We start from the raw sequence: 56436 nt of genomic DNA on the forward strand, positions 1-56436 counted from the left end.
ACTCATCAAGCACTCCGCCAATAGCCTGAGAGAAGTTTAGCCGGTGGGAGCGTTTTCACACAGCCTGGGCCGATAACGGCCAGTCTTGACGACGCCACTTGCGCAGACGCCATATCAAAGCCGAACCAAGACGACTAATAGATAAGTAAACTTATTACGTCAGTGGAGAGCGCAGTCGTTAACGACTTACGGTTCGCCGCGGAATTATTGCTGACTTTTTAACCAGTCCACGACTTGCTCCACGATCCATCGTCGCGCGCCGCCAACACGAACATGAGGTGGCATTTGTCGTCCCTGCGAGATTCGATTCGCAATTGTCTGCGGCGCGATCTGGAGAAATTCCGCGAGCTGTACATCGGTCCATAAAGGAACAATATGGGTTGAAACCTCTTTCGTGCGCATTCAGATCTCTCACTGTCGAGGCCACGTCGGCCCCAGCACCCACACTAGTCCGGCGGCGGACAAATCTTTCCCGCAATCGATGATGCCTCTTAATATCAGTAAGACGAACTTGCTCTACCGCAACGGCAAAGAGGCTGCTAAATTGGTTGCAGTGGTTGCAAATAAACAACCAGCCATCGGTAACGATTGGTAACGCTTGGTATAAAACGGTTACATAAACAGCCAGTTGCAATTCAACTCGTTGTTTGTACTAGGGCATTTTCCACCTTCGGGAGGTGGAGGTCGTAGGTTCAAATCCTGCTACTCCGACCATCGACGCGATGTCCCGCCCCACCTGTGACCGCAGACCGTTTCCGGTACGGCGCATCCACACGGCGGCCCGCGTTCTCCGACCTGCATCCCCGCCCACCTGAATACCGACGCCGAATTCCGGATTAATGCGGATGGCGACGTCATCACATCCGGTTCACCCTGCATGGACATTCCGGTCGTCGACGCACCGGCGCGGCGACCCGACATTGCAGGAGTCTTCATGCAGACCGATCGTTTCATCGCCCACGTCAATCACGCCTGCCCTTCCCTGGACGCGGATGTCGCCCACGAGGTCACGCTGATCACGCTGGAAACGCTGTGCGAGCAGCTGCCGCTGGATCAGGCCAAGCGCCTTGCCGCCCAGCTGCCCCAGGAGTTGACGGAGGCCGTCGAGGCCGGCGGCGACCGAGGCGAGACCTCCGACGTACCGATCACACTCGCCGAGTTCTACAGCAAGCTGATGTTCCGCACCGAGCTCGAGGAGGACACCACGCGCCGCGTCGCCCAGGCGGTCGCCAGCGCGCTTCGCCAGGCCGTATCGGACGGCGAGATCTCCGATGTGGCCCTCGATCTGCCGTCGGAACTCGACCAGCTCGTCGCGGCCTGAAGCCTCGCGGCGACCACGCCCGGTCCGCGAGCGAGCCCGGCGCAGAATCGCACAACGAGCCCACAAGGCCTCACGGCGCGGTAGGCGACACGACGTCGCCTGGACGTCCCGGGCCAATAGGCTAATACCGCACGCTCGAGTGTGCGGGGCGCACTCGTTTCGCACCGAGCCCGCTCACTAGGCCGCCGTCTTGTCTGCGAACGCGGCGCCGAGGGCATGTCGGCTCGTGCACAACCAGGCTTGGTGCGCCGCTTGGCTCCAGCCGCGCACGGAGTTCAGCCGATCGCCGCTACCCGATGAGTTCACGCCCGCCTCGCGGTGGGCGCGAGCTCACCGGCCGTCTACCGGTTCTTGAGGCCTCGATCGCGTCGCGAGAGGTATGCACGGCGGTCGACCGCGACCAGGAGCGATCGGGCGACGCTGGGCGCCTGGCGACCGCGCTTCGCCCGTCGCACACCGCGCGCGCCACACGCGCACGTCGATTTCAGTTCAGCCGGTCATTTCTGCCATGAAGGCGTCGTAGCTTTTGGCCAGCTCAGTCTTGTCCTCCTCACCGAGCACCCGGCCGGCCTGTTGAAAGACTTCTTGTTCCTCTTCTTCCAGATGGTGCGTGACCAGTTCCCGCAGCTTTTTCGCATCGCTCAGCCAGGCGGGTGAGCTGTAGTCGGTGGTCTCCAGCGACTCGACCAGTTCGTCGATCTCGTGATGCTCGGCGACGCTGTGGCGTGCCTTTTCCTGCGTCATGTCGTATTCCATCAGCGGCACGTAGAAATACCGCTCCTCGGCCGCCGCGTGGTGGGCCAGTTCGGCCTTCAAGGCCACGAAGATGCCGTCGCGCGTATCGCTGTCGCCATGCGTATCCGTGAGCGCATCGAGCAGGCGACGCTGCTTGTCGTGGCTCTCGCGCAGGGCCTCGAATATGTTTTTCACGTACCTTCCCCGTTTTTGGTCGATCGCGCATGGTAGCGTCATGACAAACACCATAGAATCCGTACCGTTGCTGACGCACATCGATCTTCGTCCCCGCCCGCCGGCCATCCGTGTCGGGGCTTTTGTGGCAGACCGTTCCATAGCGCGGGCGCGTTCTGGCCGTCCGGGGATACATCCATGGCGATGAACAGGCGCAACGCGGCGACGCCTGCCCTCGGCGGTCTGGCGCGACAGCTGGTCGAGGACGGCCTGATTGAGGCGGAGACCGCGGCGCAGGCCCAGCGCGAGGCGGTCCGCGACGAGGAGTCGTTCGTTGCCCGCGTGGTGAACCGGGGCCTGCTCAGCGCCGCCGTTCTGGCCAAGGCGGCATGCGAGGAGTTCTCGATGCCACTGCTGGATCTGCGGGCGATCGATCTGGCCCAGGCGCCGGTCCAGAAGGTGTCCGAGTCGCTGATCCGCAAGCACGGCGCGCTGCCGATCTTCCAGCGCGGGCGCAACCTGTTCCTCGCGGTGGCGGATCCGACCAATCTGGCCGCCCTCGATGAATTCCAGTTCAACACGGGGCTCAACATCGAGCCCGTGCTGGTCGAGCAGGACAAACTCGCGCGCGCGATCGACAGCGCGTTCAGCGCGCTCGACAGCGCCATGGCCGGCCTCGACGACGTCTCGCTCGACAATCTCGGCGTGGATGAAGGCGAAACCGAGATTCCCGACGCGACGCGGGTCGATTCCGACGATGCGCCGGTGGTGCGGTTCGTGAACAAGGTATTGCTCGACGCGATCCACAAGCGGGCCTCGGACATCCACTTCGAGCCCTACGAGCAACGCTATCGGGTACGCATGCGTCAGGACGGCGTGCTGCGCGAGGTGGCGGCGCCGCCGGCCGCGCTCGGGATGCGACTGTCGGCGCGCCTGAAGGTGATGGCGCGCCTGGACCTCGCCGAGCGGCGTATCCCCCAGGACGGCCGTATCAAGCTCAACCTATCTCGCAACCGCGCGATCGACTTCCGCGTGTCCACCTGCCCCACGCTCCACGGCGAGAAGATCGTGCTGCGTATCCTCGATCCGGCCAGCGCGCAGATGGGCATCGAGGCGCTGGGTTACGACGATGCCCAGCGCGCGCTGTTCGAGGATGCCATCCATCGCCCCTACGGTATGGTCCTGGTCACCGGTCCAACCGGCAGCGGCAAGACGGTGTCGCTCTACACCGCGCTCAACATCCTCAATACCGCCGACCGCAATATTTCGACGGCCGAGGATCCGGCGGAAATCAATCTCCCGGGTATCAATCAGGTCAACGTCCACCCGAAGGTCGGGCTGACATTCGCGACCTGCCTGCGTGCCTTTCTACGCCAGGACCCGGACGTGATCATGGTCGGCGAGATCCGCGACCTGGAAACCGCCGAGATCGCCATCAAGGCGGCGCAGACCGGCCATATGGTGTTGTCGACGCTGCATACCAACGACGCACCGCAGACGCTCACACGGCTGATCAACATGGGCGTGCCGGCCTACAACATCGCCGCCTCGGTCTCGCTGATCATCGCCCAGCGACTGGCGCGCCGCCTGTGCCCGCACTGCAAGCAGCCCGCCGAGATTCCGACCGCGGAGCTCGTGGCGGAGGGTTTTCGCGAAGACGAGATCGACGCCCTGACGATCTTCGAGGCGAACCTCGAAGGCTGCGACAATTGCACCAAGGGCTATTCCGGCCGTGTCGGCATCTATCAGGTGATGCCGGTGACCGACGCCGTCGGGCAGATCATCATGGACGGCGGCAATGCGCGCGACATCGAGCGTCAGGCCGAATCCGACGGCGTACTGGATCTTCGCCAGGCCGGGCTGCAGAAGGTCCGCGCGGGCGTGCTCGGCCTGGCCGAGGTCAATCGCGTCACCGTCGACTGAGCGCAACGAACACGACAGGGCGGCGCCACCCCGCCGGCGCCGCCCTGAAGATCCGGCCCCGTCGTCCGGAATCAGGCCTCGGCCGTCTCCTTCGGCGACACGTCGAGTTCCAGTTCGTCGTCGTGCACCCGCACGACCACGCGACCGCCGTCGGCGAGCCGACCGAAGAGCAGCTCCTCGGCGAGCGGCTTCTTGATGTGCTCCTGGATCACCCGCCCCATCGGACGTGCGCCCATCTTCACGTCGTAGCCGCGCTCGGCGAGCCAGTGGCGGGCTTCCTGCTCGACCACGAGCTCGACGCCGCGGGCCTCGAGCTGGGCCTCCAGCTGCAGGATGAACTTGTCGACCACCCGCTCGACGACCTCGCCCTGCAGCGGCTGGAACTGGATGATCGAATCCAGACGGTTGCGGAACTCGGGCGTGAAGCCGCGGCGGATCGCCTCCAGCCCGTCGCTGCTGTTGTCCGACGGGTTGAAGCCGATACCACGCCGGGCCATGTCCTCGGCCCCGGCGTTGGTCGTCATCACCAGGATCACGTTGCGGAAGTCCGCCTCGCGTCCGTTGTTGTCGGTCAGCTTGCCGTGGTCCATGACCTGCAGTAGCAGGTTGAAGATATCCGGATGCGCTTTCTCGATCTCGTCGAGGAGCACCACGGAGTGCGGCTGCTTGGTCACCGCCTCGGTGAGCAGGCCGCCCTGGTCGTAGCCGACATAGCCCGGCGGCGCGCCGATCAGACGGGATACGGTATGCCGCTCCATGTACTCCGACATGTCGAAGCGGATGAGATCGACGCCCAGATGCAGCGAAAGCTGGCGCGTGACTTCGGTCTTGCCCACGCCCGTCGGGCCGGCGAACAGGAAGGAGCCGATCGGCTTGTCGCGGTTGTCCAGCCCGGAGCGCGACATCTTGATCGCGCTTGCCAGCGAGGTGACGGCCTCGTCCTGGCCGAAGATCACGAGCTTGAGATCGCGTTCGAGCGTCTTGAGGACATCGCGATCGTCACGGGAGACGGTCTTCGACGGAATCCGCGCGATGCGCGAGACCATGTCCTCGATGTCACGCACCTGCACGGTCTTGCGACGCTTGCCGGAGGGCCGCAGACGCAGCCGCGCGCCGGCCTCGTCGATCACGTCGATGGCCTTGTCGGGCAGATGCCGATCGTTGATGTGACGCGCCGAGAGTTCGGCCGCGGCTTCCAGCGCCGGCTGCGTGTAGCGCACCTGGTGATGACTCTCGAAGCGATCCTTGAGCCCGCGCAGAATCTGGACCGTATCCGCGACGGTCGGCTCGGGCACGTCGATCTTCTGGAAGCGACGGGCCAGCGCGCGGTCCTTTTCGAACACGCCGCGGTATTCCTGGTAGGTAGTCGCGCCCATGCAGCGCAGCTCGCCCGAGGCGAGCTTCGGCTTGAGCAGGTTGGAGGCGTCCATCACGCCGCCGGAGGCCGCGCCCGCGCCGATCACCGTGTGGATCTCGTCGATGAACAGGACTGAGCCTTCCTGCTTGCCCAGTTCGGCCAGCACCGCCTTCAGCCGCTTCTCGAAATCGCCGCGATACTTGGTGCCGGCGATCAGCGCGCCGAGATCCAGCGCGTAGATCACACTCTTGCTGAGCACGTCCGGCACCTCGCCATCGACGATCTGGCGGGCCAGACCCTCGGCGATCGCGGTCTTGCCCACACCGGCCTCGCCGACCAGCAGCGGGTTGTTCTTGCGCCGGCGGCACAGCGTCTGCACCACCCGTTCGATCTCGTGATCGCGGCCGATCAGCGGATCGACCCGGCCTTCGGCGGCCTTGCGGTTGAGATTGGTGGCGTACTGGTCCAGCGCCGACTTCGACTCGCCCGCCTCGTCGCCGGTCTTCTCGGCGCTGTCGGTCGGCTGCTCGCCGGACTCCTCGCCCGACTTGCTCACGCCGTGGGAGACGAAGTTGACCACGTCCAGCCGGGTGACACCCTGCTCGCCGAGCAGGTACACGGCGTGGGACTCCTGCTCGGAGAAGATCGCGATCAGGACATTGACCGCCGTCACCTCTTTCTTGCCGGACGACTGCACGTGATAGACCGCACGCTGCAGCACGCGCTGGAAGCCCAGCGTCGGCTGCACCTCGTGGTCCTCACCTGCCGGCACGACCGGCACGTGGGTATCGATATAGCTCTTGAGTTCGCGCTCCAGGCGCGCGATGTCGGCATTGACCGACTCCAGCACCTCGATCACCGCCGGATTGTCGAGCAACGACATCAGCAGGTGTTCGACGGTCAGCATCTCGTGGTGCTGCCGCCGGGCCACCATGAAGGCGGCATCGAGTGCGGTTTGCAGTTCCTGGCTCAGCATTTTGCGTCCCCGAACTTGGCGTTCGATTGAGGCCGGATCGTCCACCGCCGATCGGCGGCGATCAGGCTTTTTCCATAGTACACAACAGCGGGTGCTGGTGGGCACGCGCATGGTCGTTGACCAGTGCCACCTTGGTCTCGGCGACCTCGGCGGTATAGGTGCCGGCAACGCCCTTGCCGCGCGTATGCACGGTAAGCATGATCTGTACCGCCTGCTCCCGGCTCAGGCTGAAATAGGTCGTCAGCACCTCGACGACGAACTCCATCGGGGTGTAGTCGTCGTTGTGCAGCACCACCTTGTACAGCGGCGGCTGCTTGGTCTTGGGCTCGCTGGCCTGAACGGCGGTATCGCCGTCGTCCTCGACCATCGGATTCGGTTTGTCCTTGTCACTCATGACGTGCACCTCGGCTCGCGTGCACCGGCACGGCGCCGCGCGGGGTGGCCCCGTTGTCGCTGTACGCAGGATATAGGGATTTAGGGGCGCCGAATCAATCGTTCGAGCACAACCGAAAAGCGTCGAACGGGGCGACCGGGCGGCTGCCGTCGCCATACGCGCGGCGTGGCGGGCGCCGCCCTACTCGCCCAGGTTGTGCGCGAGCAGATCGTGGATGCGCTGGGGCACCTGCTGATCGACCGCCATCCGCGCGACGTTGATCGCGCTGGCGAAGGCAACGGCATCGGCGTCGCCGTGGGATTTGATCACCGTCCCCTGCAGGCCGACCAGGGTCGCGCCGTTGTACTGCCGGGGGTCCACGCGCAGACGAAAGGCCTTGAGCACCGGCATGGCGAAGAAGGCGGCCGTGCGGGTCAGCGCGTTGCGCGAGAACTCCTCGCGCAGGAACTGGGCGATCAGCTTGCCGAGCCCTTCACTGGTCTTGAGCGCCACGTTGCCGACGAAACCGTCGCAGACGACGACGTCGACGTCACCGATGTAGATGTCGTCACCCTCGACGAAGCCGATGTAGTTGAGTTCGCTGTCCGCGAGCAGCTTGCCGGCCTGCTGGATCTGGAGATTGCCCTTGATCTCCTCCGCCCCGATGTTGAGCAGTCCGACGCGCGGCGACTCGATGCCGTGCACTGCGCGCGCCAGGACCGCACCCATGACCGCGAACTGGAACAGCTGCTCGGGCGTGCACTCGGCGTTCGCGCCCAGGTCCAGCATCAGCGTGCGGCCGCGACGTGACGGGATCGGCGACACGATCGCGGGTCGATCGATGCCGGCCAGTGTCTTGAGCACGAAGCGCGCGGTGGCCATGAGCGCGCCGGTATTGCCCGCGGACACACAGGCCTCGGCCTCGCCCGCCTGCACGAGGTTGATCGCCACGCGCATGGACGAATCCTTTTTCTGGCGCAGCGAGCGCGCCGGCGACTCGCACATGCCCACGACCTCGCCCGCGTGATGCAGACGCAGGCGGTCGTCGAAACGATCGGCCTTGCGGCGACGCCCGAGTTCCTCGCGCAGGGCGGCTTCGTCGCCGACGAGCACGAGCGCGAGCTCCGGATGCGCCTCAAGACTGGCCAGCGCGGCATCCACGGCCACAGGAAGGCCACGGTCGCCGCTCATGGCGTCGACGGCAATACGAATCATGACAATGCGGGCAGGTCACGCGACCACTCGGCCGGTGACCCGCCGGAGCGTCGTCGTGGCTAGACGTCGTCGCCGAGTTCGACGACGCGGCGGCCCCGGTAGAAGCCGTCACGCGTGACGTGGTGACGTCGATGGGTCTCGCCCGTGGTCGCGTCGATCGACAGCGTCGGCCGCACCATGCGGTCGTGGGTGCGACGCTTGTCGCGCTTGGAGCGGGATTTGCGGTTCTGCTGAACGGCCATGGCCTTTCGCCTGTATCAGATGGGTGTGTTCGTCGTGTCGTCTAATCGTCCCGCGTCAGCCGGTCGAGCCCGGCAAACGGGAACTGTCGTTCATCGGCCTCGGGCGCCGGTGCTTTCGGTTCGGCCGCGTGGCGCGAGCGGCAGTCCGCCCGCTCGCAGCGGCCCACGCTCGGCAGCGCGAGCAACAACTCGTCGCTGATCAGCGCGTGCAGGTCGAGCGTGTCGCCCTCGGCCAGCACCGGCTCGTCGGCGCGCGGCACGTTCGCCGCGGCCTCGTCGCTGCCCACGACCACCCCGGCAATCGGAGCGTCCATGGCCTGCGCGTAGTCTCGCAGACAACGCTGACAGATCAATGTCAGCGTCGTCCGAATCGAGCCCTCGACGCGAACGCGCCGCTGGGCGTCCTCGAAGAACCGGAGTTCGGCCTCGACCTCGTCGTGCTCGCCCGGCCGGCGAGCGCAGATGGCCGCCACGCGCGGCAACCGCCCGAGGGCGATCGCACCACTCACCTCGCGCCGCTGGGTCGCCAGCCGCCGGTAATCGACGTGATGTGCCAGCGTGCCCGGCTCGTACATGGCGCGCGATGATAGGGCCCGGATCGGGGCAAGTCAAAGATTTTCGCCTTTGGCAGGCGCGCCCGGCCGGACCGCGCGCCCCGAGGGCCGTGATCCATTATCCTTGCCCACCCAGTTCCACCGCAAGCGCTGCATATCATGGCCAAGGACCATCCGCTGCTCATTCTCGCATCGAGCTCTCCGTGGCGCCGCCAGTTGCTGCGTCAGCTCGGCGTCCGCTTCGAAGCGACCGCCCCCGAGGTCGACGAGACCGCGTTGCCGGGTGAACCGCCGATCGATCTCGCCCGTCGGCTCGCCCGAGCCAAGGCCGAGCGCGTGGCCTCGATGTGGCCGGAGGCGATCGTGATCGGCTCCGATCAGGTCGCCGACGTCAACGGCACCATCCTCGGCAAGCCCGGCAGCCGCGACCGCGCGATCGAACAGCTGCAGCAGCAATCGGGGCAAACCGTGTACTTCCACACCGGTCTGTGCGTCTGCGCTCCCGGCCTGGACACGCCGCTGCTCACGGTCGAGACGGTGACCACGACCTTCCGCGAGTTGGGCGACGACGAGATTCGGCGCTATGTCGCCGCAGAGGATGTGACCGCGACCGCGGGCAGCATCAAATCCGAGGGCCTCGGCATCGCACTGGTGGAGTCGCTTCAGTCGCGCGACCCGAGCACGCTGGTCGGCCTGCCGCTGATCGCGCTGCGGCACTTTCTGGCGCGGGTCGGCATCGCCGTTCCCTAGGCCGCCCGACGCCGGCCGACAGCCCGGAACGCATCGAGTACGGCGGTCCGGCCAGGCGACTGATCGACGGGCCGCAAGCCTGTGCCCTCGGGCCCGGCCGCACGATGCGTCGTCGGAACTCGCGCGAGGTGGTCTTGTGATTCGCCCAGCGCGCGGGCTCACCCCCAACGCGCCGCGGCTCGCGCCGAGCGCACACGTCTTCGCGCGCCCGCCGGCCCGTCGAGGCGTGGGCGCGATCGGCCGCGCGGGCTGGTAGCGATGATCGGGGCGGCCGAGGCCTGCCGAACGCTCCGGTCCGGCAGGCGGATCCAAGCAAATCGCGACCCAGCCGCGCGATCGGCGGATCAGCCCGGCCGCACCTCGCCCGCGGCCCGCCGATCGAGCCAGGCCGGCAGCGCCTCGACGCTATCCAGCACCTCGAGCGCGCCGGCGCGGGCCAGCCGCTCGGCATCGTGCACGCCCCAGCCGACGCCCACGGAATCGATGCCGGCCGCGCGCGCCATCGCCACGTCGTATTCGGTGTCGCCGATCATCAGCGCCCGCTCGGGCAGCGTGGCGGTGCGCAGGAGAATATCCTCCAGCATGTCCGGCGCCGGCTTGGGCACGGATTCGTCGGCGCAGCGCGTGGTCTGGAACAGATGCCGCGTGCCGCTCGACGCCAGCGCGTCGTCGAGGCCCCGCCGGCTCTTGCCGGTGGCCACGGCCAGCGTGAAATCGCGGTCCCGCAGCACGTCCAGCGTGGCGATCACGCTGGGAAAGAGCACGGCGCGCGAGCGCTGCATGCCGTAGCGGCGTCGATAGTCGTCGAGCCGGGCGCGCACCCTCCGGGTGTCGAGCTCCGGAAACAGCCGCGCCAGGACATCGTTGAGTCCGAGCCCGATCAGCTCGCGCATTTGCGCCGGCGTGCGCTCGGGCAGCCCGGTGTCCTGTATCGCCTGCTGCATCGAGCCCACGATCTCGCCGGCCGAGTCCATCAGCGTGCCGTCCCAGTCGAATACCAGCAGCTCGTAGGACTTCATTCCGCCGCGTCCAGTCGCTCGAGCACGCGCTGCAGGTCGGCGGGCAGATCGGCCTCGAATACGAGCCGGCAGCCGTCGTAGTCGATCTGGAGCTCGGCCGCGTGCAGGAACATGCGCCGCAGACCGCGCTCGCGCCAGCGCGTGGCCACGGTGTTCGCCCCGTACTTGTCGTCACCGACCACCGGGTGGCCCTTGTACGCCGCATGCACGCGGATCTGATGGGTGCGGCCGGTGCGGATCGCCACCGACATGAGCGTCGCGTCGGTGAAGGCCGTCTTCGGTTCGAACCACGACAGACTGGTCCGGCCGCTTCGGGGATCCACCTCGACCATGCGTTCACCGCTGCGCTCGTTGTCGCGCGACAGCGGCGCGTCCACCTCCACCGCACCGTGGCGCCAGCGGCCGTCGACCAGCGCGAGATAGCGTTTGCTCGAGGAGACGTCGTTCAGCGCGGCCCGCAGGCCATCCAGCGCGGCGCGTGAACGCGCGACCAGCAGGCAGCCGCTGGTCTGGCGATCCAGCCGATGCACCAGCTCCACGAACTCGCCCGGCCGCAGAGCCCGCAGGACCTCGATCAGTCCGAAGCGCAGGCCGGTTCCGGCGTGCACCGCGAGCCCGGGCGGCTTGTTGAACACGAGATAGTCGTCGGTCTCCGCGATCAGCGCGCGTTCGACGCGTTTCAGGAGCGCGTCGGGCGGCCGCCCCGGCCCGGGCCGGTCGCGCTGGCGAACCGGCGGCAGACGGATCTCGTCGGCTTCGGTCAAGCGGGTGCCGGGCTTCGCGCGGCCGCGGTTGAGCCGGACCTCACCGCTTCGGATGATGCGGTAGACACGCGATTTCGGCACATCGCGGAAGGTTCGCAGCAGAAAATTATCCAGGCGCATGCCGGAATCGTCGCGAGTGACGCGGACATAGCGCACTTGAGCATGCGTCGTTGTCAGATTACACTCCCAAGGTCGAGCCGATATAGCGGCCTGCGCTCTTATTCCTATCCCGCGCGGGCGGCGATCGCCGACCGACAGTCAATGCCACACGCTGCATCGCGCAAGTCCAGCCTAGCATGGCGTTCTCCGGCAGCGTGTTCATGAATCAATCGTTCGAGTCATTCACTTCATGCGCTCCTGTCTCATTGTTGCTGCCTACCGCGTGATCCTCGAGGCCCTGACCGGGCCCGGACATTCGAGCGGGGCAGTCAACGGCGCCCGCGTGTGCGCGCCGCAAGCCGCAGCGACACCCGGCAGTCGAGCGCCAGCCGGAATTCAATTCAATGAAACGCATCCTCATCAATGCCACCCAGCCGGAAGAGCTGCGGGTGGCCATCGTCGACGGCCAGAAGCTCCATGATCTAGACATCGAGGTCGGCAGCCGCGAGCAGCGCAAGGCCAACGTCTACAAGGGGCGCGTCACCCGCGTCGAGCCGAGCCTGGAAGCCGCCTTCATCGACTACGGCGGCAATCGGCACGGCTTCCTCCCGCTCAAGGAGGTCGCCAAGGACTACTTCAGCGGCGACGGCAAGGACAGCATCAAGTCCGCCCTGTCCGAGGGCCAGGAGATTATCGTCCAGGTCGAGAAGGAGGAGCGCGGCAACAAGGGCGCCGCGCTCACCACCTTCGTCAGCCTGGCCGGGCGCTATCTGGTGCTCATGCCCAACAACCCCCGCGCCGGCGGCGTGTCCCGCCGCATCGAGGGCGAGGAGCGCAACGAACTGCGCGAGGCGCTCAACCAGGTGCAGGTGCCCAAGGGCATGGGTGTCATCGTGCGCACCGCCGGCGTGGGTCGCTGCGCCGAGGAGCTGCAGTGGGACCTGGACTATCTGGTCCATGTCTGGAAGGCGATCACCGACGCGTCCGCCGAGCGCAAGGCGCCGTTCCTGATCTATCAGGAATCGAACGTTATCATCCGCGCGCTGCGCGACTACCTGCGCGACGACATCGGCGAGGTCGTGATCGACCAGGCCGAGATCTACGAGACCGGTCGCGAGTTCATGCAGCAGGTCATGCCGCAGGCGCTGTCCAAGCTCAAGCACTACACCGACGAGACGCCGCTGTTCTCGCGTTTCCAGATCGAATCCCAGATCGAGAGTGCCTTCGAGCGCGAAGTCACCCTGCCCTCCGGCGGCGCGATCATCATCGACCACACCGAGGCGATGACCACGGTCGACATCAACTCCGCGCGCGCCACCAAGGGCGGCGGCATCGAAGAGACGGCCTTCAACACCAACCTCGAAGCGGCCGAGGAGATCGCCCGCCAGCTGCGCATCCGCGACCTCGGCGGACTGGTGGCGATCGACTTCATCGACATGGAGAACAACAAGAACCAGCGCGAGGTCGAGAATCGCCTCAAGCAGGCGGCCAAGGCCGACCGTGCGCGGGTTCAAATCGGGCGCATCTCGCGTTTCGGTCTGCTGGAGATGTCGCGCCAACGGCTCAAGCCGTCGCTGTCGGAGTATTCGAACCAGGTCTGCCCGCGCTGTCTCGGCCAGGGCAGCATCCGCAGTGTGGAGTCGCTGTCGCTGTCGATCCTCCGCCTGCTCGAAGAGGAGGCGATGAAGCCCGCCACCGGACGCGTGATCGTCCAGCTTCCGATCGCGGTCGCCAGCTTCCTGCTCAACGAGAAGCGCGAGGACATCGCGGGCGTCGAGCGCCGGGCCAAGACGCTGGTCACGCTGGTGCCCAACGAGACGCTCGACACGCCCCACTTCGAGATTCGCCGCATCCGCGGCGACGAACTCGCCACTGACAACAACGATGCCACCAGCTATCGCCTGGACAATGAGGTGGACATCGAGAAACCGGTCGAACCCAACCACGCCGGCAGCACCGCCGCCGCGAAGCGCGAGGAGCCGGCGGTCAAGCGCGTCGAACGCCCCGACGCGCCCGTAATCGAACGCACGGCCGAGCCTGAAAAGGAAGCGGAGACCACCGAAGCGGCCCAGGCTCAGCCCCAGCCGGCGCCGGCCGCCGCCGCGATGACCCCGTGGCAGCAGCTCTGGGACGCGCTGCGCCGCATAGTCTCCGGCGACGAGCAGTCGACGACGGCCACGCAAGCGCAAGCCACCGCCTCTGGCCCTGCGAAGAAGAAGCCGGAGTCCGGAACGTCGGCCGGGTCCGAGAGCGGGACGGGCGAAGAGACGCGCAAGCACCGCCCCAGCCGCAATCGGCGCGGCAGCGACGACAGCAACGAGGGCAGCCGCTCGCGCTCGCGTCGCGGCGGCCGCAATCGTCGCGGCTCGGGCTCGGGCTCGGGCGACGGTCGCAAGGCCGATAGCGACGGCACCGACAAGAACCGCAGCCCGTCCGGCTCGAACGGCAAGAAGACGGACGGCAGCAACAAAAACGCACCGAGCGGCGGCAAGGACAAGTCGGCCAACGACAAACAGGCCAACGACCGCAACGGCGGCTCCACCAAGACGGCGGCCGGCGCCGAGACCGCGGGCGACAGCGCCGCTAGAAATATGGAGAAAGCCGTCGGCAACCGCGCCGACAAGACCGGCAAGCCCGACAAGTCGAACAAGACGGAGTCAAACGACCGGTCCGCCAAACCGGACCGCGCGGACAAGAAGAACGACAAGAACGACGAGGATCGGAAAGCGGCCAAGACGGCAACGCCTGAGGTCGCAGAGCAAAGCGAGCAGGCCGAAGACGGCGAGACGCACAACCGCGACAACGACGATTCGGACAACAACACTGGCGGCGGCCGGCGGCGGCGCCGGCGGCGCGGTGGCCGCGGCCGGCGCGGTGGCCGCAATCGCGGCAACGGCGCGCAGAGCGATGATAACGGCAGCACCGACGACAACGCCGGCAAGACCCCGGCGGCCGCCGACACCGACGACGGCGACGCGGACCACTCGGCGCCGGAGCATGACAACGCACCGCAGCCCCGAGCCGACCAGGCGTCCGCGTCGAACGATCAGCGCAACAAGGCCGACGACGACGCGCCGCCCCGCGACGCCGCGGCTGCGCCGGCGTCCGCAGCCGATGCCTCGGAAACCGAGGACACCCCCCGCGTGGCCGACGATGTGCGGCTGAACGGCGACCCCCAGGGCGCCACCGACACCGCACCCACCGCGGTACCGGCGGACGCCGACCAGCCCGCCGCGGAAGACGGGCCCGAGGACGCCGCACAGACGAAGAACACGACCGCGGTCAAGCCGCCGGCGCCCGAGAACGACGAGCCCTGGTCGGCCGCGCGCGCAAGCGACAACGCCCGTGCCGCCTCGCGCCAACACGGCGAGGTCGCCTCGGATGACCCCGCCGCCGGGTCCGAGTCTCGTGCCGTCGAGACGCCTGAGACGCCTGAGACGGCTGAGACGGCTGAGACGCCCGAAAAGGCCGAGAAGGATAAACTCACAACCGCATCGCCGAGCAGCGATGAGGCGGCCTCATCCGCGACGGCTGACACCGCGCCCGGGGACTCCGCCGTTACAACGGCGGCGCCGGAACCGGCCGCCGAGACCGAGACCGAGGCCGAGACGAGTGATGATCGGGCCCGGGCCGAGGTCGATTCGGAAAACACCTCGGACCATGTCCAATCCGGCACGGCTTCCGACGCGGCGCCGGAGACCGCCGCCGACGATGACTCGGCCCTGCGCCAGGTCGAAACCGATGCCCGTCGCAGCGTCGACCAGACGGCGATCGAAGACACCGCCATCGACACCCGTGAGGACACCGAGAGCACGGACGATACGGACGAGAGCCCGAACGCGGACGGCGCGATGCCGAGCGCCACACCGCGGGCCGATGCCAAGCGCGTCGTCGCCGAGACTGTGGACGACACGGAAGACGCGGCCCTGAAGCAGGTCGAGACGCAGCGGGCCACCGGCACCGAGGACGACACCCCCGGCGGCCGTTAGCGGCGTGCACGGCGCCCGTCGGCGGTCCGACGGGCGCCGCGACTCTCGCGTCAGCCCGGATCGCGCTCCAAGTCCGCGCGTATTTCGACGAGCAGACCCTCGGCGGCGTCCTCGATGAGATCGAGCACGCGCTCGAAGCCGTCCTCGCCGCCGAAGTACGGGTCGGGCACGGCCGCCCTGGGGTGACGACCGCTGTAGTCGCCGAACAGGGCGACACGGGCGCGCGCGTCCGCGCTCTCTCGGGCCAGCCGCTCGAGCACGGCGAGATTGTCGGCATCCATGGCGAGCACGTAGTCGAAGGCCCGGAGATCGGCCGCTGCGACCTGGCGGGCCCGCAGATCGCCGATATCGCAGCCGCGTGCCGCCGCTGCCGCACGGGCCCGCGCATCCGGCGGCTTGCCCACATGCCAATCGCCGGTGCCCGCCGAGTCCACCTCGATCCGGTCGACGAGACCGGCTGCGGCGACGCGGTCGCGAAACACCCCGTGCGCGGTCGGCGAACGGCAGATGTTGCCGAGGCACACGAACAGCACGCGTATCCGGTTCCGTTGCGTCATGTCGCCGCCAGTAGCCGTTCGACCGCCGCCAGGTCGGCCGCGGTGTCAACCCCCGGCCCGGGTACGGCGACCGCGCACACCAGCGCGATCGGCAGCCCGAGGTCGAAGGCACGCAGCTGCTCCAGCGACTCGCGGCGTTCCAGTACTCCGACCGGCGCCGCGGCGAAGCTGCGCAGAGCGTCGGCTCGATAGCCGTAGATGCCGATATGACGGCTGGCCGCGTCGTCGTCGACGAGACGATTGCCGCTGTCGCGATGGTAGGGAATCGGCGCGCGACTGAAATACAGCGCGCGTCCGGCCGCGTTCGCCACCACCTTGACGATGTTGGGGTCGTGAAAATCGTCCGCGCGCAGGATCGGCGTGGAGGCGGTCGCGATCGCCGCGCCGGCATCGGCGACCAGCGCCTCGCCGATCTGATCGATCAGCGCCGGGGGCATCAACGGCTCGTCGGCCTGCACGTTGACCACGATCGTCTCGTCGCCCCAGTCCCGGGCCGCCGCGACCTCGGCGATTCGATCGGTCCCGCAGGGATGATCGTCCCGCGTCATCACCGCGTCCGCGCCGGCTTCGCGGGCGGCCTCGGCGACCACCGGATCGTCGGTCGCCACCAGCACCGCCCGCGCGCGGCTGGCATGGGCGGCCGCACAGACATGCGCCAGCATGGGCCGCCCCGCGATGTCGCGGAGCACCTTGTCCGGCAGCCGGCTGCTGGCCCGCCGCGCGGGGATCACCACGACGAAACTCATCGCGTCGCTCCGGGATGCACCGCGAAATGCGCGAGCGCTCGCTCCAGGCGCGCCGCGCCGGCCTCGGTCAGCTGCGCGTCCACGGGAACATACCAGCGCGTCTCGGCCGCCAGATCGGCACACTTGACGGCATCCTTTTCGGTCATCAGCACCGGCGCATCATCGTCGAACATCAACTCCCCGGCGGTATACACATGGTGATCGGGCATCGGATGCTCGATCACGGTCAGGCCGCATCCGCGCAGCATAGCGAAAAAACGCCCGGGATCGCCGATGCCCGCCACCGCGTGCACCGGCCGGCCGACGAAATCCGCCAGCGCGCGCGTGCTGGTGTGGTCAAGCGACTGTGCCGCGCCCGGCACGAGCTCGAAGTCACCGCCGGCGCCGTGAACCAGTGACAGATCGACCCCGTCCAGTCGCCCCGGTGGCTCCCGCAGCGGCCCCGCCGGTAACGGTCGTCGATTGCCGAGCCCGCGGCGGGCGTCGGTCACCGCGATCTCCATATCCCGGGCCAGACGATAGTGCTGCAGCCCGTCGTCGGCCACCACGCAGTCGACGCCGGCTTCGGCGACAAGCGCGGCGGCCCCGCGCGCGCGGTCCGGGTCCACCGCCACCGGTACGCCCGCGCGGCGGGCGATCAGGACGGGCTCGTCGCCGGCCACGGCGGTTGGCGTCGTTGCGGTCACGCGCAGCGGGTAGCGCTCCGCCCGGCCGCCATAGCCGCGCGAGACCACGCCGGGGCGCAGTCCCCGCGCCTGCAGCGTGCGCACGATCAGGATCACCAGCGGCGTCTTGCCGCTGCCGCCCACGGTGATGTTGCCGATCACGAGCACCGGCACGCCGACCCGCCGCGAGCGCAGCCAGCCACGGGCATAGGCCGCGCGCCGCAGTGCGACGACCCGGCCGAACAGCCAGGCGAGCGGTAGCAGCGGCCACCAGGCGCCACCGGGCCGGTACCAGGCGCGCTCGAGCGCGCGCGCGAGGCGTTTCATCAGCCCGGCTGCGAGAACTGGATGTCGTGCAGGTTGCGGTAGTGGCCGCGCTGGTCCATCAACTCGCTGTGCGTGCCCTGCTCCACCAGCTCCCCGTCGTGCAGCACCACGATCCGGTCCGCGTCCTGGATCGTGGACAGTCGGTGCGCGATCACGAGCGTGGTGCGGTCGCGCATGAGCACCTCCAGGCCCTTCTGTATCGCCCGTTCCGACTCGGTATCCAGCGCCGAGGTCGCCTCGTCGAGAATCAGGATCGGCGAATCCTTCAGCAACGCGCGTGCAATCGCGATGCGCTGGCGCTGGCCGCCGGACAGCATGATGCCGTTCTGGCCGACGAGCGTGTCGTAGCCCTCGGGCAGCGACTCGATGAATTCGTGCGCGTAAGCCCGCCGCGCGGCGTCGATCACGGTCTCACGGTCCGCGCCGCCGAGGGTGCCGTAGGCGATGTTGCCCGCAACCGTGTCGTTGAACAGCACCACGTTCTGATCGACGAGGCTGATCTGGGCGCGCAGATCCGCCAGCCGGTACTCGGACAGTTCGTGCCCGTCCAGCCGGATGCTGCCGGCCTCGTAGTCGTAGAAACGCGGCAGCAGCGACAGCAGCGTCGACTTGCCGCTGCCGGAACGGCCGACGAAGGCCACCGTCTGGCCCGGTTCCACATCGAAGGTGATGTCGCGCAGGACATAGGCCTCGGTGTTCGGATAGCGAAACGCCATCTCCGAGACCTGGATCTCGCCGCGCGCGCGGTCGATGGTCAGCCGGCCTGGATCGCGCTCCGCCGGCTCGTCCAGCAGCTCGAAGATCGCGCCCGCCGCCGCCATGCCGGCCTGAATGGTGGCGTTCACGCTGGTCAGGCGCTTGATCGGCTGCATCATCCCCATCATCGCGCCGAAGAAGGTCGCCAGATCGCCCGGCGACATCATGCCGCCGCCGGTGTCGCGCACGGCGATCGCGACCACGCAGGCCGCGGCGATCGCGGTGATGAACTGCAGCACCGGCACGCTGGCCGCGGTCGTGGTGGCCTTGCGCATCGACATGCGGCGGAAGCGCTCGTTGATGCGATCGAAGCTGTTGCGTTCGTGCTCCTCGCCGCCGAAGACCTTCACCACCCGCTGCCCGGTGAGCACCTCTTCGCTGATGTGCGTGATGTCGCCCATGGACTGCTGCATGGTCACGCTGTAGCGACGAAAGCGCTTGGAGACGTTGCTCACGATCAGGGCGATGATGGGCCCGACCACGAAGACCACCATCGCCAGCGACCAGTTCACCCAGAACATCAGAAAGGTGAAGCCGATGATGCGCATGGTGTCCTGCACCACGATCGTGATCGCGCTGGTCGCCGCCCCGGAGATCTGGCCGGTGTAATAGGTCAGCTTGGCCGTGGTCTTGCCGGTCGAGTGGTCGTCGAAAAAGCTCGTCGGCAGCTGCAGGAACTTGGCGAACACGTCCCGGCGCACGTGATAGATCACGCGGTTGGCGACCCACGACATGCCGTAGCTCGACAGGAAACCGAACACGCCGCGCACCATCAGCAGTCCGAGCAGGAAGACCGGAATCCAGCGGATCATCCACGGGTCGCGATCCACGATCGAGCCGTCCAGCAGCGGCTTGAGGATATAGATCAGCCCCGTATCGGCCGCGGCGTAGCCCACCATCCCGATCGCCGCGATACCGAGCCATTTCCGATGGGCCCAGGTATAGCGCAGCAGCCGCGGATAGATCTCGCGGACCGGCATGTCGGTATGAACTTTCTGGCGCGCCAAAACTACTCCTGTGATCGCGTGGCGACGTCCACCCGGGCGAAACCGGCGGCCGCCGCAGCATCGAATACGCGCACGACCGCACCGTGTCGCGCATCGCGATCGGCGCGCACCCGCAATGCGCGATCCGGGTATTGTGCCCGCTGCGCGCGCAGCGACGCGACCAGCGCCTCGGCGGCGACCGACTCGCCGGCGACTTCAAAGCCGCCGCCGGGGGTCACGCGCACGTCGACGTGCGCCTCCTTGGTCGCGCCCGCATGGGCCGCCGGTGGCAACTCCAGCGCCAGCACGCGCTCGTCCGCGAACCGCGCCGATACTATGAAAAAGATCAGCAGAATGAACACGACGTCGATCAGCGGCGTCAGGTTCACCCGCGGCTCGGTATCGTCATTGCGGCCGAATCTCATCGCGCGGCCGCCGGCGATCCCTGCTCGGTGTCCATCAGCCGTACCGCCCAGCGCTCGAGCAGCAGCGCCCGCTCCGCCACGCAGCCGGTGAAATAACGATGCGCGGCCAGCGCGGGGATGGCCACGCAGAGGCCGGCCGCGGTCGTCAGCAGCGCCTGCCCGATACCGCCGGCCAGCCCGCCGGCCGCACCGGAGGCCTCCAGCGCGGCGAAGACGTCGATCATGCCGGCGACCGTGCCCAGCAGACCCAGCAGGGGCGCGATCGCCGCGATCGTGCCCAGCGTGTTGAGATAGCGCGACATGTCATGGGCGGCGCGGCGCCCGGCCTCTTCGATGCGTTCGCGGCGCTGATCGGGCGACGCCCCGCGCGACGCCGCGACCGCCGCCCACACCTGCCCCAGCGGGCTGTGCGCGGCCAGTGCCTCGCGATCCGAGGCACTCAGCGCGCCGGCGCGCGCGATCCGGGCGAGCTGACCGGTCAGGGCGGGCGGCGCGACCCGCGTCGCCCGCAACGCCCAGGCGCGTTCGATCACGATCGCCAGCCCGAGCACCGAGCACAGCAGGATCGGCAGCATCAGCCACCCGCCGGCCATCGTCATCTGCCCCATGCGTCGTGCTCCCTTAGATCAGACGCGCACCGGAGCCAAGCCGGCACGCTCGCGCAGGCATCATAGTCGTCGCCCACGGGCCGCGGCCAGCGGGTCACGGCACCTGCCAGAGCCGCGGGTGCTGGTCACGCCAGCGGGTGACACGGATCGCGCGTTCCGCACTGCCGGGTACGGCCACCCTCAGCGCCCCGCCCGTCGCCGTGCCGATGCGCTGCGCGCCGACAGCCGAGAGCCGTTCGCGCACGCCCTCGGTGGGAAATCCCCAGCGATTGCGCCAGCCGGCGGAGATCAGCGCAAATCGCGGCCGCACGGCTTCGAGGAAGGCCGAACTGGAGGAGCTGTCGCTGCCGTGATGTCCGACCACGAGCACCTCGCCGGCGAGCGCCTCCCCATTGCGGGCGATCAGGCGCGCCTCACCCGCGGCGTCCAGATCGCCGGTGAGTAGCACCCGCCCGCCGGGCGAAGCGATGCGCAACACGCAGGAGCGTCCGTTGGTATCCGCGGCCGCCGCACGCTCGGCCCGTGTCGGATACAACACCTGAAAGTCGACGCCGTTCCAGCGCCATTGCTGTCCGGCCACGCAGGGGCTGTCGCCGCCCGCGCCCTGCCATCGGACCACCTCGAGTTCGCGGACGATGGCTGCCGCCCCGCCCCGATGATCGAGATCGGCGTGACTGATGAGCAGGCGATCCACCCGGGGGCGACCGACGTGGCGCAGATACGGCACCACGATGGCCTCGCCGGTATCGAAGCCGGTCCGATAGGCCGGCCCGGCGTCGAAGACCAGCGTGTGTTCCCGGGTGCGAACGACCACGGCCAGCCCCTGGCCGACGTCGAGGACGGTCACGCGATAGGCTTCCTGCGGAATGCGTTGATCGGCGGGCTGCCAGCCGATCAAGGCCGGCAGCAGCAGCGCGGCACCCGCCCAGCGCCCCGGCAGGCCGCGCGGTAGCAGCAACAGTGCGATTCCCGCGATCGCAAGCAGCAGCGCGGCCACGCCGGGCAGCGTCAGATGAACCGCGGCCAGCGGCCAGTCGGCGACCCATGCCAGCCCCTGCCAGCCCGCTCCGAGAAGCCACGCCGCCCCCGTCAGCAAGGGTCCGCCGGCTGCCGGCCAGGCGAGCGCCAGGGCCGTGAGCGTCAGCAGCGCGGGCACCACGACCACCGCGAGCGGGATCAGCAGGGCGTTGACCACCGGCGCGACCATCGACGCCTGCTCGAAGAACCAGAGCGTCAACGGCGTCAGACCGGCGATGAGCGCGAGCTGGATATGACCGAAGGCCAGCCAGCGCCCCCGGCGCGGGCCGCTCGCGGCGATATAGAGCAGCCACGCCACGGCCCCGAACGACAGCCAGAACCCGGGCGCGATCACCGAAGCCGGGTCCCAGAAAAGCACTGCGATGGCGGCGAAGGCGAGCGTGCGCGACGGTGCCACATCCCGCCGCAGCGCCATGACGGCGAGCGCAACGGCAACCATGACCAGCGCACGCTGGGTCGGCAGCGCCAGACCGGCGAGCGCGGCGTAGCCGGCCGCACCCACGAAGGCTGCCGCGGCCGCCAGACGATGCGCCGACCAACCCGGCGCCACCCGAAGCGCCAGCCAGCGCGCCAGAAAGAACAGCACGCCCGCGATCAGGCCGATGTGCAACCCGGAAATGGCGACCAGGTGGCTGGTTCCCGTGGCCCGCAGCACCGCCCACTGGGCGTCGCTGATCGCATCGCGTGCGCCCAGCGTCAAGGCCTCGATCAGGCCACGCGCCGGCGCATCCCCCAGTATCCGATCCAGCCGCCGCAGCGCCAGGGCGCGCAGTCGGTCGAGCGACATCGAAGCGGCCCGATCGCAGTCTCCGGCCTCGCGCACGTAACCGGTGGCGTCGATGCGTTCGCGCCAGAGCCACGCCTCGTAATCGAAGGTGCCCGGGTTCGCCGAGCCGTGCGGGGTCTCCCACTTCACCGTGGCCCGCACGCAGTCGCCCGGCAACAGCGCGGGCGGGTCGTCGTACCAGGACAGACGCACCCGATACGGGGCGACGTCGCGCGCCAGCACGAAGCGACTGCGAAAGGCCTCATGGCTGACGAGTCCAGACACGCGTCCCACGACGGTGGCGGTCTCCCCGCTGCGTTCGACCGGCAGGCGCGCGTCGAGTCGATGCGCGACGTCCAGGCTCGCCCACAGCGCCGCGACCAGAGCGGCGGCGAGCAACGCCCGGCCGGGAAAACGCGGCAGACAGCACAGAAGCCCCGCCAACGGCAGTAGCGGCGCGATCGGCGTCTGCCACAGGTAGACACCGCCGGTAGCGCCGATACAGGCCAGTGCGAGCAGCCGCGGATCCCGGGCATAGCGGGCGAGCACCCCGTGCCGCCCGCGGTCGGGGTCCAGCTGTGCGTTGTCGTCGCCCCGCCCCATCGTCGGCCGCCCGTTCATCCGCGCGAATGCGCCTGCCCCGGAACCTTCACATTACACGAGGCCGGCGGCAACGCAGCACGGAGCGCCGTGGGTCGCGGCGAACGTCAGGCCAGGTCGGACAGCTCCGCGGGCGCCAGGCGACCATCCGACAGGGTCCAGACCTGATCCATGCGCTGGGCCAGCGTGCGGTCGTGGGTGACCATGACCAGACTGGTATCCAGCGACTCGTTGAGTTCGAGCATCATGTCGAACACGCTCGCCGCGGTGCGATGGTCGAGATTGCCGGTCGGCTCGTCGGCCAGGATGCAGGCGGGCCGCGTGACCAGGGCGCGCGCGACCGCGGCACGCTGGCGCTCGCCGCCGGACAGTTCCGTCGGCTTGTGCTCCAGCCGATCGCCCAGCCCCACGCGCTCGAGCAGTTCGCGGGCGGTCTGCAGCGCCGGCCCCGTGGGCCCGCGCCGTATCAGCAGCGGCATCGCCACGTTCTGGACCGTGGTGAACTCCGGCAACAGATGATGAAACTGATAGATGAAGCCCAGTTTTTCGTTGCGCAACCGGCCGCGGGCGGCGTTCGACAGTCGCGTCATGTCGTGCCCGCCGATGCGGATCTCGCCGCTGCTGGGCGTGTCCAGCCCCCCGAGCAGATGCAGCAGCGTCGACTTGCCCGAGCCGGAGGCGCCGATCACCGCGATACGCGCCCCGGGGGCGACCTCCAGGTCGATGTCGCGCAGAACCGTGACCGGCTCGCGAACCTCGCTGAACAGCTTCGACAGACGGTGACAGGACAGTACCGGTGTGGCGCTCGCATCACTCATAGCGCAGGGCCTCCGCCGGCTGCACGCGCGCCGCGCGCCAGGCCGGGTAGAGCGTCGACAGGAAGGACAGCACCAGCGACAGCGCCGCGATGCGGAGGACGTCGGTCTGGTGCAGTTCGGCCTTGAGCTGGCTGATGTAGTAGACGTCCGCGGAAAGCAGATCGGTGTTCAGCAGGCTCTCGAGCATGGGCACGATGTGCTCGATGTTGATCGACAGCAGCACGCCGAGCGCCACGCCGAGCACGGTGCCGATCACCCCGATCAGCGAGCCCTGGACCATGAAGATGGCCATGACCGAACGCGGCGTGAGCCCGAGCGTTCGCAGGATGGCGATGTCGCCCTGCTTGTCGGTGACCACCATCACCAGCATGGAGACGATGTTGAAGGCCGCCACGGCGATGATCAGGCTGAGGATGATGAACATCACGGTCTTCTCGGTGGCGATCGCCTGGAAGAAATTGGCGTGCTGACGCGTCCAGTCGGAGACGCGCTTGCCGGGATCGAGTGTGGCCTCGAGTTGCCGGGTGACATCGGGCGCGTCGAACATGTCGGTCAGATGCAGCCGCAGGCCGGTCACGCCCTCGCCCATGTGGTAGAGCGTCGCGGCATCCTCCATGTGGATCATGACCATGCCGCGGTCGTACTCGTACATGCCGACCTTGAACACGCCACCCACGGTGAACCGCCGAAAGCGCGGCACGATGCCCGCCGGCGTGATGTTGGCCTTCGGGATCATCAAGTCCACCTTGTCGCCGACGCCGACACCGAGCAGAGCCGCGAGCTCCGCACCGATGACTATCCGATATTCGCCGGCTTCCAGCGAATCGAAGCTGCCGGCGACCATGTGGTCGGCGACGTCGGAGACCTCGGTCTCCTGTGCCGGCAACACGCCGCGGATGAGCGTGCCCGACATATTGCGTCCGCTGCGCAGCATGCCCTCGCCACTGATATAGGGCGCCGCACCGTTGACGTCCGGCAGCCGCTCGTTGACCTGGGTCTTGAGTTCGCTCCAGTCCTGGAGCGCGTTCCGGCTGGAGGAGATCTCCACGTGCGAGGCCATGCCCAGGATTCGATCGCGCAGCTCGGCCTCGAACCCGTTCATCACCGACAGCACCGTGATCAGCAGCATCACCGCCAGCGCGATGCCGCCCATGGAGATCGACGAGATGAAGGAGATGAAGTGGTTGCGACGCTTGGCCCGCGTGTACTTCAGGCCGACGTAGAGTTCGAGGGGTCTAAACATGGCGGCGCATTAAAGCATAATGAGCCCGCACGACGCAGCGCGGCGGCGCGCCGTACGGGGCCATCGGAAAATCAGTCATGCGCATGAGAACGTTACATCGGCCGATAGTTCAGATCGGGCTGGGAATCGGCGCGGCACTCGTGCTCCTCGCCGGGGCGAGCACGAAGGCGGCAGCGGACGACTACGGCGCCGGGCCGACGCCGCCGCGCGCCACGACTGCGCCGCCGTCCTCTCCGGCCGCGCCGGCGGTGCGGCCGCAGCCGCCCTCGACCCCACCCCGCGGCACATCCATGGCCCGCGTCGAGCGCGAGTACGGAGAGCCGCGCCGTCGCCACGCGCCCGTCGGCCAGCCGCCGATCACGCGCTGGGATTATCCTGCCTACCGGCTCTATTTCGAACACGATCGGCTGATACACGCCTTGGTGCCGGCCGCTCCGGCGCCCGTGACCCACCGCGACGAACTCGCGGGGCCGCGGTGAACGCGCGCCGACTCCCGCCGGAATGGGCGCCGCAGGCCGCCATGCTGCTGGTCTGGCCGCGGTCGGCGGGCGACTGGGGCGGGGGCCTGGCGGCCGCCCGCGACACCATCGCCGCGATGGCCGCCGTCCTCGCCGAGCGCCAGGCCGTGATCCTGGTGGCCGCGGACGCCGAATGCCGGCAGAGCATCGACGGCCATCCGCGGCTGCGCGCCGCGGTCCCGCCGGTCGTGATCGACGCGCCGAACGACGACATCTGGGTCCGGGACACCGGCCCGCTGACCGTGTTCGACGACGAGCGCGTGTTCGTCGATTTTCGCTTCGACGGCTGGGGCGGACGTTTTTCGGCGCTCAACGACGACCGCCTGACCGTCACCCTGCACGCCGCGGGGGTGCTCGGCCGCGGCACGCTCGAACGGCGTTCGGCCGTGCTCGAGGGCGGCAGCATCGAAGCCAGCGGCACCGGCGCGCTGCTGACTACCGAACGCTGTCTGCTCGCCGGCCGGCGCAATGCCGGGCTCGGCCGCGGGGGTGTGGAGGCTATGCTCGGCGACGCCTTCGGCGCGACCACGATCCACTGGCTCGCCCACGGCGATCTCATCGGCGACGACACCGACGGCCACATCGACACCCTCGCCCGCTTCGTCGCGGTGGATACGATCGCCTATCAGGGCTGCGCTGACGAGAGCGACCCGCATTTCGAATCGCTGACCGCCATGCGGCGCGAGCTCGAGGCGCTGCGCGCCCCCGACGGCACCGCCTATCGACTCATCGAACTGCCCCTGCCCGCGCCGATCCACGACCCCGACGACGGCCATCGGCTGCCCGCCGGCTACGCCAACTTCGTCATCGCCAACGGCTGCGTGCTGATCCCGGCCTTCGACGACCCCGCCGACGCCGTGGCCCGGCAGCGGCTGGCCGACTGCTTTCCCGAGCGCGAGATCATCCCCATCGACAGCCGCGCCTTGATCCGCCAGCACGGCGGCCTGCACTGTGCGTCCATGCAGATTCCCGCCGAGACCGCCCATGGCTGACACCCGCATCCGGCGCGTGGCCGTCGCGCAGTACGCCTGCACGCCCGAGCCCGCGACCAACCTGGACACCGCCGTGGCCCATATCCAGCGCGCTGGCGAGGCCGGCGCCGATCTCGTGCTGCTGCCGGAGCTGCACAACACGCCCTACTTCTGCCAGCGCGAGGACCCGGCCGGCTTCGACCTGGCCGAGCCGATCCCCGGGCCCTCGACCGAGCGGCTGGCGAAAGCCGCCCGCACCGCCGGGGTGGTGGTCGTGGCCTCGCTGTTCGAACGCCGCGCCCCCGGGCTGTATCACAACACCGCGGTGGTGCTCGACCGCGACGGTCGCATCGCCGGCCACTACCGCAAGATGCACATTCCGGACGATCCCGAATACTACGAGAAGTACTACTTCACGCCCGGCGATCTCGGCTTCACCCCCATCGACACGTCCATCGGCCGGCTCGGCGTGCTGGTCTGCTGGGACCAGTGGTACCCGGAGGCCGCGCGGCTGATGGCGCTGGCCGGCGCGGAGATGCTGATCTATCCCTCCGCGATCGGCTGGGACGACGCCACCGACGACGCCGACGAGCAGGCGCGCCAGCTCGCCGCCTGGCAGGGCGTGCAGCGCGGCCACGCCATCGCCAACACCCTGCCCGTGATCGCCTCCAACCGGGTCGGCGTCGAGGGCGACGAGGACACCGAGATCCGTTTCTGGGGCCACAGCTTCGTGTTCGGCCCCCAGGGCGAAACCCTGGCCGAGGCCGGCGAAGGCGCCGAACTGCTCATGGCCGACATCGACACGACGCGCACCGAGACCCTGCGCCGCGTCTGGCCCTTTCTGCGCGACCGCCGAATCGACGCCTTCGGCGAGCTGACGCGGCGTTTCCGCGACTGAAGCACGCACGGCCAGTCGTCTCGAGCGCGGGTCTGTGCAATAATCCGCGCCCTCAAATGGCCGCTGCAGACGACATCGACGCGCGCACCTCTCCGCTGTCACCGCCGGCGCTGACACCCGGTGCGCACGACCACTGGCAGGGGCTGGCCGGCTGTGCGTCCTCGCTGGCGCTGGCGCAGGCCGCCGAGGCCGCGGACGCGCTCACGGTGGCGGTCGTGGCCGACGAGCATCGTGCCTACCGGCTCGAGGAGGAACTGCGCTTCTTCGCCGGCGATTCGCTGGGCATCCGGCATTTTCCCGACTGGGAGACGCTGCCCTACGACGTCTTCTCGCCGCACGCCGACATCGTCTCGGAACGCCTCGCGCTGCTGCACGCCCTGCCCGGCATGGGTCGCGGCATTCTGATCGTCGCCGCGGACACGCTGCTCCAGCCCCTGCCGCCGACGACCTTCGTCGACGCGCGTGCGATGGTCTTCGAGGTCGGCCAGCAGCTCGATTTCCACGCCCTGCGGCAACGCCTGGAGGCCGCCGGCTACGCCGCGGTGTCCGAGGTGCGCACGCACGGCGAGTATGCGATCCGCGGCGCGGTCATGGACCTTTACCCCATGGGCGCGGCCACGCCGTATCGGCTGGATCTGTTCGACGACGAGATCGACACCATCCGGGCGTTCGATCCGGAGACGCAGCGCTCGACCGACCGCATCGACACGATCCGGCTGCTGCCTGCGCGCGAGTTCCCGCTGGACGACGAAGCCATCAAGGCCTTCCGGCAGCGCTATCGGCAGGCGCTGGAGGGCGACCCGGGCAACAGCGTGATCTATCGCGATGTCTCCCGCGGCGTGCCGCCGGGCGGCATCGAGTCCTATCTGACGCTGTTCTTCGACGGCACCGCCTCACTGTTCGACTATCTGCCGGCCCATGCCCGTGCGGTCGAGCTCGGCGACGTCGCCACGGCCGTCGACAGCGCCTGGACCGCTCTGTCGGAGCGCTACGAGCAGCGCGGCGTCAATCCCGAGCGGCCGCTGCTGCCGCCCGAGGCCGCGTTCGTGAACCCCGCGACCGTGCGCTCGGCGCTGGACGGGCTGACCGCCGCCCGCATCGAGGTCGGCCGCGACGGCATCGACTTCGGCGCCACCGACGTGCCCGCGCTCACCGGCGCCGACATCGCCGCCACCGGCCGTGCCCTGCGTGATTTCTTCGACGGCTTCGACGGCCGGGTCCTGATCACCGGCGACTCCGCCGGCCGCCGCGAGGCGCTGCGCGACTGGCTCACCACGCTGGGGCTGGCCCCGGCACGCTGCGAGGACTGGGCGGATTTCCGCACACAGAACAAGCGCATCGCCGTGACCAGCGCGCCGCTCGAGGCCGGCTGCGTGATCGCCGCCGACGGGCTGGCGATCATCGCCGAGACCCAGCTCACCGGCAGCCGACCGCCGGCCAAGAAGCGCCGCCGCGTGGTGCGCGATCCCGAGACCACGATCCGCGAGCTCACCGATCTCGCCCCCGGCGCTCCGGTGGTGCACCAGGACAACGGCGTCGGCCGCTACCGCGGGCTGATCAAGCTCTCCGCCGGCGGCGTGGAGAACGAGTTCGTCACCATCGAGTATGCCGGCGGCGACCTGCTCTACGTGCCGGTGGCCTCGCTGCATCTCGTGCACCGCTTCACCGGCGCCGACGGCGACAGCGCGCCGCTGCATCGGCTCGGCAACGAACGCTGGTCGAAGGCGCGCAAGAAGGCCGCGGAGCGCGCCCGCGACACCGCGGCCGAACTGCTGGAGGTCCAGGCCCGTCGGGCCGCGCGTCAGGGCACCTCGATGGTGGCCGATGCCGACGACTACGCCCGTTTCGCCGCCGACTTCCCCTTCACCGAGACGCCCGACCAGCAGCGGGCCATCGACGAAGTGCTCGCCGATCTCGCCGCGGGCACGCCGATGGATCGCGTGGTCTGCGGCGATGTCGGCTTCGGCAAGACCGAGGTCGCGCTGCGCTCGGCCTTCACCGCGGCCTCCGCCGGCTATCAGGTCTGCGTGCTGGTACCGACCACCCTGCTCGCCCAGCAGCACTACCAGAGCTTCGCCGATCGTTTCGCCGACTGGCCGGTGCGGGTGGCCGCACTCAGCCGCATGCGCACCGGCAAGCAGCGCGAGAGCCTGCTCGCCGAGATGGCCGACGGCAGCCTGGACATCGTCATCGGCACCCATCGGCTGCTGCAGAAAGACATCCGCTTCAAGCGGCTCGGCCTGCTGATCGTCGACGAGGAGCACCGTTTCGGCGTGCGCCACAAGGAGCGCATCAAGGCACTGCGCGCCCAGGTCGATCTGCTCACGCTCACCGCGACCCCGATCCCGCGGACGCTCAACATGAGCCTGTCGGGCCTGCGCGACCTGTCGATCATCGCCACCCCGCCGGAATCGCGGCTGGCGATCCAGACTTTCGTGTCCCGCCACGACGGCGCCCTGATCCAGGAAGCCGCCCGCCGCGAGATGCGCCGCGGCGGGCAGATCTACTATCTCCACAACAAGGTCAAGGACATCGAGCGCGTCGCCCGCGATCTGGCGGCGCTGCTGCCGGAGGCCCGCATCCGCGTCGCCCACGGTCAAATGCACGAGCGCGAGCTGGAGTCGGTGATGCTCGACTTCTATCACCGGCGCTTCGATATTCTGCTGTGCACGACGATCGTGGAATCGGGGATCGACGTGCCCAGCGCGAACACCATCATCATCGACCGCGCCGACACCTTTGGTCTCGCCCAGCTGCATCAGCTGCGCGGGCGCGTGGGCCGTTCGCACCATCGCGCCTATGCCTACCTGCTGACGCCGCCGCGCGAATCGATGACGCCGGACGCCGAGAAGCGCCTCGACGCACTCGCCTCGCTGGACGATCTGGGCGCGGGATTCGCCCTGGCCACCCACGACCTCGAGATCCGCGGCGCCGGCGAACTGCTCGGCGAAGGCCAGTCCGGCCAGATCCAGGAGATCGGTTTCGATCTCTACCGGCAGATGCTCGATCGTGCGGTGGCCGCCTATCGCCGGGGCGATGTGCCCGATATCGACGCCGACGGCCTGATGGGCGCCACCGAGGTCGAACTCGGCGCCACCGCCCTGCTGCCCGAGGACTACATCCCCGATGTGCACATGCGGCTGGTGCTCTACAAGCGCATCAGCGCGGCTCAGGACGCCGCCGGCCTGCGGGCGCTCAAGGTCGAGCTGATCGACCGCTTCGGGCTGCTGCCGGAGGCCACGGAGACGCTGTTCGCCGCGACCGGCGTCAAGCTGCTCGCCGCGGGGCTGGGCATCGCCAAGATCGAGGCCGGCCCCGACGTCGGCCGCCTGCACTTCGGCCGCGACAGCCGCATCGACCCGGCCCGGCTGATCGCCATGGTGCAGTCGGACGCCCGGGCCTACCGGCTCGAGGGCGACGCCCGGCTGGTGTTCTTCAAGGACATGCCGGACGTCGACACGCGCGTGGCGCGCCTGACCGAGCTGCTCGGCAAGCTGGGCGCGCAGACCGAGGACACCGCAGGGGCCGCCGTCGCCGAAGGCTGACCGGGGGGGCCCGGCGGGCATGGCACACCGCCGCCGCGTCGTTGACGCTGGGCACGGCACCGGGCGTCCGCCGGTCAGCCGCGTGTCGCGATGCCGCGGGGCACGAGCCCGCCACGACGCAGGCTCGCTATCTCGTCGGGATCGGATCATGGCGGTGGCTCGCGCGGGCCCACCTCTCACCGCCGGCGAGCGGGGCTCGCATATGACATCGGTTCGCGCATCGCGCCCAGGGCCAAAGCGCTGCGCGGCTGGGGCGGTAATCCAACCGGCCCGCGCGGGCCGCATGGACGCCGTCTAGAGCGCGGGCAACAGCCGTTCGAGAATGCGTTCCACGTTCGCCATGCCGCGGGTCAGGGTGGCCTCGATCTCGGCGTGGATCGCGCTGCCGCCGCTGCGGCCGGCGGCCTTGTTCACGACCACCGCACAGCAGGCATAGTCGAGCCCCGCCTCGCGCGCGAGCGCGGCTTCGGGCATGCCGGTCATGCCGACGATGTCGCAGCCGTCCCGGTCCATGCGGTCGATCTCGGCCGCCGTCTCCAGGCGCGGACCCTGGGTCACACCGTGCACGCCGCCATCCGCCGGCGCGAGATCGAGACGCCGCGCGGTCTCCAGAATCGCCGTACGCAGCGCCGAATCGTAGGGCTCGGTGAAGTCGACGTGATCGAGACTGCCGCCGGCCGGATCGTCGTGGAAGCTGTGGGCCCGGCCCCAGCTGTAGTCGATGATCTGATCCGGCACGACGATACGGCCCGCCCGCATCGCCGGTGTGATGCCGCCCACCGCCGCGACCGCGATGATCCGCCGGCAGCCCGCATCGGCCAGCGCGCGGATATTGGCGCGGTAGTTGATGCGATGCGGCGCGAGCCGATGTCCGGGGCCGTGGCGCATGACGAAGCAGGTGTCACGGCCCGCGAAGCGTCCACAAACCAGTGGCCCCGACGACGGCCCGTAGGGTGTGGAGGCCGGCGCCGGGGTGCCGGCGGCCTCGAGTGCGGTCAGCTCGGCGAGCGCGGTGCCGCCGATGACGCCGATCGGCGCCGTCATGTCAGCGGCCGCGGCCGACCGCGTAGACGGCCGGCAGCTGCCGGAAATAGCCCTTGTAGTCCATCCCGGCGCCGAAGACATAGCGATCCTCGACCGGGCTGCCGAGAATGTCGGCACTCATGCCCGGCTCGCGGCGATCGTGATCCTTCTGCAGCAGCATCGCGGTACGCACCGAAGCCGCGCCCTGGGCCTCGATGGCGCGCAGGATGGCGGCAAGCGTATGACCCTCGTCGAGGATGTCGTCGATGATCAGCACGTGTCGGTCGGCCAGCCGGATGCCGGGGCTGACCTTCCACACCAGCTCGCCGCCATCGGTGTCGCCGCGATAGCGCGTGGCGTGCAGGTAGTCGAACTCGAAGGGGAACGCCAGCCGCTTGGTGATCTCCGCGGTCGGCTGCAGCCCGCCGAGCATGACGCACATGATCACCGGGTCGCGATCGGCGAGCTGATCGCTGATCTCGATCGCCATGCGGTCATAGCACTGCTTGAGCGCCGTCTCGTCGAGCACGCAGTCGGCGCCGGCGTAGACCGCACAGGCCTCCTCGTAGCGCTCGGGATCGAATCCGCTCATGCCTCTCCTTCCTCGGTCGGGCTGTCCGGGCCCCGTTCATCGGTGTGGTGACGTTCGCGGGCCTCGGCCCGCCGCCGCTCGGATTGTACCTTGTCGGGGTCGATCTCTTCCTGCGTGGCCGCCGCTTCGGCGGTCGCCCGCTCGGCGCCGAGCACGCGCAGGACATCCGGCACGTGCAGCGTGGAGGTCGGATAGGCGATCGTCGCATCGTGCTCGCGGACGATGTCCTGGATGCGCTGGAGCACGCTCTGCTTCACCGCGAGATACTCGGTCCAGTCCGTGGTCCGCGTGTAGCAGTAGACCAGCAGATTGAGGGCACTCTCGCCGAGGCTGTCGAGATAGGTGAGGATGACCTGATCGCTGTCGATGCCCTCGTCGGCGTCGAGCATGTGCCGCACCGCGGTCACGATGTCGGGCACGGCCGCGGCATCGTCGTAGCGCAGCGCCACCGTCTCCATGATCCGACGATGGGTCATGCGCGAGGGGTTTTCCAGGGCCACGTTGGAGAACACCGCGTTGGGCACGTACAGCGGACGCATGTCGAAGCGCCGCACGGTCGTCGCGCGCCAGCCGATGGCCTCGACCACGCCCTCGATGTCGCGGTCGGGCGAGCGGATCCAGTCGCCCACGGAGAACGGCCGATTCAGGTAGATGGTCAGGCCGCCGAAGATGTTGGCGAGCACGTCGCGCGCCGCGAAACCGATGGCGATGCCGCCGACGCCGGAAAACGCCAGCAGCGCGGAAGGTGCGACGCCGACGGCCTGCAGCAGCAGCAGCGCCGCCACGATCAGCACGACGATGCGCAGCAGTTTCGCCAGCGCGTCGGCCGTGGTGGCATCGATGCGGTTGCGTCGTGTCGCCGCCCGCGACAGCGCGTTGGCGCCCACCGAGCGGATGATGCGAAACGCCAGCCAGGTGCCGATCAGGATCAGGGCGATCCGTCGCACCCGGGGTAGATACGCGAGCCAGCCCTCCGGATCGTCGGGAGCTGCGATTCGGATCATCACCGAGATGCCGATGACCCAGATCGCGGCCTGCAGCGGGCCGTTGACGCTGCGATAGATCGCATCGTCCCAGATGTTGGCCGTGTGGCGCACGCGCCGGTGCAGCAGTGCGAGCGCACCCCGGGTGATCAGATCCAGCGCGACGGTCGCCGCGAGCACGGCCGCCAGGTCGAGCCAGATGCCCCAGGTCCCGCGCAGATCGCCGTAGGCGGCGACAAGATCTGCGATGAGCGTCTCGCCCGGCATGTCAGGCGCGTGTGTACTCGTCGTCGCGCAGGCGCTCGAGTTCGGCGTGCGCCCGCCGCCAGCGCGGGTCGGCCCGCAGCGCCTTGAGATCGGGTGCGGGCGTCTCGCGCCCGCAGTCGGCGATCAGGCGCTCGCGGCGCGCGACGCCGGGCCCGTCGAGCGCCACCGTCTCGAGCAGGCCGTCGACGGCCGCGCGATCGTTGCAGACCGGCAGAAAATCGCAGCCCGCCGCCTGTGCCCGGCGGGCGCGCTCGCGGTGATCGCCGACGACCGCCGCGCCGCCCATGCTGAGATCGTCGCAGAACACGCAGCCCGAGAATCCGAGTTCACCGCGCAGCACCGTGTCGATCCAGTAGTGCGACAGGCTGGCCGGCTCGGCGTCGAGGGCCGGGTAGCGCACATGGGCCATCATCACCGAAGCCAGTCCCGACTCGATGAGTCCGGCGTAGGGCGCCATGTCGGCGCGAACGTCGCGGGCCTCACGTCGGTCCACCGGCAATTCCGCATGCGAGTCCGCGGCGACGAAGCCATGACCCGGGAAATGCTTGGCCGTGGCCGCGCTGCCGGCCTCGACGAGGCCGCCGGCGAAGGCGTCGGCGAGCGCGGCCACCGTCGCGGCGTCGGCGGCGAAGGCGCGATCGCCGATCACGGTGGAGGCGCCGTGATCGAGGTCGAGCACCGGAGCGAAGGGCATGTGGACGCCCACGGCCGCGAGCTCCGCGGCCATCAGCCAGGCGATTTCGCCGGCGGCACGCCGCGCCGCCTCGCGGTCGGTGACCGCGAGCCGGCCGAGCGCGCGCATCGGCGGCACGCGGGTGAAGCCGTCGCGAAAGCGCTGCACGCGGCCGCCCTCCTGATCCGCGGTGATCAGCAGGTTCGGCCGCGCCGCGCGCATGGCCGCTGTGAGCGCGGCCAGCTGGGCCGGGTCGGCGTAGTTGCGCGTGAACAGGATCGCCGCCCCGACCGCGGGGTGCGCCAGCAGCTCGACGTCGGCCGCGCTCAGCTCGGTGCCGGCGACATCGACCACCAGCGGCCCGGGGCGCGCCGGGGCGCTACTCATGGATATTGACCTTCGTGCCCACGACCACGCGGTCGAACAGATCGATCACGTCGTCGCTGGTCATGCGGATGCAGCCGATCGAGCCCGGCTTGCCCATGACCGCGGTGTCGGCCGCGCCGTGGATGTAGATGTAGCGGCGCATGGTGTCCATGGCGCCGAGCCGGTTGACGCCGACCTCCTCGCCACACAGCCATAGAATCCGCGTGAGGATCCAGTCGCGCCGCGGCGCGGCCTCGGCCAGTTCCGGCGAATAGATCTCGCCGGTCGGGCGTCGCCCCTTGAACACCGTGCCGCGCGGCGCGTCGGCACCGATCTTGGCGCGGATGCGATGACGACCGCGGGGCGTCTGATTGCTGCCCTCGAACTCGCCGCCGCCCTTGATCGCGGTGGAGACCAGATAGCGCCGGAGCTCGTGATCCGCCGCATCCAGCACGACCAGCGTCTGCTGACCCAGGTCGATATCGACATGCACACCCGCAGCATTCATCCGCGCCACCGCCCGTAGGGTTCAAAGGAAAGCGCGTGATTGTAGTACCGCCGATCGTCGGAGACCTCGTCCCCGAGCCAGTCGGGGCGCGCGAAGGTCTCGTCGGCCGCGTTCAGCTCGATCTCGGCGACCACCAGCGGCGCATTTTCACCTTCGAAGACATCGATCTCCCAGGTATGGCCGTCGTGATCCACCCAGTGGCGCGTCTTGATCACGGGCGGGGCGACGCACAGCGAGGCCAGCATCTCGCGCGCCTCGGTCAGCGGAATCGGGTACTCGTACTCGGCGCGAGCGGTGCCGATCACCGCCGCCTTGACGTTGAGATTGGCCCGCGTGTCCTCGACGCGGACCCGTACCGAGGCCGGCCCCTCGCCGCAGAGATAGCCCTGCTCGAAACGGGCGCTGGCGCGCACGTGGTCGCGCCAGCCGTCCCCCGCCACCAGAAACTTGCGTTCGATTTCCGTCGCCATCCGTCAGCCGTTCCTCTCGAAGACCGCCATCGATTCGATGTGCGCGGTATGCGGAAACATGTCCATGACGCCGGCGTGCGTCAATCGGTAGCCGTACCGATGCACGAGCTCGCCCGCATCCCGGGCCAGGGTGGCCGGATGACAGGAACAGTAGACGATGCGCTTCGCCTCGCTCGCCGCCACCTGCGGGAGCACTTCGGCCGCACCGGAGCGCGGCGGGTCGATCAGCACCTTGTCGATGGGCGGCTGCGCCCAGGACGGCGATGCCTCGGGCTCGAACAGATTGGCGACATGGGCCTCAATGTTGTCCACGCCGTTGGCCCCTGCGTTGACCCGCGCGCGCTCGACCAGGCCGGCCTCGCCTTCGACGGTGACCACGCGCGCGGCCCGCCGCGCCAGCGGGACCGAGAAGTTGCCGAGACCGGCGAACAGCTCGAGCACGGTCTCGTCGGCCTGCACATCGAGCCGCGCCAATGCCTGATCAACCATGCGGGCGTTGATCCCGGCGTGGATCTGGACGAAGTCGTTGGGCTGGAAATACAGCCGCGCATCATGCGCCGGCAGCGTGTAATAGAGCGCCGGCGCGTCAGCCGACAGCGGCGCGATCGTGTCCTCGTTGCCGGGCTGCAGATAGATCGAGAAGCCGTGCTCGGCGCCGAACGTCGCCAACCGCTCGCGATCGGCCACCGTGGGCGCATCGAGCACCCGAAAGACCAGCGCGATGGCGTTGTCACCGGCCGCGACCTCGATCTGCGGGATGCGCTCGCGGACCGACAGCTCGTCGATCAGGTGCGCGAGGGCCACCAGCCGCGTGCCGACCGGCTCGACCAGCACCTCGCAGCGCTGCAGAACCGCGATGAACGGCGCGCCGCGCTCGCGGAATCCGACCAGCGTGCCGCCCTTCTTGGGCACGTGCTTCACGCCCAGCCGGGCCCGGCGCCGATAATGCCAGCGCTCGGCGACCAGCGGCGCCAGGGTCGCATCGGGCTCGACCTTGCCGATGCGCGCCAACGCCTGCATCAGCTGGTCCTGCTTGAACGCGAGCTGGGCCTCCTCGCCGGCGTGCTGCAGGGCACAGCCCCCGCAGACGCCGAAATGGGCGCAGCGCGGGGTGACCCGATCCGCGGAGGCCGACAGCAGCGTCTCCAGCGCGGCCTCCTCGTAGTCGCGTTTCTGCCGGGTCGGGCGATAGAGTGCGCGCTCGCCCGGCAGCGTGTCAGCCACGAAAACCGCCTTGCCGTCGACATGGCCCACGCCGCGGGCATTGCTGGCCAGATCGACGATGTCGGCGATGTTGCGCTCGACCGGACGGCCGCGCCGGCGCCGTCGACTCATGCCGCGCCCTCCGCCGGCCACGCCGCCTCTCGCTGATGGCGCTCCTCCGGGCTCATGCGGCCGCGGGCGACCTGCAGACGCAGCCAGAGCCGGTAGCGCCCTTCCGCGCGCGCGGCCGGCCCACGATCGGCCATTGCGCCGACACCGAGCAACTCGTGGTATTCGAGCTCTGCGTCCGGCTCGGCCTCGGCCGTCGGGAAGCCCAGCGCATCGGCGAGGCCGAGAAATCCGTCCGGACACCAGCCCTCCGGCAGCGGCAGATCGTGCATCAGGGCCCGCGCGGCCAGCAGCTGCAGGTCCGCAGCGCACCAGGCCACGGCCTCCGCGCCCGGGTCCGGCCAGGCCGCGAACAGACGGCGCAACCGCGTGGCCTCGTCCACGCCGGCATCGGCGTCGACGTCCAGCCGGCGGATCGCCCGCCCCGAATCGATCACCGCAGCGAGCCCACGCACCGCGCGCAGATGCGGCGGCCACGCGATACGTCCGGTGCGCTGCAGACGCACCTGCTCGAAGGCGCTGGTCAGGTCGGCGTCGTCGAGCCGCTCGTAGTCGCCCAGCCGGCGCGCCGCGCCGACATCGAGACCCGTGTCCAGCGCCAGCGCCACCACGCCGACGGTCACGGCTTGTCGTACACGCCGGTGGACAGGTAGCGATCGCCGCGGTCGCAGATGATCATGGCGATGGTCGCGTTCTCGACCTCGCGGGCCAGGGACAGCGCCGCGAACGCACTGCCGCCGGAGGACGGGCCGGCGAATATGCCCTCCTCGCGCGCCATTCGCTTCATCGTGGCTTCGGCATCGGCCTGTTCGACGTTGATGACCCGATCGACCCGCTCGGGCTCGAAGATCTTCGGCAGGTACTCCTCGGGCCAGCGCCGGATGCCGGGAATCTTGGATTCCCCGGCCGGCTGCACGCCGATGATCTGGGTGTCGGGATTCTGCTCCTTGAGATAGCGAGAGCAGCCCATGATCGTGCCGGTCGTGCCCATGGTGGCCACGAAATGGGTGATCTCGCCGCCGGTGGCCTGCCAGAGCTCGGGGCCGGTGGTCTCGTAGTGCGCGCGCGGATTGTCGGGATTGGCGAACTGGTCCAGCACCACCCCCTCACCGTCGGCGTGCATGCGCGCAGCGAGATCACGGGCGCCCTCCATGCCCTCGGACTCGGAGACCGAGACGATCTCCGCGCCGTAGGCACGCATGGACGCGCGTCGCTCCTCGCTCATGTTCTCGGGCATGATCAACTTCATCCGGAAGCCCTGCATGGCCGCCACCATCGCCAACGCGATGCCGGTATTGCCGCTGGTCGCCTCGATGAGCGTATCGCCCGGGCGGATGTCGCCGCGTTCGGCGGCACGCCGGATCATGCTGTAGGCCGGTCGGTCCTTGACCGAGCCCGCGGGGTTGTCGCCTTCGAGCTTGGCCAGCAGCGTGTTCGAGGCATTACTGCCATAGCCTTCGGGCAGGCGCTGCAAACGCGTGAGCGCGGAATTGCCGACGAAGTGATCGAGCGTGGGATAGTCTTTCATGGCGCGATTCTAGCAGCGCACCCGCGCTCAGCGCAGTGCCCGACGGCCGGTATCCATGGCCGCCCGCATCTCGCGCACGGCCTCGGACAGGCCCACGAACACCGCGCGCGCGACGATGGCGTGACCGATGTTGAGTTCAACGATTTCGCCGATCGCCGCGATCGCCTCCACGTTGTCGACGTGCAACCCGTGCCCGGCGTGGACCTCCATGCCGAGCCCGGCGGCGTGTTGCGCCGCGGTGGCGATACGGCGGCGCTGATCGTCGCGCTCGGCCGTGCCGCGGGCATCGGCGTAGGCGCCGGTGTGCAGTTCGATGTGGCGGGCCCCGGCCGCGGCAGCCGCCTCGATCTGACGTGAATCGGGGTCGATGAACAGCGCCGCTCGGATGCCGGCGGTATGCAGTCGCCCGAGCGCCTCGGCCACGGCACCGACCTGACCGGCGATGTCCAGCCCGCCCTCGGTGGTCAGTTCGGCCCGCCGCTCGGGCACGAGACAGCAGTCGCGCGGATGGCCGCGCACGGCGATCTCGAGCATCTCGGCGGTCATCGCCATCTCCAGGTTGACCGCGATGTCGGTACCCTGCAGCAGCGCCTCGACGTCGGCGTCCTGAATGTGGCGACGGTCCTCCCGCAGATGGACGGTGATGCTGTCCGCACCGGCGGCCACGGCCTGACGCGCGGCCTGCACCACATCGGGATAGACCGTGCCGCGCGCCTGCCGCAGGGTGGCGACATGGTCGACGTTGACGCCCAGCCGCAGGGGCTTGGTTGACGTTCGGGTGCTTGCGTTCAAGTCGGGTCTCCCCTGGCGGTTCGTTGGGTGTCGGTGCCGGCGGCGAACTGCTGCATCGCCTGGAGCGTGGCCACGGACTTCAGCGGCCGGCCGCCCAGATGCGGCGCGATCGCGGCCTGCATGAGGTCGCGCGCCGCGCGCACGTCGGCGCGGCTGTCGAAGCGCCCGGCGGCCAGCCCGCGCAGGGCGTCACCGGCGATCTGGACCTCGCCGGGCCCAGGCGCGCCGCGGGCCTGCCGCAGGCCGGTATCGGGATGATAGAGATAGCGCCCGCCCGCGACCACCGCCGTGTCGTCGTCGCTGGTGGCCTCCAGCGAGATGCCGTAGCCGAGCACGTCGAGCAGATCGCGCTCGAAGAATCGCAGCGCGACGATCGCCGGCGCTCCCGCGTCGAGTCCGTCGAGCAGCGCGATCAGGCTGTCGTAGAGCGGCGGATGCGGATCGTCACGCGCCAGCAGGCGCATGATCAGCTCGCTGGCGTAGAAGCCGCCCATCAGCGCGTGACCGCTCAGGCGGTAGCGCCGCGGCGCGTCCACGTCGGTCAGCGTATGCAGTTCGCCCCGGCCGGTCCAGGACAGGGCGAGACCGGTCAGCGGCTCCAGCACCCCCTGCCAGCGCGACTTCGGGCGCCGCGCCCCCTTGGCCAGCAGCCCGATCCGGCCGTGCTCGCGGGCGAAGGCCTCGACCAGCACGCTGGTATCGCGCCAGGCGCGGCGGTGCAGGATCAGTGCCGGGGCGAGTTCGACGCGCATAGCGCTGACATCGGCGACGGGGGCATCACATCTGCGAGCACGCGATCGGCCGACGGCGCACCGTCCCACGGCCCGGCGGCGGCCGGCACGGGCTCGGGGCCAGGTCCGACCGGATCCCGCAATCCGCGCTGCGGGCGCGATTCGAGCGAGGCGTTGACGAGTGGAATCGGACGCTGCGGACGTTCGAAACGCATGGTGACGCGCGTGGGACAGACCGTGAGAAACGGGGCCCAGGCGCGGCAGCCCGGTCGGCCGGTTTCGGCAAGCACGAGTGGCTAGTGGCCGAGATCGCGCACGCTGGCCTCGGAATCGATCCAGTTCTCGCGCACCTTGACCCAGAGCCGCAGATCGACCCGCGTATCCAGCCGCGAAACCAGATCCAGCCGCGCCGCCCGGCCGATCTTCTTGAGCATCTGGCCACCGCGACCGATCACCATCGCCTTGTGGTTCTCACGCGAGACCCAGATACAGGCGTGGATCTCGATTGGGACGTCGCTGCTGTCGAAGCGCTCGATCTCGACCGCGGCCGAATACGGCAGCTCCTGCTGCAAAAACAGCGTGAGTTTCTCGCGCACGGTCTCGGCGGCGATGAAGCGCAGATTGCGGTCGGTATACTCGTCGTCGGGAAACAGAAACGGGCCCGCCGGCATGCGGGTTCCGCACTCGGCGATGATAGCGTCCAGATTGCGACCCTTCTGCGCGGATATCGGCGCCACGAAGGCGAATTGGCGCTTCTCGCTGACCGACTGTATGAAAGGCAGCAGCTCGGTCTTGTCCGCGACCCGGTCGACCTTGTTGATGACCAGCCCCACCGGCGCCTCGACCCGCGCCAGCCGCGCGAGCGCCGCGGCATCCTCGTCGCGCCAGCGGCCCGCCTCGACCATGAAGAGCACGAGATCGATGCCCGCGAGGCTGGCCACCGCAGTCTCGTTGAGCACGCGATTGAGCGCGCTCTTGGCGGTCGTGTGCAGGCCCGGCGTGTCGACCAGCGCGATCTGCAGATCCTCGCGCGTATAAACGCCGATGATGCGATGACGGGTGGTTTGCGGCTTGGGGGTGACGATGCTCACCTTCTCGCCCACCAGCGCGTTGACCAGTGTGGACTTGCCCACGTTGGGCCGGCCCACGAGGGCGACCATGCCGCTGCGTGTATCTCGGGTCTCGCTCATTGATCGTCCGCGTGAAGTCGTTCGAGCATACGCCGGGCCGCGTCCTGTTCGGCCTTGCGGCGGCCGCCGCCCTCGCCGTCCACCGTGTCTCCGGTGTCGGCGAGATGGCAGCGTGCCACGAAGTGCTGACAGTGGTCGGCGCCGGTGACGCTCACCAGGGTGTATTCCGGCCGCTCGCGGGCGCGCGCCTGCAGCCACTCCTGCAGCCGGGTCTTGGCATCCTTGAGGCTGTCGGCGCTGGGCAGCGCGGCCAGGCGGCTGGCGTACAGCGCGTGCACGACCGTCTGGGCGGCGGCGAAACCGCCGTCGCAGTAGATCGCGCCCAGCACGGCCTCGACGCCGTCGGCCAGGATCGAGGCCCGCCGACGGCTGCCGTCGCGGTTCTCGCCCGGGCCCAGTACCAGCGCCTCGCCCAGATCGATCTCCTCGGCGATCGCGGCGAGCGTGCGTTCGCGCACCAGCGCGGCGCGCAGCCGCGACAGATCACCCTCCGGCGCCTCGGGGCAGCGCTCGAACAGCGCCGCCGCGATGACGAAGTTGAGCACGCCGTCGCCGAGGAATTCCAGCCTCTCGTTGTGATCGGAGGCCGCGCTCCGATGGGTGAGCGCGCGCGCGAGCAGCGCCGGACGCTCGAACGCGTAGTCCAGCCGGCGTTCCAGCCGGCCACCGGCGTCGCGCGGCGCGCTAGCGCTCATCGCCACCGGCCAGCATGGCGCTTTCCTCGAACGAATAGACCAGCGACAGATTGAGCAGCATCGGCCGGCGCACTTCGTAGCTCAGCGAGATCCGGCGGCCGTCGCCGGCCCGCTCCACGGCTACATCGCGGCCGCTGAGGTTGTCGACATAGCCGGCGTCGAAGCGGCGCTGGACGGCCTGCTGGATCTCGCCGGCGCTGGCCCGACGCAGATCGGGGTCGTCGGCGACCGCCTGCAGCGTGGTGCGCACGTCGTAGGCGTTGAGATACACGGGCACGCTCTTGATCGCCACCAGCGCGATCAGGCCGAGCGTGATCAGCACATAGAGCAATCCCCAGATGGTGATGCCGCGCTGAGCGCGGCGGTTCCGCATGCGTGTCGCTCGCTGCACTTCGCCTCGCATTCCCGCTCGTCCCCGTCGCCGCTAGTGAAGAATATGGCCGATGCGCGAAAAGCGCACATCGAAATCGTCGAAATCGATGCTCATCCAAGTCATGAACGCCTTGCCGACGAGATGGTCCTCGGGCACGAAGCCCCAGACGCGCGAGTCGGCGCTGTTGTCGCGGTTGTCGCCCATGACGAAATAATGTCCTTCAGGCACGGTCACGCTTACATTCGGGCCGTTACGTCCGACCACCTGCAGCACCGGATGATCGGTGCCACCCGGCAGCTGCTCGATAAAACGCAGCATACGGGCGTTGGCGTCGGCGTCGGGACCGTCGTAGACGCCCCGCTCGGCCAGCGGCACGCGTTCGCCGTTCAGGTAGAGATGCTCGTCGCGATAGGCGACGCGGTCGCCCGGCAGCCCGATCACACGCTTGATGTAGTCCTTGGTCGGGTCCGGCGGGTAACGAAAGACGACGATGTCGCCGCGTTCCGGTTCGCCCAGATCGAGAAACTTGGTGTGAAAGACCGGCGCACGCAGGCCGTAGCTGAACTTGTTGACCAGCACGAAGTCGCCGACCAGCAGCGTCGGCACCATTGAGCGTGAGGGAATCCGGAACGGCTCGAACACGAACGCGCGCAGCACCAGCACCGCGAGCAGCACGGGAAAGAACGAACGCGCGAACTCGATCGCCCAATTGGCATCCACGCCGGCCGCACGCCGTCGTGCGAGCACGAGTCGATCGATCAGCCAGATCACGCCGGTCAGCACGGTGGCCAGCGCGAGCCAGGCCTCGAAGTCGAGATGTACGGTGTTCATGGGCAGTTCGCGGCGGCGCCGGGCCTAGTCGGAATCGTCGGTCGACAGCACCGCGAGGAAGGCCTCCTGCGGTATCTCCACGCTCCCGAGCTGTTTCATCCGGCGCTTGCCTTCCTTCTGTTTTTCCAGCAACTTGCGTTTGCGCGAGACGTCGCCGCCGTAGCATTTGGCCGTGACGTTCTTGCGCATGGCCTTGACCGTGGACCGGGCGATGATGCGGGTGCCGATGGTCGCCTGGATGGCGACGTCGAACATCTGCCGCGGAACGATGTTCTTGAGCTTCTCGACCAGCGCCTTGCCGCGCTCGTAGGCGCGGTCGCGGTGCACGATGTGGGCCAGCGCATCGACCGCGTCGCCGTTGATGAGCACGTCCAGGCGCACGAGCTTGGCCGCCTGGAAACGGGCGAAATCGTATTCGAACGACGCGAAGCCGCGCGAGACCGACTTCAGGCGGTCGAAGAAGTCGAGCACCACCTCCGACAGCGGCAGCTCGAAGCTCATGGACACCGAATTGCCCATGTAGCTCATGTCCTTCTGCACGCCGCGCTTTTCCATGCACAGCTGCATGACAGGGCCGACGAAATCGTTGGGCATGAGGATCGAGGCGTGGATGATCGGCTCACGTATCTCCTCGATGTCACCCGGATCGGGCAGCGCCTGCGGGTTGCTGATCGACAGCACCTCCCCGCCGGTCGTCAGCACTTCATAGATCACGGTGGGCGCGGTCGTGATCAGGTCGAGGTTGTATTCGCGCTCCAGGCGCTCCTGCACGATCTCCATGTGGAGCATGCCCAGAAAGCCGATACGGAAGCCGAAACCCAGGGCGGCCGACGTCTCGGGCTCGTAGTTGAGCGAGGAGTCGTTGAGCCGCAGCTTGGCCAGCGCGTCACGGAAGTCCTCGTAGTCGTCGGAATTGACGGTGTAGACCCCGGCGAAGACCCGCGGCTGGATCTGGCGAAAGCCGGGCAGACGCGCCTCGCAGGGGGCATGCGCGTGGGTCAGCGTGTCACCCACGGGCGCGCCGTCGATGTCCTTGATGCCGGCGATGACGTAGCCGACCTCGCCCACCTCGAGCGCCTTGCGCGGCGTCTTCTTGGGCGTGAAGATGCCGACGTCGTCGACCTCGTACTCGCGCTCGGTGGCCAGCACCTTGATGCGGTCGCGCGGGGTCATGCGACCGTTGACGATACGCACCAGCGAGACCACGCCCAGATAGTTGTCGAACCAGGAGTCCACGATCAGCGCCTGCAGCGGCGCGTCGGCACTGCCGACCGGCGGCGGAATGCGCCGGATGATCGCCTCCAGCACGTCGGTGACGCCCTCGCCGGACTTCGCGGAGACCAGCAGCCGGTCGGTCGCGTCCAGGCCGATCACATCCTCGATCTGCTGGGAGACGCCGTCGGGATCGGAGGCCGGCAGATCGATCTTGTTGAGCACCGGCACGATCTCGAGATCCTGCTCGATGGCGGTGTAGCAGTTGGCCACACTCTGGGCTTCGACGCCCTGCGAGGCGTCCACCACCAGCAGGGCGCCCTCGCAGGCCGCCAGGGAGCGCGAGACCTCGTAGGAGAAGTCGACGTGGCCCGGCGTGTCGATGAAGTTGAGCTTGTAGGTCTCGCCGTCGGCGGCCTGATAGTCCAGCGTGACCGCCTGCGCCTTGATGGTGATGCCGCGCTCACGCTCTAGATCCATCGAATCGAGGACCTGCTCGGCCATCTCCCGCTCGGTCAGGCCACGACAGGCCTGGATGAAGCGATCGGCGAGCGTCGACTTGCCGTGATCGATATGGGCGATGATCGAGAAGTTGCGGATGCGTGACTGCATGAACGGTCCGGCGCGGCAATTAAGCCCAAAACAATCGCCCCGGCAGGCGCCGGGGCGATACGATGAAGCGTCGTAGTATACGCCGAGGCCCGCCGCAGTTTCAGCGGCGGCGCCCTCAGTCGTCGCCCGGCCGCATGGCGAGATACAGTCGATTGCCCTCGCGCACCACGAGCAGCGCTACCGGGCCGTCAGCCGCCTCGAGTGCTTCACGCAGGGCCTCGGGCGACCCGACCTTCTCCGATCCGACCGCGAGCACGACATCGCCGGGCTGCAGGCCCGCCTCAGCCCCGGCGCCCTCCGCGACCGCTCCGATGCGAACGCCGTCCTGCTCCAGATCGAGCCGGCGTCGCTCCGTCTCGTCCAGAGGCTCCAGCGTCAGGCCGTAGGGGCGGCTCTGCTCGCGCCTTGGCTCGCCGCCGCCGGCGCGGGTCATCAGATCCTCGGGCAGCGCCTCGATGGTGACGTCGATAGTCTGTTCGTCGCCGTCACGCAGCAGCGTCACGCTCGCCTGCTCGCCCGGGGCGATGGTGCCCACCAGCGGCGGCAGGGCGGCGGCATCGCCCACCGCGTGATCGTTGAACGAGAGGATCACGTCCCCGGCCTGGATGTCGGCCGAAGCCGCCGGACTCTCGGGCACCACCCGTGCCACCAGCGCGCCCTCCGGGCGCTTGAGGTCAAAGGATTCGGCGAGTTCCCGGTTGACGTCCTGGATCTGCACGCCGAGCCAGCCGCGGGTCACGCTGCCGGAGTCGCGCAGCTGGCCGGCGACGTCCATGGCGATGTCGATCGGAATCGCGAAGGACACGCCCTGGTAACCACCGGTCTGGCTGTAGATCTGCGAGTTGATGCCCACGACCTCACCGGCGAGATTGAACAGCGGCCCGCCCGAGTTGCCGGGATTGATGGCCACGTCCGTCTGCAGAAACGGCACGTACTGGTCGCTGGCCAGGCTGCGCTGCTTCGCCGAGACGATGCCGGCGGTCACCGAGGTCTCGAAGCCGAAGGGCGAGCCGATCGCCACCACCCAGGAGCCCACCTGCAGCGCCTTGGGATCGCCGATCTCGACCGTGGGCAGGTCGTCGGCGTCGACCTTGAGCACCGCGAGGTCGCTGTAGCGATCCTGGCCGACGACCCGCGCGACCAGTTGGCGCCTGTCGTTGAGCTTGACGATGATCTGGCCGGCGTCGGAGACCACATGACGATTGGTTAAAATGTAGCCGTCCTCGGAGATGATGAAGCCCGAACCGCGCGACGGATGCGGCGTCGACTCCGGCCCGCGCGGCATCGGCATCTCGTCGTCGCCGCGGCCGGGGCCCTCCTCGAAGAAGCGACGCAGCCAGTCCTCCATCGGGTTGCCGTCATCGCCTTCGCCGCCGCGCTCCCCGCTGCCGGGTTCCGGCGGCACCGCACTGATGTTGACCACGGCCGGTGACACCGACTCGACGAGACCCGTGAAGTCCGGCAGCTGACTGACCGGCCGGCTCTCGTCCTCGCCGCCACAGCCCGAAAGCGCGAGCAGCGCGACGATCAGAAGCGTGTACAGGCGCAGTGGATGACGTAGTCGCTGCATGAGGAAATGCCTATCGATTGCGTGCGGACGAGTTTCTGAAGGCCAACCCAAACAGCATGCCACGCCCCGGCCGGCCGGCGCAGTCACCCGTCGCCGTCGGCCGGCGCGCGAACCTGAGCCCGCTCACCGCCACGCTCCAGATTCTCCGCGATCTCGCGTACCGTCACCGCCGGCACCTCGCCGACGACGGTGATCTGCGTGTCGTCGATCACGTGGCCGTAGGCGTTGACCGCGCCCATCGTAGTCGCGCCGTCCAGCGGCTTGCGCAGCCCCGCGGGCGCGATGAACGCGGACACGGTGGCCACGCCGTCGGTGAACAGCATCTGACGCACGAAACCATCCTCGGTGACACGGCGCACGCCATCCTCGGCCAGCTCGAAGCCCGGTGGCAGCGATGTCGGCGTCCATGCCTCCTTCGGCACGGATTCCTCGGCGACCTCGACGGCCCGGTGCTTGATCACGCGGAAACCTTCGATATCGAAGCCCGGCTCGAACGCGCTGTCGGGGATGGATTCCGGGAACTCGATCTCGGTGAACATCAGCTGCTCGAGGACGTCGCCATTACGCAGCAGATCGAGCTTGAGCGGCAGGCGCGTCTTTTCGTCGATGAGCATGCGGTAGCCGTAGCGGTACTGGTCCATCGGCTGGATGCTGATCAGACGGCCGACACGGTCGGCGAGCCGACGCTGGCCTTCGTCGCTCACCTTGTAGTGACGGCGCATCCGCTCGGCCGAGAATTCGGTGACGCTGCCCAGAAGGCCGTCTCGCTTGCGACGCGAGATGAGCACGACCTGGCTGTCGGGCAGAATCGAGGTCACAACGCCGCCGCGGCGGATGACCTCGCGCGGCTGCCCGGTCAGCGAGACCAGTCGCTCCTGCTCGAGGCCGTCGGCAAAGCGGTGCGTGACGCGGAGCGTGTCGAGCTGGTCCTCGCGCAGGTACACCATGACGCCGCGGTAGTTCTCGCGGCCCACGGCCTGCGAGGCACTGGCCAGCAGCTCGTTGACGGACTGATCGGACGAGGGCGGCGGATCCGACGCCGCGGCCGCCTGTCCGATAAAAACGAATAACAGGAAGAACGCTGAAAGCGCCCGGGTCACTGCGTCGATTCCTGCCCATACGTCGCCACCCGAACGAACGCCGGCGTCGTGCCCGACAGGCCGTAGCCGCGGGCCAACCCGTTGTGTTCGACGAGATAGCTGTTGAGTTCATCCTCCAGCGCGGGGTCGGACACGGACCAATGATCGGCCGGCCCCTCCCGAACCGTCTGCCGCGCGCTCGCATCACCGACCACCGCGGCATCCATGCCGCCGCGCGCCGCAACTTCTTCCGTGGTCTCGAAGCGCGCACCGGCAGCCGTGGCGTCCGCGGAGGCGACGCTCGTGGCACTCATGGGCCGCGTCGAGCCGTCCGACTCGCTCTCCTGCTGCAGCGGCGGGTTCACCAGGAAGACGAAACCTGCCGCGGAGGCCGCCACGGCGAGGCCGGCCATGTTGCGCCAGCGGCGACGGCGCGGCGTGCGGGCACGCGGCAGTGACACGACCCGCGACGAGGACGCTTCCACCGCCTCGCCGTCCTCGGCCGCGATCGCCTGCATGACCCGATCGGAAAAACCGGTATCCAGCGGCACCGCGATCTCGCCGCGATGCGCCCGCAGGGTGGTTCGAAGCCAGTGCTGACGACTCCAGCTGTCACGCAATTCCGGATCGCTCAACAGTCGGTTGACCACCGAGTCGGCTTCGTCGCGCGTGGCCTCGTTATCCAGAAATGCCGAAAAGCGCTCGTTCATGCTGACCTCACTTGTCCGCCAGGGACACCAGTTTCTGCTCGATCGCCGCGCGTGCGCGGAAGATGCGCGAACGGACCGTCCCGACCGGGCAATCCATTGATTGTGCAATCTCTTCGTAACTCATACCGTCCAGTTCGCGCAACATGATCGCGGTGCGCAGATCCTCCGGGAGATCGCGTATGGCACCGATCACGGTGTCCCGGATCTCCTCGCTTTCCAGCAACGCCTCGGGCGTGTCCCGCTCCGAGAACCGGTCGGTGTGGCCGAACGCCTCGGCATCGGCCACGTCGATGTCCTGACTGGCCGGGCGCCGCGAGCGCGCGACCAGAAAGTTCTTCGCCGTGTTGATCGATATGCGGTATAGCCATGTGTAGAACGCGCTGTCGCCCTTGAATCCGTCGAGCGCCCGATAGGCCTTGATGAAGGCCTCCTGCGCCACGTCCGGTGCATCCGCCGGATTCACGTAGCGTGCGGTCAGCTTGATGACCTTGTGCTGGTACTTGCGTATGAGCAAGTCGAAGGCACGCGGGTCGCCGGCCTGAGCACGGGCCACGAGCTGCTCGTCGCTGGCGTCTTCGTTCATCTAGGAAAGACGCGAGCCGCAGCGGATTCCAAGGCAGCTGTCGCGCGAGAATACCTCGTCTGTCTGCGTTACCCGATGGGCGATGACACTATGGACCGCATCCGCGTCAGATAGTTCGCACCGGATTTGCGCTATGCTGCAAGCGTTCATCGATCTAGTCACCGTCAGGAAGCCATACCCCCGCGCCGAGGCGACAGTCTAGCGACGCGGATGCGTTTCGTCATGCCAATGCCCGAAGACAGTACCCACCGATCCTTCGATGTCGTGGTCGTCGGCAGCGGCGCCGCCGGACTCACGCTCGCCCTGCGCCTGGCGTCCAGCGGGCGCCGTATCGGCGTGATTTCCAAGGGCGCCCTCGCCGAGGGCAGTACACTTTACGCTCAGGGCGGCATCTCCGCCGTACTCGACGCCTCCGACAGCATCGACGCCCATGTGGCCGACACCCTGCGCGCCGGTGCCGGCCTGTGCGACGAGCCGGCCGTGCGCTTCACGGTGGAGCATTCCCGGGCCGCGATCGAGTGGCTGATCGATCGCGGCGTGCCGTTCACGCCGGCCGACGAGAGCGACGAGACACCGGCCGGCTATGCCTACCATCTCAATCGCGAGGGCGGACACAGCCATCGCCGCATCATCCACGCCGACGATGCCACCGGCCGCGCCGTGGAGACGACGCTCGAGGGCCTGACCCGGCGGGCCCCGGAGATCACGGTGTTCGAGCACCACATGGCCGTCGAGCTGATCATGACCCGGACGCCGGCGGCGGCGCGGGGGCACTGCCAGGGCGTCTACGTACTCGACATCAACCGGGATACGGTCCGCACCTTCGCCGCACGGCACGTCGTACTGGCCACCGGCGGCGCCAACCTCGCCTATCTCTACAGCAGCAACCCGCACGCGGCCAGCGGCGACGGTATCGCCATGGCCTGGCGGGCGGGCGCGCGGGTCGCGAACATGGAGTTCATGCAGTTCCACCCGACCTGCCTGTACCACCCGAGGGCGCGCTCGTTTCTCATCAGCGAGGCGCTGCGCGGCGAGGGCGCGGTGCTGCGGCTGGCCGACGGCCACCGCTTCATGCCGGATCACGACGAGCGCGGCGAACTCGCCCCGCGCGACATCGTCGCCCGGGCCATCGACGCCGAGATGAAACGCACCGGCCAGCCGCACGTCTGGCTGGATATCAGCCACCGCGACAAGGCATTCATCGAGAAGCACTTTCCCGCGATCAACGCGCAGTGCCTTGAGCTCGGGCTCGACATGAGCGGGGAGCCCCTGCCCGTGGTGCCCGCAGCGCACTATACCTGCGGCGGCGTGATCACCGATGCGCACGGCTGCACCGATCTCGACGGCGTCTACGCCGTCGGCGAATGCGCCTTCACCGGCCTGCACGGCGCCAATCGCATGGCGAGCAACTCGCTGCTCGAGTGCATCGTCTACGCGAGTGCGGCCGCCGACGACATCGCTGGCCGCGATACCACGCCGCTCTGCGCGGATCTGCCCGACTGGGACGAGTCGCGGGTGACCGATTCCGACGAAGAAGTGGTCGTGGCCCATAACTGGCAGGAGCTGCGCCGATTCATGTGGGACTACGTGGGCATCGTACGCACGACCAAGCGCCTGGAACGCGCCCTGCACCGCATCGAGCTGCTGCGCCGCGAGATCCACGACTACTACGGCAGCTTCCGCGTCACCCCCGGGCTGCTCGAACTGCGCAATCTCGCCCAGGTCGCGGAACTGATCATCCGCAGCGCCCTGTCCCGTCGCGAGAGCCGCGGCCTGCATTACATCAGCGACTATCCGAAACCGCTGCCGCGGGCGATGCACACCGTGCTCTCACCGGAGCTCGGCACGGAATCGGCGACAGCCGGCTACCGTCCGCTCTGAATCAGTCCGAGCCCGCGCAGGAGACGCGCAGTGGCTCGGCCGGCGCCGCCCAGAAATCGCCGATGGCGGCGATCGCGCAGGCGTTGGTGAAGCTGGCGCCGTGGCCCGCGCCGGCGACCGTCAGCAACCTCGCTAGCGGATGCCGATCGGCTAATGCCCGCGCCCAGTCCGGCGGTGTGACGGCGTCTTCGCTGCCGCTGACGACCAGCGCAGGGGCGGCCAGCGATGCGTCATGCGCGGGCGTCGCCGTTCGAGGCACCTGCCAGACGTCGCAGACCGGCGCGCCGCGGGCCGGCGCCAGATAGGCTGCGATGGCGGGATGGCGCGAGAGCGCGTCGCGCCACGCCGACATCGAGGGCACTGCGCCGCCGAGTGCACAGCGCGTGCTCCAGAAGACCGCTTCGTTGCGGCTGCTGTCGAGGGCCTGACGCCACAGCCGTTCGGCCAGCGGTCGCAGCGCGTCGGCCGAGCCGGCGCGTGCCCGCTGCAGGCGTGCGCGGGTATCGGCCGCGTTGTTGGCGTCGTAGCTCGCCATGAGCACCATCAGCAACAGGCGATACGGTGTGACCTTGAATCGCGTCTCCACGGGCATCTCCGGCCCGGCCAGCGCGAGCGTCGGCGGTCGCGACGCGTAACGCGCGAGCAAATCGTCCACGAGATCACTGGGCACCGCGTCGCTTTTCCGACCGCAGGCGGGCGCCGCCGCACAGCTCGCATCGAGACGCGCCAGTGCCCCGCCGATCTGCGCTGGCAGGGCAAGCAGGTCGTTGCGCGCGAACGGATAGACCGAGTCGAGCACCATCGCGCGCACCTGCGCCGGCTTCGCCTGCGCGTAGACACGCGCGATCCGGGTGCCGTAGGACACCGCCCAGAGATTGACCGCGTCGACGCCGAGCGCGGCCACCAGCGCCTCCAGATCGCGCCGCTGCGCCGCCGGCCCGAGGGCCGCGGCGGTCTCGCGCCCGAGCGATCGGTAGCAGCCTTCGGCGGCGCGCGCCTCCTGATCGAATTCGACGCTCGCCGAGGGCGCCTGCGCTGCGGCCGCCAGCCGGCGGCTGCGTATCGACTCGCAGGTCGGGCGCGGACGACTGCGGCCGGTTGCCCGCGGGTCGAACAGCACGATGTCGCGAGGCCAGCGCGCCCGCTGCTGCCAGCGCTGCCAGCCCGACAACGCCTCGGGCCCCAGGCCTGCAGCCGAGCCCGGCCCGCCCGGCACGTAGACCACCGGCGTTGCATCGATCCGGTCGGGCCGTGCACGCAACCGCACCACGCGCAGCCGCACCGCCTCGCCAGCCAGGCGATCGCCCGTCTCCAGCCAGCCGCAGTCGATCGCCGCGGCGCTGGTTTCTGGGGTGGCGAGGTCGCAATCGCCCCACGTGATCGATGCGGCCATCGCCGACCGCGGGCTGGCGAGCATGACGGTGATGCCGAGCAGCGCCATCACGGCAGCCTTAGCCGCGCTAATTCGTCGCTTCACGGGCGTCGCGGGGCGGGGCCACGCGCAGGCGCGCGCGCAGACGGCGATGGTGCGCCGGGTCGGTGGCATCGCGAAAGACGATGCAGCGGCGGCGACGGCCGGCGGCGTATGGCTCGAGTGTCAGCACGACCAGCGCATCGCCGAGCGTCAGCGCCTCGACGCAGCGGCCCTCGACCCAGCCGCCGTCACCGGCCTGGCGCCAGCGGCAGTCGCCGTCGAGCAGAAAACGCAGGCGATCGATCGCACGGGGATGGCTGCGGCGGGCGTGGCGCCACGCCCGCACCGCGGGCACTGACAACATGACCAGCAACAGACCGACCACGGGCCGCGACAGCGCAAGCATCGCGCACACCAGCTCTGCACCGCCGTAGCTGCCCAGTACCAGCATGGACTCACAGCGCGATGGCCGTATGACCAGGTCCAGCGCCTGCATCATCGGGCTGCGAGGCATGTGCGTCGCGCGTCAGCCGGCGCCCGGGGGCCGCTTGAACTGCCGGATGCGCCGCAGCAGGTCCGCCTGGATCGCATCGGCCGGCTGCTCGCGTTCCATGATCAGGGCGTAGAGGTCCGGGTCCTCGAGCTGCACCAGCGCCAGCAGCCCCGCCCGTTCGCGCTCGTCCAGATCGTCGTACTCGGTTGCGACGAAACGCTCGAGAAGCACATCGAGCTCCTTCATGCCGCGACGACACAACCAGCGGATACGCGATTTCTCGCTCATCGGACAAAGATCCTGCTGCGAGGCGGCGGGCGGCCCGCGGCGGGCCACCCGCGACGCCGGAAATCAGCTGCGGCGTTCAAGCAGCAGCTTCTTGGTTTCCTGAATGGCCTTGGCCGGATTCAGCCCCTTTGGACAGGTATTGGTGCAGTTCATGATCGTGTGGCACCGATACAGCTTGAACGGATCCTCGAGCTCGTCCAGGCGATCGCCCGTGGCCTCGTCGCGCGAGTCCACGATCCAGCGATAGGCCTGCAGCAGCACGGCCGGACCCAGATAACGCTCCGGATTCCACCAGTAGCTCGGGCAGGCGGTCGAGCAGCACGCACACAGGATGCATTCGTACAGGCCGTCGAGCTTGGCTCGGTCTTCCGGTGTCTGCAGACGCTCACGCGTGGGCGCCGGCGTGTCGGTCTTGATCCACGGCTCGATCGATTCGAGCTGGGCGTAGAAATGGGTCAGATCCGGCACGAGGTCCTTGACCACCGGCATGTGCGGCAGCGGATAGATGCGGACGTCGCCCTCGATGTCCTCGATGCGCGTCGTGCAGGCCAGCGTGTTCTTGCCGTCGATGTTGAACGCGCACGACCCGCAGATCCCTTCGCGGCAGGAACGCCGGAAGGTCAGCGTCGGGTCGATCTCGTTCTTGATCTTGATGACGGCGTCCAGAACCATGGGCCCGCACCGGTCGAGATCGATGGTGAAACTGTCGACGCGCGGATTCTCTCCGGCCTCGGGCTCCCAGCGATAGATGCGAAACGTCTTGGTGTTCTTCGCGTCGGCCGGCGCGTCGTGACGCCGACCCTTGGTGATGCGCGAATTCTTCGGCAGTCGGAATTGAGCCATGAGCGGTCTCCGTTACTAAAACCGTGGTGCGGGCGCAGCGCCGCGGACGGCGAACCTCAGTAGGTCCGCTTCTTCGGCGGGATGTGTTCCATCTCGCCCGTCATCGGCTGCATGTGCACCGGCCGATAATCGATGCGTACGTTCGCGCCGCCGTCGTGCCAGGTGAGCGTGTGCTTCATCCAGTTCTCGTCGTCGCGCTCGGTGTATTCCTCGTGCGCGTGCGCGCCGCGGCTTTCCTTGCGGTTGGCGGCGGCGTGCATCGTGGTGATCGCGCAGCCGAGCAGATTCTCGAGCTCCAGCGTCTCGACCAGATCGCTGTTCCAGGTCATGGAGCGATCGGTCACGCCTACGTTGACGAAGGATTCGACCTCGGCGTTGATCTGCTCGACGCCCTTGTCGAGATTCTCGGTATTGCGAAAGACCGCGGCGTATTTCTGCATCGAGCTCTGGAGGCTGTCACGCAGCTGCGCCGTGGGCGTATCGCCATCGGCGTGACGCAGCCGGTCGAAGCGTTCGAGCGCGCGCGTCTCGGCGGCCTGGGTGTCGGCGCGGTGCGCCGCCCCCTTCTTGACCACCTCCGTGCAGCGATGCGCCGCGGCGCGACCGAAGACCACCAGATCCAGCAGCGAGTTCGAACCCAGCCGGTTGGCGCCGTGAACGGACACGCAGCCCGCCTCACCGACGGCCATCAGGCCCGGCACGATCGAATCCGGATCGCCGTCCTTGAGGGTCACGACCTCGCCGAAGGCATTGGTCGGCACGCCGCCCATGTTGTAGTGCACGGTGGGCAGCACCGGGATCGGCTCCTTGGTGGCATCCACGCCAGAGAAGATCTTGGCGGTCTCGGTGATCCCCGGCAGCCGCTCGTGCAGCACTTCAGGGCCGAGGTGCTCCAGATGCAGCAGCGTGTGGTCGGCGTTCTCGCCCACGCCGCGGCCTTCCTGAATCTCGACCATCTCGGCGCGACTGACGACGTCCCGCGAGGCCAGATCCTTGGCGTTGGGCGCATAGCGCTCCATGAAGCGCTCGCCCTCGGAGTTGGTCAGGTAGCCACCCTCGCCGCGCGCGCCCTCGGTGATCAGACAGCCGGCGCCATAGATGCCGGTCGGATGGAACTGGACGAACTCCGGATCCTGAAGCGGCAGGCCGGCGCGCAGCGCCATGCCCATGCCGTCGCCCGTGCAGGTGTGCGCGGACGTGCAGGAGAAATAGGCCCGCCCGTAGCCGCCGGTGGCCAGAATCACCTGATGCGCGCGGAACCGATGCAGCTGCCCGCCCTGCAGATCCCAGGCCAGCACGCCGCGGCACTCGCCGTCCTCGGTCATGAGCAGATCGATGGCGAAGTATTCGATGAAGAACTCCGCCCGCGCCTTGAGCGACTGCTGATAGAGCGTGTGCAGGATGGCGTGGCCGGTCCGGTCGGCGGCCGCGCAGGTGCGCTGGGCCGTGCCTTCGCCGAAATGCGTGGTCATGCCGCCGAACGGACGCTGATAGATGTGACCGTCCTCGGTGCGCGAGAACGGCACGCCGTCGTGCTCGAGCTCGATGATCGCCGGCACGGCTTCCTTGGTCATGTACTCGATGGCGTCCTGGTCGCCGAGCCAGTCGCCGCCCTTGATCGTGTCGTAAGCGTGCCAGCGCCAGTCGTCCTCGCCCATGTTGCCCAGCGAGGAGGCGATGCCGCCCTGGGCCGCCACGGTGTGGCTGCGGGTCGGGAAGACCTTGGTCACGCAGGCCGTGGACAGGCCGGCGTCGGCCAGACCGCGGGTGGCCCGCAGGCCCGAACCGCCCGCGCCGACGACCACGACGTCGTGCTGATGTTCGATGATGTCGTAGCTCTCGCTCATCGGGCGGCTCCCACAAGAATCATGATCACGGAAAAGATGGCGGCGACGGCCAGCAGGATATTGGTCAACTGCAGCGCGATGAGCGCGGCGATCTTGACGGACTCGATGTGGACATAGTCCTCGATCACCACCTGCAGGCCGAGCTGAGAGTGATAGAAGATCGCGGCGAGATAGATCGCCAGCAGCGACGCCTGCAGCGGCGACGACAGCCACTCGGTGACGCTGGCGTAGTCGGCGCCGAACTGTGATGCGAGGCACGCCACGAACCACAGCGTCAGGGGCACAAGGGCCACGGCACTCACGCGCTGCGCCCACCAGTGGGCCACGCCCACCTTCGCACTGCCCAGGCCACGCGCCTGCGCGAGCGAGGATCGGATACTGCTCATGTCGGAATCTCCGAAAGGACTGGAAAACGCGGGATCAGGCGATGAGGGCCCAGATCCAGACAAACAGGGTCAGCGCGGCGGCGACGCCGATCGCGACATAGCCGGTCAGTTTCGCGGTCTCGAGATCCAGCCCGACGCCGACGTCCCAGACCAGGTGCCGGATGCCGTTGCACAGATGATAGAACAGCGCGAACGACCAGCAGAAC

The 56436-nt window shown here is 68.7% G+C and carries 54 protein-coding genes (1 of these 54 only partly in view); 9 read left to right on the top strand and 45 right to left on the bottom strand.

The genetic code is table 11. The features are described from left to right. Window positions 1-204: 204 nt before the first annotated feature. Entirely contained in the window at window positions 205-402 is a 198-nt protein-coding gene (locus SAHL_RS17440; RefSeq protein ID WP_148045455.1) for a helix-turn-helix transcriptional regulator, read from the bottom strand. Window positions 403-934: 532 nt separating this feature from the next. Here SAHL_RS17440 and SAHL_RS02200 point away from each other — a divergent pair. Then, entirely contained in the window at window positions 935-1321 is a 387-nt protein-coding gene (locus SAHL_RS02200; RefSeq protein ID WP_184947195.1) for a DUF2267 domain-containing protein, read from the top strand. A gap of 489 nt (window positions 1322-1810) precedes the next feature. Here the strand turns inward: SAHL_RS02200 and SAHL_RS02205 are convergent, their stop codons facing one another. Beyond that, the gene (locus tag SAHL_RS02205) at window positions 1811-2293 is read right to left on the bottom strand and encodes a hemerythrin domain-containing protein (protein WP_123589844.1); all 483 of its coding nucleotides are present in this window, start codon (window positions 2291-2293) and stop codon (window positions 1811-1813) included. A gap of 135 nt (window positions 2294-2428) precedes the next feature. On the opposite strand from SAHL_RS02205, the gene pilB reads away from it, so the two are divergent. Further along, window positions 2429-4153: a type IV-A pilus assembly ATPase PilB gene (pilB, locus tag SAHL_RS02210; RefSeq protein ID WP_221177793.1), complete on the top strand. Its 1725-nt coding sequence runs from the start codon at window positions 2429-2431 to the stop codon at window positions 4151-4153. 71 nt (window positions 4154-4224) lie between these two features. Here pilB and clpA read toward each other — a convergent pair whose 3' ends face one another. From clpA to SAHL_RS02235, 5 genes are all read right to left on the bottom strand, one after another. Further along, window positions 4225-6486 (bottom strand): ATP-dependent Clp protease ATP-binding subunit ClpA, encoded by a 2262-nt coding sequence (gene clpA, locus SAHL_RS02215; protein WP_123589782.1) that lies wholly within the window; start codon window positions 6484-6486, stop codon window positions 4225-4227. Window positions 6487-6547: 61 nt separating this feature from the next. Then, a complete protein-coding gene (gene clpS / locus SAHL_RS02220; RefSeq protein WP_123589783.1) occupies window positions 6548-6880 on the bottom strand; it encodes an ATP-dependent Clp protease adapter ClpS in 333 nt (110 codons plus the stop codon). Between the two features lie 180 nt (window positions 6881-7060). Next, complete coding sequence (gene plsX / locus SAHL_RS02225; RefSeq protein ID WP_123589784.1) at window positions 7061-8074, bottom strand: phosphate acyltransferase PlsX; 1014 nt, start codon at window positions 8072-8074, stop codon at window positions 7061-7063. A 59-nt stretch (window positions 8075-8133) separates the two neighbouring features. After that, on the bottom strand, window positions 8134-8316 hold the full coding sequence (gene rpmF, locus SAHL_RS02230) for a 50S ribosomal protein L32 (RefSeq protein ID WP_123589785.1): 183 nt from the start codon (window positions 8314-8316) through the stop codon (window positions 8134-8136). Window positions 8317-8357: 41 nt separating this feature from the next. Then, a complete protein-coding gene (locus tag SAHL_RS02235; protein ID WP_123589786.1) occupies window positions 8358-8891 on the bottom strand; it encodes a YceD family protein in 534 nt (177 codons plus the stop codon). Window positions 8892-9029: 138 nt separating this feature from the next. Between SAHL_RS02235 and SAHL_RS02240 the strand changes: the two genes are divergently transcribed. Then, entirely contained in the window at window positions 9030-9620 is a 591-nt protein-coding gene (locus SAHL_RS02240; protein WP_123589787.1) for a Maf family protein, read from the top strand. Between the two features lie 344 nt (window positions 9621-9964). Here SAHL_RS02240 and SAHL_RS02245 read toward each other — a convergent pair whose 3' ends face one another. Both SAHL_RS02245 and SAHL_RS02250 read right to left on the bottom strand, forming a co-directional pair. After that, the gene (locus SAHL_RS02245) at window positions 9965-10639 is read right to left on the bottom strand and encodes an HAD family hydrolase (RefSeq protein ID WP_123589788.1); all 675 of its coding nucleotides are present in this window, start codon (window positions 10637-10639) and stop codon (window positions 9965-9967) included. Then, window positions 10636-11523 (bottom strand): RluA family pseudouridine synthase, encoded by an 888-nt coding sequence (locus tag SAHL_RS02250; RefSeq protein WP_123589846.1) that lies wholly within the window; start codon window positions 11521-11523, stop codon window positions 10636-10638. The genes SAHL_RS02245 and SAHL_RS02250 overlap by 4 nt, the downstream gene beginning before the upstream one ends. A 383-nt stretch (window positions 11524-11906) precedes the next feature. Here SAHL_RS02250 and SAHL_RS02255 point away from each other — a divergent pair, with 383 nt between their 5' ends. Beyond that, window positions 11907-15491 (top strand): Rne/Rng family ribonuclease, encoded by a 3585-nt coding sequence (locus tag SAHL_RS02255; RefSeq protein ID WP_123589789.1) that lies wholly within the window; start codon window positions 11907-11909, stop codon window positions 15489-15491. A 50-nt stretch (window positions 15492-15541) separates the two neighbouring features. Here the strand turns inward: SAHL_RS02255 and SAHL_RS02260 are convergent, their stop codons facing one another. The 9 genes from SAHL_RS02260 to SAHL_RS02300 all read right to left on the bottom strand — a co-directional run bounded on the left by SAHL_RS02260 (window position 15542) and on the right by SAHL_RS02300 (window position 25026). Next, complete coding sequence (locus tag SAHL_RS02260) at window positions 15542-16048, bottom strand: low molecular weight protein-tyrosine-phosphatase (RefSeq protein ID WP_184947198.1); 507 nt, start codon at window positions 16046-16048, stop codon at window positions 15542-15544. Next, on the bottom strand, window positions 16045-16794 hold the full coding sequence (gene kdsB, locus SAHL_RS02265) for a 3-deoxy-manno-octulosonate cytidylyltransferase (protein ID WP_123589790.1): 750 nt from the start codon (window positions 16792-16794) through the stop codon (window positions 16045-16047). The genes SAHL_RS02260 and kdsB overlap by 4 nt, the downstream gene beginning before the upstream one ends. Then, entirely contained in the window at window positions 16791-17786 is a 996-nt protein-coding gene (gene lpxK, locus SAHL_RS02270; protein ID WP_123589791.1) for a tetraacyldisaccharide 4'-kinase, read from the bottom strand. The genes kdsB and lpxK overlap by 4 nt, the downstream gene beginning before the upstream one ends. Beyond that, the gene (gene msbA, locus SAHL_RS02275; RefSeq protein WP_245968355.1) at window positions 17786-19549 is read right to left on the bottom strand and encodes a lipid A export permease/ATP-binding protein MsbA; all 1764 of its coding nucleotides are present in this window, start codon (window positions 19547-19549) and stop codon (window positions 17786-17788) included. The genes lpxK and msbA overlap by 1 nt, the downstream gene beginning before the upstream one ends. A gap of 2 nt (window positions 19550-19551) precedes the next feature. Beyond that, complete coding sequence (locus SAHL_RS02280) at window positions 19552-19953, bottom strand: ExbD/TolR family protein (protein ID WP_123589792.1); 402 nt, start codon at window positions 19951-19953, stop codon at window positions 19552-19554. Beyond that, window positions 19950-20561: a MotA/TolQ/ExbB proton channel family protein gene (locus SAHL_RS02285; protein ID WP_123589793.1), complete on the bottom strand. Its 612-nt coding sequence runs from the start codon at window positions 20559-20561 to the stop codon at window positions 19950-19952. The genes SAHL_RS02280 and SAHL_RS02285 overlap by 4 nt, the downstream gene beginning before the upstream one ends. A gap of 94 nt (window positions 20562-20655) precedes the next feature. After that, a complete protein-coding gene (locus SAHL_RS02290) occupies window positions 20656-22968 on the bottom strand; it encodes a DNA internalization-related competence protein ComEC/Rec2 (RefSeq protein WP_184947201.1) in 2313 nt (770 codons plus the stop codon). Between the two features lie 104 nt (window positions 22969-23072). Next, window positions 23073-23783: a lipoprotein-releasing ABC transporter ATP-binding protein LolD gene (lolD, locus tag SAHL_RS02295; protein ID WP_123589795.1), complete on the bottom strand. Its 711-nt coding sequence runs from the start codon at window positions 23781-23783 to the stop codon at window positions 23073-23075. Then, a complete protein-coding gene (locus SAHL_RS02300; RefSeq protein ID WP_123589796.1) occupies window positions 23776-25026 on the bottom strand; it encodes a lipoprotein-releasing ABC transporter permease subunit in 1251 nt (416 codons plus the stop codon). The genes lolD and SAHL_RS02300 overlap by 8 nt, the downstream gene beginning before the upstream one ends. Before the next feature lie 77 nt (window positions 25027-25103). Between SAHL_RS02300 and SAHL_RS17700 the strand changes: the two genes are divergently transcribed. The 4 genes from SAHL_RS17700 to mfd are packed head-to-tail and all read left to right on the top strand — an operon-like array spanning window position 25104 to window position 30958. After that, a complete protein-coding gene (locus SAHL_RS17700; protein WP_184947204.1) occupies window positions 25104-25505 on the top strand; it encodes a hypothetical protein in 402 nt (133 codons plus the stop codon). Continuing rightward, a complete protein-coding gene (locus tag SAHL_RS02310) occupies window positions 25502-26536 on the top strand; it encodes an agmatine deiminase family protein (protein WP_123589798.1) in 1035 nt (344 codons plus the stop codon). The genes SAHL_RS17700 and SAHL_RS02310 overlap by 4 nt, the downstream gene beginning before the upstream one ends. Continuing rightward, a complete protein-coding gene (locus tag SAHL_RS02315) occupies window positions 26529-27413 on the top strand; it encodes a carbon-nitrogen hydrolase (protein WP_123589799.1) in 885 nt (294 codons plus the stop codon). Before SAHL_RS02310 ends, SAHL_RS02315 begins: the two co-directional genes overlap by 8 nt. Window positions 27414-27469: 56 nt before the next feature. Then, window positions 27470-30958 (top strand): transcription-repair coupling factor, encoded by a 3489-nt coding sequence (mfd, locus tag SAHL_RS02320; protein WP_123589800.1) that lies wholly within the window; start codon window positions 27470-27472, stop codon window positions 30956-30958. A gap of 294 nt (window positions 30959-31252) precedes the next feature. Here the strand turns inward: mfd and SAHL_RS02325 are convergent, their stop codons facing one another. The 20 genes from SAHL_RS02325 to rpoE all read right to left on the bottom strand — a co-directional run bounded on the left by SAHL_RS02325 (window position 31253) and on the right by rpoE (window position 49078). Next, window positions 31253-32002 (bottom strand): S-methyl-5'-thioinosine phosphorylase, encoded by a 750-nt coding sequence (locus SAHL_RS02325; RefSeq protein WP_123589801.1) that lies wholly within the window; start codon window positions 32000-32002, stop codon window positions 31253-31255. A 1-nt stretch (window position 32003) separates the two neighbouring features. Then, window positions 32004-32573 (bottom strand): hypoxanthine-guanine phosphoribosyltransferase, encoded by a 570-nt coding sequence (locus SAHL_RS02330; RefSeq protein WP_123589802.1) that lies wholly within the window; start codon window positions 32571-32573, stop codon window positions 32004-32006. Then, a complete protein-coding gene (locus tag SAHL_RS02335; protein ID WP_123589803.1) occupies window positions 32570-33823 on the bottom strand; it encodes a mechanosensitive ion channel family protein in 1254 nt (417 codons plus the stop codon). The genes SAHL_RS02330 and SAHL_RS02335 overlap by 4 nt, the downstream gene beginning before the upstream one ends. 1 nt (window position 33824) lies before the next feature. Beyond that, window positions 33825-34883 (bottom strand): beta-N-acetylhexosaminidase, encoded by a 1059-nt coding sequence (nagZ, locus tag SAHL_RS02340; protein ID WP_245968356.1) that lies wholly within the window; start codon window positions 34881-34883, stop codon window positions 33825-33827. Then, window positions 34876-35370 (bottom strand): L,D-transpeptidase, encoded by a 495-nt coding sequence (locus SAHL_RS02345; protein WP_123589804.1) that lies wholly within the window; start codon window positions 35368-35370, stop codon window positions 34876-34878. Before SAHL_RS02345 ends, nagZ begins: the two co-directional genes overlap by 8 nt. Beyond that, entirely contained in the window at window positions 35367-35840 is a 474-nt protein-coding gene (locus SAHL_RS02350) for a CYTH domain-containing protein (RefSeq protein ID WP_123589805.1), read from the bottom strand. The genes SAHL_RS02345 and SAHL_RS02350 overlap by 4 nt, the downstream gene beginning before the upstream one ends. Before the next feature lie 3 nt (window positions 35841-35843). Then, complete coding sequence (gene rlmD / locus SAHL_RS02355; protein ID WP_123589850.1) at window positions 35844-37175, bottom strand: 23S rRNA (uracil(1939)-C(5))-methyltransferase RlmD; 1332 nt, start codon at window positions 37173-37175, stop codon at window positions 35844-35846. Beyond that, on the bottom strand, window positions 37172-37795 hold the full coding sequence (locus SAHL_RS02360) for a hypothetical protein (protein ID WP_123589806.1): 624 nt from the start codon (window positions 37793-37795) through the stop codon (window positions 37172-37174). Before SAHL_RS02360 ends, rlmD begins: the two co-directional genes overlap by 4 nt. Further along, window positions 37792-38700 carry a cysteine synthase CysM gene (gene cysM, locus SAHL_RS02365; protein ID WP_123589807.1) on the bottom strand — a complete coding sequence of 303 codons (909 nt, stop codon included), beginning with the start codon at window positions 38698-38700 and terminating at the stop codon, window positions 37792-37794. Before cysM ends, SAHL_RS02360 begins: the two co-directional genes overlap by 4 nt. A 27-nt stretch (window positions 38701-38727) precedes the next feature. Beyond that, a complete protein-coding gene (locus SAHL_RS02370) occupies window positions 38728-39492 on the bottom strand; it encodes a pyridoxine 5'-phosphate synthase (protein ID WP_123589808.1) in 765 nt (254 codons plus the stop codon). Then, on the bottom strand, window positions 39489-40244 hold the full coding sequence (gene recO, locus SAHL_RS02375; RefSeq protein WP_123589809.1) for a DNA repair protein RecO: 756 nt from the start codon (window positions 40242-40244) through the stop codon (window positions 39489-39491). Before recO ends, SAHL_RS02370 begins: the two co-directional genes overlap by 4 nt. Window positions 40245-40519: 275 nt before the next feature. After that, a complete protein-coding gene (gene era / locus SAHL_RS02380) occupies window positions 40520-41413 on the bottom strand; it encodes a GTPase Era (RefSeq protein ID WP_123589810.1) in 894 nt (297 codons plus the stop codon). Further along, window positions 41410-42108: a ribonuclease III gene (rnc, locus tag SAHL_RS02385; protein WP_123589811.1), complete on the bottom strand. Its 699-nt coding sequence runs from the start codon at window positions 42106-42108 to the stop codon at window positions 41410-41412. The genes era and rnc overlap by 4 nt, the downstream gene beginning before the upstream one ends. Next, window positions 42098-42481 (bottom strand): DUF4845 domain-containing protein, encoded by a 384-nt coding sequence (locus SAHL_RS02390; RefSeq protein WP_184947207.1) that lies wholly within the window; start codon window positions 42479-42481, stop codon window positions 42098-42100. The genes rnc and SAHL_RS02390 overlap by 11 nt, the downstream gene beginning before the upstream one ends. 51 nt (window positions 42482-42532) lie before the next feature. Beyond that, window positions 42533-43312 (bottom strand): signal peptidase I, encoded by a 780-nt coding sequence (gene lepB / locus SAHL_RS02395; protein ID WP_123589813.1) that lies wholly within the window; start codon window positions 43310-43312, stop codon window positions 42533-42535. Window positions 43313-43336: 24 nt separating this feature from the next. Next, complete coding sequence (lepA, locus tag SAHL_RS02400; RefSeq protein ID WP_123589814.1) at window positions 43337-45136, bottom strand: translation elongation factor 4; 1800 nt, start codon at window positions 45134-45136, stop codon at window positions 43337-43339. Window positions 45137-45251: 115 nt separating this feature from the next. Beyond that, entirely contained in the window at window positions 45252-46706 is a 1455-nt protein-coding gene (locus SAHL_RS02405; protein WP_123589815.1) for a Do family serine endopeptidase, read from the bottom strand. 83 nt (window positions 46707-46789) lie between these two features. Continuing rightward, window positions 46790-47806 carry a MucB/RseB C-terminal domain-containing protein gene (locus tag SAHL_RS02410; RefSeq protein WP_123589816.1) on the bottom strand — a complete coding sequence of 339 codons (1017 nt, stop codon included), beginning with the start codon at window positions 47804-47806 and terminating at the stop codon, window positions 46790-46792. Further along, entirely contained in the window at window positions 47803-48495 is a 693-nt protein-coding gene (locus SAHL_RS02415) for a sigma-E factor negative regulatory protein (protein ID WP_123589817.1), read from the bottom strand. The genes SAHL_RS02410 and SAHL_RS02415 overlap by 4 nt, the downstream gene beginning before the upstream one ends. 7 nt (window positions 48496-48502) lie before the next feature. Next, window positions 48503-49078 carry an RNA polymerase sigma factor RpoE gene (rpoE, locus tag SAHL_RS02420; protein WP_123589818.1) on the bottom strand — a complete coding sequence of 192 codons (576 nt, stop codon included), beginning with the start codon at window positions 49076-49078 and terminating at the stop codon, window positions 48503-48505. A 222-nt stretch (window positions 49079-49300) separates the two neighbouring features. Here rpoE and nadB point away from each other — a divergent pair, with 222 nt between their 5' ends. After that, entirely contained in the window at window positions 49301-50959 is a 1659-nt protein-coding gene (gene nadB, locus SAHL_RS02425) for an L-aspartate oxidase (protein ID WP_221177795.1), read from the top strand. A 1-nt stretch (window position 50960) separates the two neighbouring features. On the opposite strand, the gene SAHL_RS02430 is transcribed toward nadB, so the two are convergent. The 7 genes from SAHL_RS02430 to sdhC form a co-directional block, all read right to left on the bottom strand. Further along, window positions 50961-52400 carry an alpha/beta hydrolase gene (locus SAHL_RS02430; protein ID WP_184947210.1) on the bottom strand — a complete coding sequence of 480 codons (1440 nt, stop codon included), beginning with the start codon at window positions 52398-52400 and terminating at the stop codon, window positions 50961-50963. Between the two features lie 19 nt (window positions 52401-52419). Next, the gene (locus SAHL_RS02435) at window positions 52420-52887 is read right to left on the bottom strand and encodes a protein YgfX (protein ID WP_123589821.1); all 468 of its coding nucleotides are present in this window, start codon (window positions 52885-52887) and stop codon (window positions 52420-52422) included. A 12-nt stretch (window positions 52888-52899) separates the two neighbouring features. After that, window positions 52900-53154 carry an FAD assembly factor SdhE gene (locus tag SAHL_RS02440; protein WP_123589822.1) on the bottom strand — a complete coding sequence of 85 codons (255 nt, stop codon included), beginning with the start codon at window positions 53152-53154 and terminating at the stop codon, window positions 52900-52902. Between the two features lie 63 nt (window positions 53155-53217). After that, window positions 53218-53997 (bottom strand): succinate dehydrogenase iron-sulfur subunit, encoded by a 780-nt coding sequence (locus tag SAHL_RS02445; protein ID WP_123589823.1) that lies wholly within the window; start codon window positions 53995-53997, stop codon window positions 53218-53220. Between the two features lie 56 nt (window positions 53998-54053). Then, window positions 54054-55844, bottom strand: coding sequence for a succinate dehydrogenase flavoprotein subunit (gene sdhA, locus SAHL_RS02450; RefSeq protein WP_123589824.1), 1791 nt, complete (start codon window positions 55842-55844; stop codon window positions 54054-54056). Further along, on the bottom strand, window positions 55841-56230 hold the full coding sequence (gene sdhD / locus SAHL_RS02455; RefSeq protein ID WP_123589825.1) for a succinate dehydrogenase, hydrophobic membrane anchor protein: 390 nt from the start codon (window positions 56228-56230) through the stop codon (window positions 55841-55843). The genes sdhA and sdhD overlap by 4 nt, the downstream gene beginning before the upstream one ends. A gap of 34 nt (window positions 56231-56264) precedes the next feature. Next, window positions 56265-56436, bottom strand: partial view of a succinate dehydrogenase, cytochrome b556 subunit gene (gene sdhC, locus SAHL_RS02460; protein WP_123589826.1) — the 3' end only. It continues 215 nt past the right edge of the window; only the last 172 of its 387 coding nucleotides appear in the window; its start codon lies off the right edge, out of view; it ends in the stop codon at window positions 56265-56267.

Source organism: Salinisphaera orenii subsp. halophila YIM 95161, from assembly GCF_003732545.1.
GTDB classification, from domain to species: domain Bacteria; phylum Pseudomonadota; class Gammaproteobacteria; order Nevskiales; family Salinisphaeraceae; genus Salinisphaera; species Salinisphaera orenii_A.

Coding starts and splice junctions, on each gene's coding strand:
- SAHL_RS17440 (WP_148045455.1), bottom strand. CDS start 402: ATGCGCACGAAAGAGGTTTCAACCCATATTGTTCCTTTATGGACCGAT.
- SAHL_RS02200 (WP_184947195.1), top strand. CDS start 935: ATGCAGACCGATCGTTTCATCGCCCACGTCAATCACGCCTGCCCTTCC.
- SAHL_RS02205 (WP_123589844.1), bottom strand. CDS start 2,293: ATGACGCTACCATGCGCGATCGACCAAAAACGGGGAAGGTACGTGAAA.
- pilB (WP_221177793.1), top strand. CDS start 2,429: ATGGCGATGAACAGGCGCAACGCGGCGACGCCTGCCCTCGGCGGTCTG.
- clpA (WP_123589782.1), bottom strand. CDS start 6,486: ATGCTGAGCCAGGAACTGCAAACCGCACTCGATGCCGCCTTCATGGTG.
- clpS (WP_123589783.1), bottom strand. CDS start 6,880: ATGAGTGACAAGGACAAACCGAATCCGATGGTCGAGGACGACGGCGAT.
- plsX (WP_123589784.1), bottom strand. CDS start 8,074: ATGATTCGTATTGCCGTCGACGCCATGAGCGGCGACCGTGGCCTTCCT.
- rpmF (WP_123589785.1), bottom strand. CDS start 8,316: ATGGCCGTTCAGCAGAACCGCAAATCCCGCTCCAAGCGCGACAAGCGT.
- SAHL_RS02235 (WP_123589786.1), bottom strand. CDS start 8,891: ATGTACGAGCCGGGCACGCTGGCACATCACGTCGATTACCGGCGGCTG.
- SAHL_RS02240 (WP_123589787.1), top strand. CDS start 9,030: ATGGCCAAGGACCATCCGCTGCTCATTCTCGCATCGAGCTCTCCGTGG.
- SAHL_RS02245 (WP_123589788.1), bottom strand. CDS start 10,639: ATGAAGTCCTACGAGCTGCTGGTATTCGACTGGGACGGCACGCTGATG.
- SAHL_RS02250 (WP_123589846.1), bottom strand. CDS start 11,523: ATGCGCCTGGATAATTTTCTGCTGCGAACCTTCCGCGATGTGCCGAAA.
- SAHL_RS02255 (WP_123589789.1), top strand. CDS start 11,907: ATGAAACGCATCCTCATCAATGCCACCCAGCCGGAAGAGCTGCGGGTG.
- SAHL_RS02260 (WP_184947198.1), bottom strand. CDS start 16,048: ATGACGCAACGGAACCGGATACGCGTGCTGTTCGTGTGCCTCGGCAAC.
- kdsB (WP_123589790.1), bottom strand. CDS start 16,794: ATGAGTTTCGTCGTGGTGATCCCCGCGCGGCGGGCCAGCAGCCGGCTG.
- lpxK (WP_123589791.1), bottom strand. CDS start 17,786: ATGAAACGCCTCGCGCGCGCGCTCGAGCGCGCCTGGTACCGGCCCGGT.
- SAHL_RS02280 (WP_123589792.1), bottom strand. CDS start 19,953: ATGAGATTCGGCCGCAATGACGATACCGAGCCGCGGGTGAACCTGACG.
- SAHL_RS02285 (WP_123589793.1), bottom strand. CDS start 20,561: ATGGGGCAGATGACGATGGCCGGCGGGTGGCTGATGCTGCCGATCCTG.
- SAHL_RS02290 (WP_184947201.1), bottom strand. CDS start 22,968: ATGGGGCGGGGCGACGACAACGCACAGCTGGACCCCGACCGCGGGCGG.
- lolD (WP_123589795.1), bottom strand. CDS start 23,783: ATGAGTGATGCGAGCGCCACACCGGTACTGTCCTGTCACCGTCTGTCG.
- SAHL_RS02300 (WP_123589796.1), bottom strand. CDS start 25,026: ATGTTTAGACCCCTCGAACTCTACGTCGGCCTGAAGTACACGCGGGCC.
- SAHL_RS17700 (WP_184947204.1), top strand. CDS start 25,104: ATGCGCATGAGAACGTTACATCGGCCGATAGTTCAGATCGGGCTGGGA.
- SAHL_RS02315 (WP_123589799.1), top strand. CDS start 26,529: ATGGCTGACACCCGCATCCGGCGCGTGGCCGTCGCGCAGTACGCCTGC.
- mfd (WP_123589800.1), top strand. CDS start 27,470: ATGGCCGCTGCAGACGACATCGACGCGCGCACCTCTCCGCTGTCACCG.
- SAHL_RS02325 (WP_123589801.1), bottom strand. CDS start 32,002: ATGACGGCGCCGATCGGCGTCATCGGCGGCACCGCGCTCGCCGAGCTG.
- SAHL_RS02330 (WP_123589802.1), bottom strand. CDS start 32,573: ATGAGCGGATTCGATCCCGAGCGCTACGAGGAGGCCTGTGCGGTCTAC.
- SAHL_RS02335 (WP_123589803.1), bottom strand. CDS start 33,823: ATGCCGGGCGAGACGCTCATCGCAGATCTTGTCGCCGCCTACGGCGAT.
- nagZ (WP_245968356.1), bottom strand. CDS start 34,883: ATGAGTAGCGCCCCGGCGCGCCCCGGGCCGCTGGTGGTCGATGTCGCC.
- SAHL_RS02345 (WP_123589804.1), bottom strand. CDS start 35,370: ATGAATGCTGCGGGTGTGCATGTCGATATCGACCTGGGTCAGCAGACG.
- SAHL_RS02350 (WP_123589805.1), bottom strand. CDS start 35,840: ATGGCGACGGAAATCGAACGCAAGTTTCTGGTGGCGGGGGACGGCTGG.
- rlmD (WP_123589850.1), bottom strand. CDS start 37,175: ATGAGTCGACGGCGCCGGCGCGGCCGTCCGGTCGAGCGCAACATCGCC.
- cysM (WP_123589807.1), bottom strand. CDS start 38,700: ATGAAAGACTATCCCACGCTCGATCACTTCGTCGGCAATTCCGCGCTC.
- recO (WP_123589809.1), bottom strand. CDS start 40,244: ATGCGCGTCGAACTCGCCCCGGCACTGATCCTGCACCGCCGCGCCTGG.
- era (WP_123589810.1), bottom strand. CDS start 41,413: ATGAGCGAGACCCGAGATACACGCAGCGGCATGGTCGCCCTCGTGGGC.
- rnc (WP_123589811.1), bottom strand. CDS start 42,108: ATGAGCGCTAGCGCGCCGCGCGACGCCGGTGGCCGGCTGGAACGCCGG.
- SAHL_RS02390 (WP_184947207.1), bottom strand. CDS start 42,481: ATGCGGAACCGCCGCGCTCAGCGCGGCATCACCATCTGGGGATTGCTC.
- lepB (WP_123589813.1), bottom strand. CDS start 43,312: ATGAACACCGTACATCTCGACTTCGAGGCCTGGCTCGCGCTGGCCACC.
- lepA (WP_123589814.1), bottom strand. CDS start 45,136: ATGCAGTCACGCATCCGCAACTTCTCGATCATCGCCCATATCGATCAC.
- SAHL_RS02405 (WP_123589815.1), bottom strand. CDS start 46,706: ATGCAGCGACTACGTCATCCACTGCGCCTGTACACGCTTCTGATCGTC.
- SAHL_RS02415 (WP_123589817.1), bottom strand. CDS start 48,495: ATGAACGAGCGCTTTTCGGCATTTCTGGATAACGAGGCCACGCGCGAC.
- rpoE (WP_123589818.1), bottom strand. CDS start 49,078: ATGAACGAAGACGCCAGCGACGAGCAGCTCGTGGCCCGTGCTCAGGCC.
- nadB (WP_221177795.1), top strand. CDS start 49,301: ATGCCAATGCCCGAAGACAGTACCCACCGATCCTTCGATGTCGTGGTC.
- SAHL_RS02430 (WP_184947210.1), bottom strand. CDS start 52,400: ATGGCGCTGCTCGGCATCACCGTCATGCTCGCCAGCCCGCGGTCGGCG.
- SAHL_RS02435 (WP_123589821.1), bottom strand. CDS start 52,887: ATGCCTCGCAGCCCGATGATGCAGGCGCTGGACCTGGTCATACGGCCA.
- SAHL_RS02440 (WP_123589822.1), bottom strand. CDS start 53,154: ATGAGCGAGAAATCGCGTATCCGCTGGTTGTGTCGTCGCGGCATGAAG.
- SAHL_RS02445 (WP_123589823.1), bottom strand. CDS start 53,997: ATGGCTCAATTCCGACTGCCGAAGAATTCGCGCATCACCAAGGGTCGG.
- sdhA (WP_123589824.1), bottom strand. CDS start 55,844: ATGAGCGAGAGCTACGACATCATCGAACATCAGCACGACGTCGTGGTC.
- sdhD (WP_123589825.1), bottom strand. CDS start 56,230: ATGAGCAGTATCCGATCCTCGCTCGCGCAGGCGCGTGGCCTGGGCAGT.